At 43.5% G+C, this 57,671-nt stretch carries 56 protein-coding genes (1 of these 56 running past the window's edge); 26 read left to right on the plus strand and 30 right to left on the minus strand.

Annotated elements, in window-relative coordinates:
* Window positions 1-567 precede the first annotated feature (567 nt).
* The 3 genes from BLS65_RS03985 to BLS65_RS03995 all read right to left on the minus strand — a co-directional run bounded on the left by BLS65_RS03985 (window position 568) and on the right by BLS65_RS03995 (window position 1,836).
* The gene (locus BLS65_RS03985) at window positions 568-954 is read right to left on the minus strand and encodes a pyridoxamine 5'-phosphate oxidase family protein (protein ID WP_092436241.1); all 387 of its coding nucleotides are present in this window, start codon (window positions 952-954) and stop codon (window positions 568-570) included.
* Between the two features lie 45 nt (window positions 955-999).
* The gene (locus tag BLS65_RS03990) at window positions 1,000-1,176 is read right to left on the minus strand and encodes a MarR family transcriptional regulator (RefSeq protein WP_092436102.1); all 177 of its coding nucleotides are present in this window, start codon (window positions 1,174-1,176) and stop codon (window positions 1,000-1,002) included.
* 84 nt (window positions 1,177-1,260) lie between these two features.
* On the minus strand, window positions 1,261-1,836 hold the full coding sequence (locus tag BLS65_RS03995; RefSeq protein WP_092436104.1) for a Crp/Fnr family transcriptional regulator: 576 nt from the start codon (window positions 1,834-1,836) through the stop codon (window positions 1,261-1,263).
* A gap of 513 nt (window positions 1,837-2,349) precedes the next feature.
* On the opposite strand from BLS65_RS03995, the gene BLS65_RS18715 reads away from it, so the two are divergent.
* The 12 genes from BLS65_RS18715 (at window position 2,350) to BLS65_RS04055 (ending at window position 16,440) form a co-directional block, all read left to right on the plus strand.
* Window positions 2,350-2,589 carry a DUF6132 family protein gene (locus BLS65_RS18715; RefSeq protein ID WP_092436106.1) on the plus strand — a complete coding sequence of 80 codons (240 nt, stop codon included), beginning with the start codon at window positions 2,350-2,352 and terminating at the stop codon, window positions 2,587-2,589.
* 24 nt (window positions 2,590-2,613) lie between these two features.
* Window positions 2,614-3,264: a methyltransferase domain-containing protein gene (locus BLS65_RS04005; RefSeq protein ID WP_092436108.1), complete on the plus strand. Its 651-nt coding sequence runs from the start codon at window positions 2,614-2,616 to the stop codon at window positions 3,262-3,264.
* Between the two features lie 275 nt (window positions 3,265-3,539).
* Window positions 3,540-4,862 carry a radical SAM/SPASM domain-containing protein gene (locus BLS65_RS04010; RefSeq protein ID WP_092436110.1) on the plus strand — a complete coding sequence of 441 codons (1,323 nt, stop codon included), beginning with the start codon at window positions 3,540-3,542 and terminating at the stop codon, window positions 4,860-4,862.
* Window position 4,863: 1 nt separating this feature from the next.
* Window positions 4,864-5,415: a DUF1847 domain-containing protein gene (locus BLS65_RS04015; RefSeq protein ID WP_092436112.1), complete on the plus strand. Its 552-nt coding sequence runs from the start codon at window positions 4,864-4,866 to the stop codon at window positions 5,413-5,415.
* A gap of 18 nt (window positions 5,416-5,433) precedes the next feature.
* Complete coding sequence (locus BLS65_RS04020; RefSeq protein WP_092436114.1) at window positions 5,434-6,702, plus strand: FAD-dependent oxidoreductase; 1,269 nt, start codon at window positions 5,434-5,436, stop codon at window positions 6,700-6,702.
* A 19-nt stretch (window positions 6,703-6,721) separates the two neighbouring features.
* Window positions 6,722-7,129 carry a DUF302 domain-containing protein gene (locus tag BLS65_RS04025; protein WP_092436116.1) on the plus strand — a complete coding sequence of 136 codons (408 nt, stop codon included), beginning with the start codon at window positions 6,722-6,724 and terminating at the stop codon, window positions 7,127-7,129.
* A gap of 289 nt (window positions 7,130-7,418) precedes the next feature.
* Window positions 7,419-7,838, plus strand: a complete 420-nt coding sequence (locus BLS65_RS04030) for a hypothetical protein (RefSeq protein ID WP_125869761.1) — start codon at window positions 7,419-7,421, stop codon at window positions 7,836-7,838.
* 133 nt (window positions 7,839-7,971) lie between these two features.
* Window positions 7,972-11,067, plus strand: coding sequence for an AsmA family protein (locus BLS65_RS04035; RefSeq protein ID WP_092436120.1), 3,096 nt, complete (start codon window positions 7,972-7,974; stop codon window positions 11,065-11,067).
* Between the two features lie 352 nt (window positions 11,068-11,419).
* Window positions 11,420-12,007: a hypothetical protein gene (locus BLS65_RS04040; protein ID WP_092436122.1), complete on the plus strand. Its 588-nt coding sequence runs from the start codon at window positions 11,420-11,422 to the stop codon at window positions 12,005-12,007.
* Window positions 12,008-12,079: 72 nt separating this feature from the next.
* Entirely contained in the window at window positions 12,080-12,991 is a 912-nt protein-coding gene (locus BLS65_RS04045; protein ID WP_092436124.1) for a hypothetical protein, read from the plus strand.
* Between the two features lie 5 nt (window positions 12,992-12,996).
* Window positions 12,997-15,306 carry a TonB-dependent receptor gene (locus tag BLS65_RS04050; protein WP_092436126.1) on the plus strand — a complete coding sequence of 770 codons (2,310 nt, stop codon included), beginning with the start codon at window positions 12,997-12,999 and terminating at the stop codon, window positions 15,304-15,306.
* Between the two features lie 84 nt (window positions 15,307-15,390).
* Complete coding sequence (locus tag BLS65_RS04055; RefSeq protein WP_092436128.1) at window positions 15,391-16,440, plus strand: hypothetical protein; 1,050 nt, start codon at window positions 15,391-15,393, stop codon at window positions 16,438-16,440.
* 120 nt (window positions 16,441-16,560) lie between these two features.
* Here BLS65_RS04055 and BLS65_RS04060 read toward each other — a convergent pair whose 3' ends face one another.
* From BLS65_RS04060 to BLS65_RS04075, 4 genes are all read right to left on the minus strand, one after another.
* Complete coding sequence (locus tag BLS65_RS04060) at window positions 16,561-17,826, minus strand: serpin family protein (protein WP_092436130.1); 1,266 nt, start codon at window positions 17,824-17,826, stop codon at window positions 16,561-16,563.
* Between the two features lie 132 nt (window positions 17,827-17,958).
* Window positions 17,959-18,243, minus strand: coding sequence for a sll1863 family stress response protein (locus BLS65_RS04065; protein ID WP_092436132.1), 285 nt, complete (start codon window positions 18,241-18,243; stop codon window positions 17,959-17,961).
* A 241-nt stretch (window positions 18,244-18,484) separates the two neighbouring features.
* Entirely contained in the window at window positions 18,485-20,365 is a 1,881-nt protein-coding gene (locus BLS65_RS04070; RefSeq protein ID WP_092436134.1) for a sensor histidine kinase, read from the minus strand.
* A gap of 464 nt (window positions 20,366-20,829) precedes the next feature.
* A complete protein-coding gene (locus tag BLS65_RS04075; RefSeq protein ID WP_092436136.1) occupies window positions 20,830-24,054 on the minus strand; it encodes a PAS domain S-box protein in 3,225 nt (1,074 codons plus the stop codon).
* Window positions 24,055-24,236: 182 nt separating this feature from the next.
* Here BLS65_RS04075 and BLS65_RS04080 point away from each other — a divergent pair, with 182 nt between their 5' ends.
* The 3 genes from BLS65_RS04080 to BLS65_RS04090 all read left to right on the plus strand — a co-directional run bounded on the left by BLS65_RS04080 (window position 24,237) and on the right by BLS65_RS04090 (window position 28,097).
* On the plus strand, window positions 24,237-24,629 hold the full coding sequence (locus tag BLS65_RS04080; RefSeq protein WP_092436138.1) for a response regulator: 393 nt from the start codon (window positions 24,237-24,239) through the stop codon (window positions 24,627-24,629).
* A gap of 290 nt (window positions 24,630-24,919) precedes the next feature.
* Window positions 24,920-26,938 carry an excinuclease ABC subunit UvrB gene (uvrB, locus tag BLS65_RS04085; RefSeq protein WP_092436140.1) on the plus strand — a complete coding sequence of 673 codons (2,019 nt, stop codon included), beginning with the start codon at window positions 24,920-24,922 and terminating at the stop codon, window positions 26,936-26,938.
* Between the two features lie 13 nt (window positions 26,939-26,951).
* Window positions 26,952-28,097, plus strand: a complete 1,146-nt coding sequence (locus tag BLS65_RS04090; RefSeq protein ID WP_170829991.1) for a DUF819 family protein — start codon at window positions 26,952-26,954, stop codon at window positions 28,095-28,097.
* Between the two features lie 78 nt (window positions 28,098-28,175).
* On the opposite strand, the gene BLS65_RS04095 is transcribed toward BLS65_RS04090, so the two are convergent.
* The 20 genes from BLS65_RS04095 to BLS65_RS04190 form a co-directional block, all read right to left on the minus strand.
* Entirely contained in the window at window positions 28,176-28,622 is a 447-nt protein-coding gene (locus tag BLS65_RS04095; protein WP_092436144.1) for a C-GCAxxG-C-C family protein, read from the minus strand.
* A 57-nt stretch (window positions 28,623-28,679) separates the two neighbouring features.
* Window positions 28,680-29,195, minus strand: a complete 516-nt coding sequence (locus BLS65_RS04100; RefSeq protein WP_092436146.1) for a cob(I)yrinic acid a,c-diamide adenosyltransferase — start codon at window positions 29,193-29,195, stop codon at window positions 28,680-28,682.
* A gap of 9 nt (window positions 29,196-29,204) precedes the next feature.
* Complete coding sequence (locus BLS65_RS04105) at window positions 29,205-29,624, minus strand: acyl-CoA thioesterase (RefSeq protein WP_092436148.1); 420 nt, start codon at window positions 29,622-29,624, stop codon at window positions 29,205-29,207.
* A 73-nt stretch (window positions 29,625-29,697) separates the two neighbouring features.
* Entirely contained in the window at window positions 29,698-30,765 is a 1,068-nt protein-coding gene (locus BLS65_RS04110; protein ID WP_092436149.1) for a heterodisulfide reductase-related iron-sulfur binding cluster, read from the minus strand.
* A 26-nt stretch (window positions 30,766-30,791) separates the two neighbouring features.
* Window positions 30,792-31,481 carry a 4Fe-4S dicluster domain-containing protein gene (locus BLS65_RS04115; protein WP_092436151.1) on the minus strand — a complete coding sequence of 230 codons (690 nt, stop codon included), beginning with the start codon at window positions 31,479-31,481 and terminating at the stop codon, window positions 30,792-30,794.
* A gap of 91 nt (window positions 31,482-31,572) precedes the next feature.
* A complete protein-coding gene (locus BLS65_RS04120) occupies window positions 31,573-32,373 on the minus strand; it encodes an Mrp/NBP35 family ATP-binding protein (protein WP_092436153.1) in 801 nt (266 codons plus the stop codon).
* 2 nt (window positions 32,374-32,375) lie between these two features.
* Window positions 32,376-32,780: an OsmC family protein gene (locus BLS65_RS04125; RefSeq protein WP_170829992.1), complete on the minus strand. Its 405-nt coding sequence runs from the start codon at window positions 32,778-32,780 to the stop codon at window positions 32,376-32,378.
* Between the two features lie 140 nt (window positions 32,781-32,920).
* A complete protein-coding gene (locus BLS65_RS04130) occupies window positions 32,921-33,259 on the minus strand; it encodes a NifB/NifX family molybdenum-iron cluster-binding protein (RefSeq protein WP_092436157.1) in 339 nt (112 codons plus the stop codon).
* Window positions 33,260-33,272: 13 nt separating this feature from the next.
* A complete protein-coding gene (locus BLS65_RS04135) occupies window positions 33,273-34,145 on the minus strand; it encodes an ATP-binding protein (RefSeq protein ID WP_092436159.1) in 873 nt (290 codons plus the stop codon).
* Complete coding sequence (locus tag BLS65_RS04140; protein WP_092436161.1) at window positions 34,142-35,017, minus strand: ATP-binding protein; 876 nt, start codon at window positions 35,015-35,017, stop codon at window positions 34,142-34,144. Before BLS65_RS04140 ends, BLS65_RS04135 begins: the two co-directional genes overlap by 4 nt.
* Complete coding sequence (locus BLS65_RS04145; protein ID WP_092436163.1) at window positions 35,010-35,453, minus strand: CGGC domain-containing protein; 444 nt, start codon at window positions 35,451-35,453, stop codon at window positions 35,010-35,012. The genes BLS65_RS04140 and BLS65_RS04145 overlap by 8 nt, the downstream gene beginning before the upstream one ends.
* Before the next feature lie 76 nt (window positions 35,454-35,529).
* The gene (locus tag BLS65_RS04150; RefSeq protein WP_092436165.1) at window positions 35,530-35,895 is read right to left on the minus strand and encodes a NifB/NifX family molybdenum-iron cluster-binding protein; all 366 of its coding nucleotides are present in this window, start codon (window positions 35,893-35,895) and stop codon (window positions 35,530-35,532) included.
* A gap of 69 nt (window positions 35,896-35,964) precedes the next feature.
* Window positions 35,965-36,672: a peroxiredoxin gene (locus BLS65_RS04155; RefSeq protein WP_394331449.1), complete on the minus strand. Its 708-nt coding sequence runs from the start codon at window positions 36,670-36,672 to the stop codon at window positions 35,965-35,967.
* Window positions 36,673-36,878: 206 nt separating this feature from the next.
* The gene (locus BLS65_RS04160) at window positions 36,879-37,115 is read right to left on the minus strand and encodes a DUF5320 domain-containing protein (RefSeq protein WP_125869763.1); all 237 of its coding nucleotides are present in this window, start codon (window positions 37,113-37,115) and stop codon (window positions 36,879-36,881) included.
* Window positions 37,116-37,140: 25 nt separating this feature from the next.
* The gene (locus BLS65_RS04165; protein ID WP_092436171.1) at window positions 37,141-37,323 is read right to left on the minus strand and encodes a DUF5320 domain-containing protein; all 183 of its coding nucleotides are present in this window, start codon (window positions 37,321-37,323) and stop codon (window positions 37,141-37,143) included.
* An 11-nt stretch (window positions 37,324-37,334) separates the two neighbouring features.
* Entirely contained in the window at window positions 37,335-37,652 is a 318-nt protein-coding gene (locus BLS65_RS04170; RefSeq protein WP_092436173.1) for a NifB/NifX family molybdenum-iron cluster-binding protein, read from the minus strand.
* A gap of 15 nt (window positions 37,653-37,667) precedes the next feature.
* Complete coding sequence (locus BLS65_RS04175) at window positions 37,668-38,246, minus strand: DUF134 domain-containing protein (RefSeq protein WP_170829993.1); 579 nt, start codon at window positions 38,244-38,246, stop codon at window positions 37,668-37,670.
* Between the two features lie 279 nt (window positions 38,247-38,525).
* The gene (locus tag BLS65_RS04180; protein ID WP_092436244.1) at window positions 38,526-40,958 is read right to left on the minus strand and encodes a TonB-dependent receptor; all 2,433 of its coding nucleotides are present in this window, start codon (window positions 40,956-40,958) and stop codon (window positions 38,526-38,528) included.
* Window positions 40,959-41,164: 206 nt separating this feature from the next.
* Complete coding sequence (locus BLS65_RS04185; protein ID WP_092436177.1) at window positions 41,165-41,500, minus strand: hypothetical protein; 336 nt, start codon at window positions 41,498-41,500, stop codon at window positions 41,165-41,167.
* Between the two features lie 153 nt (window positions 41,501-41,653).
* A complete protein-coding gene (locus tag BLS65_RS04190) occupies window positions 41,654-42,334 on the minus strand; it encodes a Crp/Fnr family transcriptional regulator (RefSeq protein ID WP_092436179.1) in 681 nt (226 codons plus the stop codon).
* A 194-nt stretch (window positions 42,335-42,528) separates the two neighbouring features.
* Here BLS65_RS04190 and BLS65_RS04195 point away from each other — a divergent pair, with 194 nt between their 5' ends.
* The 9 genes from BLS65_RS04195 to BLS65_RS04235 all read left to right on the plus strand — a co-directional run bounded on the left by BLS65_RS04195 (window position 42,529) and on the right by BLS65_RS04235 (window position 49,525).
* Window positions 42,529-42,897: a DsrE family protein gene (locus tag BLS65_RS04195; RefSeq protein WP_092436181.1), complete on the plus strand. Its 369-nt coding sequence runs from the start codon at window positions 42,529-42,531 to the stop codon at window positions 42,895-42,897.
* Window positions 42,898-42,965: 68 nt separating this feature from the next.
* Window positions 42,966-43,514 (plus strand): DsrE/DsrF/DrsH-like family protein, encoded by a 549-nt coding sequence (locus BLS65_RS04200; protein ID WP_092436183.1) that lies wholly within the window; start codon window positions 42,966-42,968, stop codon window positions 43,512-43,514.
* A gap of 81 nt (window positions 43,515-43,595) precedes the next feature.
* Window positions 43,596-43,844 carry a sulfurtransferase TusA family protein gene (locus BLS65_RS04205; protein WP_092436185.1) on the plus strand — a complete coding sequence of 83 codons (249 nt, stop codon included), beginning with the start codon at window positions 43,596-43,598 and terminating at the stop codon, window positions 43,842-43,844.
* A gap of 3 nt (window positions 43,845-43,847) precedes the next feature.
* A complete protein-coding gene (locus BLS65_RS04210) occupies window positions 43,848-44,249 on the plus strand; it encodes a hydrogenase iron-sulfur subunit (RefSeq protein WP_092436187.1) in 402 nt (133 codons plus the stop codon).
* A gap of 116 nt (window positions 44,250-44,365) precedes the next feature.
* Window positions 44,366-45,676 (plus strand): CoB--CoM heterodisulfide reductase iron-sulfur subunit A family protein, encoded by a 1,311-nt coding sequence (locus tag BLS65_RS04215; RefSeq protein WP_092436189.1) that lies wholly within the window; start codon window positions 44,366-44,368, stop codon window positions 45,674-45,676.
* Window positions 45,673-47,382, plus strand: a complete 1,710-nt coding sequence (locus tag BLS65_RS04220; RefSeq protein WP_212590498.1) for a CoB--CoM heterodisulfide reductase iron-sulfur subunit A family protein — start codon at window positions 45,673-45,675, stop codon at window positions 47,380-47,382. The genes BLS65_RS04215 and BLS65_RS04220 overlap by 4 nt, the downstream gene beginning before the upstream one ends.
* Window positions 47,383-47,393: 11 nt before the next feature.
* Complete coding sequence (locus tag BLS65_RS04225; protein ID WP_092436193.1) at window positions 47,394-47,669, plus strand: helix-turn-helix domain-containing protein; 276 nt, start codon at window positions 47,394-47,396, stop codon at window positions 47,667-47,669.
* A complete protein-coding gene (locus tag BLS65_RS04230) occupies window positions 47,669-48,718 on the plus strand; it encodes a 4Fe-4S dicluster domain-containing protein (protein WP_092436195.1) in 1,050 nt (349 codons plus the stop codon). Before BLS65_RS04225 ends, BLS65_RS04230 begins: the two co-directional genes overlap by 1 nt.
* A gap of 3 nt (window positions 48,719-48,721) precedes the next feature.
* On the plus strand, window positions 48,722-49,525 hold the full coding sequence (locus BLS65_RS04235; protein WP_092436197.1) for an MBL fold metallo-hydrolase: 804 nt from the start codon (window positions 48,722-48,724) through the stop codon (window positions 49,523-49,525).
* Window positions 49,526-49,728: 203 nt separating this feature from the next.
* Here BLS65_RS04235 and omp85 read toward each other — a convergent pair whose 3' ends face one another.
* The 3 genes from omp85 to BLS65_RS04250 all read right to left on the minus strand — a co-directional run bounded on the left by omp85 (window position 49,729) and on the right by BLS65_RS04250 (window position 55,394).
* Complete coding sequence (gene omp85 / locus BLS65_RS04240; protein WP_092436200.1) at window positions 49,729-51,093, minus strand: Omp85 family outer membrane protein; 1,365 nt, start codon at window positions 51,091-51,093, stop codon at window positions 49,729-49,731.
* A gap of 527 nt (window positions 51,094-51,620) precedes the next feature.
* The gene (locus BLS65_RS04245) at window positions 51,621-53,504 is read right to left on the minus strand and encodes a methyl-accepting chemotaxis protein (RefSeq protein ID WP_092436202.1); all 1,884 of its coding nucleotides are present in this window, start codon (window positions 53,502-53,504) and stop codon (window positions 51,621-51,623) included.
* Between the two features lie 243 nt (window positions 53,505-53,747).
* On the minus strand, window positions 53,748-55,394 hold the full coding sequence (locus BLS65_RS04250; RefSeq protein ID WP_092436204.1) for a YfcC family protein: 1,647 nt from the start codon (window positions 55,392-55,394) through the stop codon (window positions 53,748-53,750).
* Between the two features lie 288 nt (window positions 55,395-55,682).
* On the opposite strand from BLS65_RS04250, the gene hutI reads away from it, so the two are divergent.
* On the plus strand, window positions 55,683-56,936 hold the full coding sequence (gene hutI, locus BLS65_RS04255) for an imidazolonepropionase (protein WP_092436206.1): 1,254 nt from the start codon (window positions 55,683-55,685) through the stop codon (window positions 56,934-56,936).
* 65 nt (window positions 56,937-57,001) lie between these two features.
* Window positions 57,002-57,671 carry the 5' portion of a DUF4197 domain-containing protein gene (locus tag BLS65_RS04260; protein ID WP_092436208.1) on the plus strand. 53 nt of this gene lie beyond the right edge of the window, so 670 of the gene's 723 nt are visible here — the first part of the coding sequence; it begins with the start codon at window positions 57,002-57,004; the stop codon falls past the right edge of the window.

Below are 57,671 nucleotides of genomic sequence, written 5' to 3' on the forward strand. Positions count from 1 at the left end.
AGCCTAAATGCACCTAAAAAAGTGGCACAACTTCGACCGAAACGCCTGGCACAACTTGAACCGAAATGGGTGGCACAACTTCGACCGTTTTATCTAATTGAAAGAAATCGAAGAAAAGGGTTGTGATATTTCCGAATATGAAGCCAAACTGGCAAGGCTCAACAAGCGGGTCGTAATCTTGGCAACCCAACTTGATCGAGAACTCAAAAAAATAAGAGCGCCATACAGTATTTGATGATTTTAACTTATTTACTACAAAGTAGATTATTGGTATCGTCGTTCAGAACTCCCATCTATTTAGGAAGATGCACAAACATTTTCTTGTCACGAATGCAGATCGTGTATTTATAGAGTGTTTCCTAACTAAAGAATGTGCGTATCTACCGATAGCATGCTGTTGAAGAGATCTTTATGTTCTCTGATATATATGTAACAAAAACACTCTCAGAGTATAACTTCGAGAGCGTTTATGCTTTCTGTGTGCTTTTGGATAATTCGCTGTATTTGATGTCTTTGGATTTGAAGTTTAATGATTTAGTTAGTGGTGTTAACGTTTATTTTCTTGTTTTATAGCATTTGCTTTGCGTTCACAACACTTATTTCTAGCACTCTTGTCAGAAAAGAGAATTTGTTTTTCATCATATCATATTCGTCTCCTGATTCGATATATTTGGCTTTACCTGTTATGATAAAACCGGTTCCCGGATAATCCTTATGACCAAGAACATTTTTGGTGCCTAATGATATTTTAACAGTGCTATTAACCTCTACGTTTTTTTGTGTTTTCCTGAAACCATATGCGGGAATTAATATTCGCTCATCATCAGTTATTACTAGGTAGGAGTTCCATGTATTCACTATATGCGGTTCTATTCCCCACGACATTATTGCGACAACACCTTCATGTTGCAGTACTTCAAAAAATTTGGCTGAAAGTTTCTTATCCTCGCTCATCTTCATGATTTTAAATTATTACTCGTTACTAATCAAAATTGGCACCTATTTAGGCTGCCAGTAGCATCTTTTAGGTGAAACAATCAGACCCTCATTTTTTAACAGAGTCATGGTCTTGTCAACAATCTTACGATCAAGGCCTGTGAGATCGACAATTTTCCCTGCGTTTAATGGCGTTCCATCTTTTTTCATAGCCTCCAGAATGACTTCTTTTGCTTCCATTTTAGTTTTTATTAGAATGAAAATACAACTGCAAAATTAATCACACAGGAGATTCATGAAATTAAGCTGGTTTAAGAAACGGTATTATAATTTCTTTTTTCTCAGTTCACTTACGTATTCAGGGGTAAGTCCAAGATAAGACGCAATCATGTATTGTGGTACGCGTTGATTGAAATCAGGGAATGAGGCTACGAAGTGCTGATAAAACTCCTCCTTGGACATTTGGTATTGTAATTTTGCTCTATGCTGTGAGGCAGCTACCGCTTTTTGCATGATTATCCTGAAGTATTTCTCTAGTTGTGGCATCTCTATGAGCAACTCATCATATATATGGCTATCAATTGTTAATATTTTTGACTTTTCAATGGCTTGGATATAATAGTCAGAATGGCTTTTATTCATAAAACTAAAGTAGTCGGACAACCACCAGTTTTCTATTGCGAATTGTGTAATCTGTTCGGATAACCTTTTGTTAATAAAGTACATTCGCAAGCATCCTTTTTCAACAAAATACATTGACTGACATACTTGACCTTCTTTTAGTATGAACTCATTTTTCTCTAAAACAGTACATTTAACGGATTTCTCTAAAACTAAAATTTCATCTTCGCCAAGATGAACATGCTTTCTAATATTTGTAATCAAATTAGTAGGATTCATGCTTTAATATAGTTGTTAATGCTCGATTGCTAGGTTTTGGCTAAGGACATCTGTAGCACCCTGATTCTACCCTAAGCCGAATCGAAGGTAGGGAAATCTTTTGAAACGTTTTTCCAGTCCACTTTTCTTGTCTCCAATCTATCGTTTTTTTTTATTGTGTAAATTACTCTATTTGAATGCAGGGATAAGCCTTTCGTGAAAAATGTATTTCGTCCTGTTTGAGTTACCAATTATTTGTGCGTTACGGAAATATATGGTTGTATAGATTAACTCGGCTGTAGGTTGTAGAAAGGCTTTAGCAATGGTTGCCTTTTTTGTTTTTTTGTATCTTAGGAACATCATCGCGTAGCCCATTTTACGTGTGATGCTGTTGTAATTAATTTAGATCAATGAAAAAGCTGTCCAACGTCAACTACTAAGTTGTTTTACCTGTGGCTTTGTTTCGTTGGGTTGGCTTTCGTAGGCGTATCTTTGTGTCGTTATAAATCAGGACATTTCAAATACTACAATAGAATGAGCGAGACATGTAAAACCAAGAGCAGTCCAAAGTCCTTCAAGGAATTGATACGCTCTTCCTTTTTCTGGAAACCTGCACTGGGTGTGATTATTGGTGGGACGTTAGGCTTTGTTTATTACCACTTCGTGGGTTGTTCCTCTGGTTCGTGTGCTATCACCAGCAATCCATATTTAAGTATTGCCTTCGGATCCGTCCTCGGTCTGTTTGTAACCAATAGCCCTTGTAAAACATGCTAGTGCACCATTAACAATGAATCGATTATGGAAATTAAAGAGATAAACAATAGGTATAGCGAATTGGCCGAGTCGGATTGTTGCCTCTCTTGTGGTGGCGCCATTAACTATGCCGAGCCTTTAACCGGCGAGGTTTGCGTGGACCTGGGAAGCGGTCGCGGGACCGATGTGCTGCGCATGGCCGAATCGGTTGGTGAAACAGGATTCGTCTATGGCATCGACATCTCCGATGGTATGCTCGAAAAGGCACGCCAGAATGCCGCTAAGTTTAATGCGACAAACGTAAAATTTGTGCGTAGTGGACTCGAAAGTCTCGAATTACCCGATAGGGTAGCCGACCTAGTCATCTCCAACTGCACTATCAACCATGCGGCAAACAAGCAGGCGGTATGGGACGAGATATACCGCATCCTGAAGAAGGGCGGCCGGTTTGTGATTAGCGATATCTACTCCACCACGACCGTGCCCGACGAGTATCGGAACGATCCCGTGGCCATTGCCGAATGCTGGGCCGGATCGGTAACGCGCGAAGAGTATTTAAAACAGCTCGATAATGCCGGTTTTTCTTCCGTTAGCATTTTGGAGGAATCGGCCCCCTACGATAAGGGGAAAATTAAAGTGGCCAGCTGGACCATTGCTTCAAAGAAACCTAAAGGTGGTTGCAGCTGTGGTTGTTAAGGGTTTTTAACGCTTAAATGTTTAGAAGTGAGCCAAGAATGGTTTATATTAGTTGAATAATTTCTTAATACGCGTAACGATGAAAAGTTTGATCAAAAAGAAGAAGGTTGAAGTGGCTGCTAAGGTTGCGCAATGCTGCGCAAAAGTTTCAACGAAGCTTGCTGGTTGCCACGATTAGTTTTAATGTAGAATAGGGTAGGGTGGATTTGCAGCTTTGTCCTTAAACTGTTGCATGTCCGCCCTCTCTGTTTCTCTTGGATTTTAAGCTATTAACTATGATTTTTTCCAAGCACAATATATTCTCAAAAATAAAGGACTCTAAGAACTCCTTTGTCGTAAACCTGCTCACTGGTAATGCCGATATTGTTAGTCCTGCCGATGCTGAACGTATCAGCAAGCTGCGGAATAGTGAGGTCGCTGTCGATGATACGCTCCTTGCCGAGCTGTCGGAGAAGGGGTATTGGGTCGATGAAAAGGAGGAGGCAAAGCTCTACCGGAGCAAGTATCTCGATTTTGTCGATAGCCGCGACGATGATGAAATCCAACTTTTTTTCGTTACCAACTACAGCTGCAACTTCGCATGTTCCTACTGCTATCAGGATGAATATGCCCCATCGGAAGGTTCTCTAACCAACGAAATCATCGATTCGTTCTTCCGGTATATTCAAGCCGAATTTGCGGGTCGAAAAAAATATATTACCGTTTTTGGTGGGGAACCACTACTGAATTCGCCCAAGCAGCGGGAGCTTATTGCTTACCTTATTGAACAGGCCAATGCTGCCAACCTCGACGTTAGCTTTGTTACCAATGGTTATTCGCTGGCCGATTATATCGATATTCTGAAGCAAGGGCATGTTCGTGAGATACAGATTACCCTCGATGGAACCGCTGCCGTGCACAATAGTCGTCGCCTGCTGAAAGGTGGGGGCGGCACCTTCGATAAGATTATTGAGGGTATCGATGCTTGCATTGCCGCGAAGGTAGTTGTTAATCTTCGCATGGTAGTGGACAAGGATAATATTGGAAACCTACCGGAGTTGGCCCGCTTTGCTATCGATAAGGGTTGGACTTCGAGTGCCTACTTCAAAACACAAATTGGTCGCAACTACGAGCTGCACCATTGCCAGTCGACCCCTGGGAAGCTCTTTAGCCGAGTTTCGCTCTACGAGCAACTATTTGAGTTGATTAAGCAACATCCTCATATTGTTGAGTTTTATAAGCCGGCCTACTCTATTTCGAAGTTTCTCTCCGAAAATGGTACGCTGCCCGAACCGTTGTTTGATTCCTGCCCGGCCTGCAAATCGGAATGGGCGTTCGACTATACCGGACATATATACTCCTGCACGGCAACCGTTGGAAAGGCCGACGAATCGCTAGGCACATTCTACCCCGCGATTTCACGCAAGGCAGATTTGATAAGCGCTTGGGAAAATCGCGATGTTACTACCATTTCCGAGTGTAATGACTGCAGCATGCAGTTGGCATGTGGTGGCGGGTGCGGATCGATTGCTAAAAACAGAACCGGTAGCGTATGCTCGTCCGATTGTCGTCCTGTAAAGGAGTTGCTCGAGTTAGGGTTTGCCTCATATTTTGAGTGAAATGGACTGCACTAAATGTAATACCAAAAATTGCAGGGCAACGGGTTCCTGTAACGCCCAAAAGTTTGATTCGGAGGCGTTGAAGGTAACCTACGGTTTGCCCGATAATCAAAACATAATTCAAGCGGCAGCAAACCTCGTGGATAATGGCCGAGCCGGAACGCTATCGCGCTTGCAGGAGATTGTTGAGTTTTCAACGAGTATGCGTTTTCACCGTATTGGAATTGCATATTGCTATGGTATGGAGGCGGATGCCGCCTTGGTAGCCCAATTTCTTCGGGAAAATGGGTTTAAAACGATTCCAGTTTCTTGCACTACCGGAGGCTTTAAGCAATCGGAGGTTAATGCAACCAGTGAGATTCAGTCGGTGTCGTGTAATCCGTTTGCCCAAGCGGAACAACTCAATCTTGAATCGGTTGATCTAACCCTCACTATGGGGCTGTGCTTAGGCCACGACATACTATTTCAGAAACAAATTCAATCACTTACCACAACCTTAGTTGTAAAGGATCGGGTTCACAACAATAATCCGATACACGCAGTAAGGAATTAAACTGAAATTAAAATTAAAATGAGAGAGATAACGTCATCCGAATTCGATAAAGAAGTGCTTGCTGGTGGCAAGGTAGTAGTCGATTTTTATTCTACCGAATGTCCTCCCTGTGAAGCATTGGCTCCCAAGTTCGATGGGCTATCCGACCTTTATGGTAAAGATATTAAGTTTGTTAAGATGTTTCGTCAGCAAAACAAAGCGCTTGCCGAGCAGCTGGGGGTTAAATCTTCGCCCACATTACTGTTTTTTGATAATGGTGCGCAGGTGGGTGGTATGCTTGCTGGTGGAATCAAGCGCAGCGATATTATCCATCGGCTCGATGCCATGCTCCCTGCTCAACGGGTGACGGAGATAAAGGCGCACTTAAAACCTACCGTTTCGGAGTTTGATGTGATTATTCTTGGAGCTGGTCCTGGTGGACTTACCGCCGGGCTCTACCTCTGTCAGGCTAAGATCAATACCGTGCTCGTGGACGTTGCTCTTCCTGGCGGACATGTTTCCACAACCCACGAAGTTTCGAACTATCCGGGCTTTATTGAGCCGCAGGCGGGCTATATGCTCTCGCATAATATGTCGGAGCAGACCAAGCAGTGTGGCACCACCTATAAAGTGGCAGTGGATGTAACCAAGATCGATCTGGAAAAGAAGGAGGTGGTGATTGATGAGTTCGAAACCATTCGAGCAAAGAAAATTATTATTGCTACGGGCACCTCGCCTAACCTGATGGGCGTTCCCGGTGAGAAGGAACTTAAAGGCAAGGGTATTTCCTACTGCGCCACCTGCGATGCCAAGTACTATGGCGATAAGGAGGTTGTGGTTATCGGTGGCGGTAACTCCGCAGTGGAAGAAGCCGATTTCATTAGTAAGTTTGCCGGTAATATCACGATGGTGCACCAGTTCGGCGCCTTTACGGCCAACAAGCAAGCTCAAGCAAAGTTGCTCGCCAACCCCAAAGTTGCTACGCTATTTGAGCATGAGCCGAGGTCGTTTGTCCGCCATGGCGATAAGATCATTACTGAGGTGGAGGATCTGAAAACGAAAAAGGTCTCGAAGCTGGTGGCCGATGGTGTTTTCGTGTTTATTGGAATGAAGCCGAATATTGAGTTGTTCAAAGATAAGTTGGCGCTCGACAGCTGGGGTTACATTAAAACCGACGAGGATATGCGTACCAGCATGCCCGGGGTGTTTGCTGTTGGCGATGTCATTAGTAAAAAATACCGGCAGATTACCACGGCAGTTGCCGATGGAACTATTGCCGCCATTGCTATTGCAAAGGAACTGAATTAATCATTAATACCTACCGACCATGAATGCAAATAGACTAATCATTGAGCATGTAAGCCCTTATGACGTGACCACTACTGTTGAAAAGTTGGTGGCCGTAGCAACCTTAAAGGAATGGCAGAACCCTGCTATTCACAATCTGCAGCAATCGTTGGCTAAAGCAGGCAAAGAGGTACTGCCTGTTCAGGTGATCGAGATTTGCAAGCCTGAGTATTCGGGAAAAATGCTCGAGAAAAGCGACGAGCGTATCGTTTCGGTAATGATGCCTTGCCGCATTTCCGTTTACGAGAAAGAGGATGGTAAGACATACGTAGCCCTACTGAACATGGTAGATATGGTAACCGGACTATCGCCTGTGGCATTGGAGGCAATAAGCGGTGCCACCAAAGAGTCGATGGAGATTGTTAAATCTGTGATTGGGCCTTTTTAAAACCGAGTTATATTGTGATCAAGCAATGGCCAGCAGCAATGCTGGCCATTGTTGTTTTTTAACCTCTATGCTCTCGCCTACATATAAATGGCTTCTTGGATTGGCTTCTTGTGCTATTCCGAAGTTTAGCAAATTGTGTTGTCTTGTAGGCTTCGGCTAATGATTCCTTCCAAGGATACATTACTCTTCTCTACGTCTACTCGTTTTCTTACCATGCAAAAGTTTAAAATGCTATATTTGTGACAAGTTTATTGGAAAAATAAAAACCGGAAATAATACCGCAATGTCTATGAAGAAGTTCCTCGTTTGCCTCTTGGCCTGTGTTTCTCTCTTGTTTATGTTTAACTCCTGTCAGAAAGATGAACAAATCACTTTTGACGAGACAGTGCTTGTTGGAAAATGGCAATCAAGAATTGTGAAAGGAAAGGCGTATACTACCGAAAATTATAAGTATTTGGGCGATCATAAGGGTACGACTTGGGATACTGCCGATGATGTTACTGAGGCCGAAGGTCAACCTTATACTTGGTCTATGGATGGGGACGAACTTACGCTAATACATCAAATAACCGTACGCAAAAGTATGGGAAGAGTTTTTCGGAAAAACATACCAAAGGTTTATCGGTTAACAGAACTCACTTCATCCTCGCTTAAGTATACCGATGATGTAGATGGATCAAAATATGCTTATACTAAGATAAGCAGGTAGGTTCAGCAGTCCCGTTGCAGAAAGCATACTACGGATGGTTTCCGAGAAAACATGCTCTCTGTGAATCTCCATTTTCGCTGTATCTCTGTGTCTTTTTTTTCTATGAATAGCTACAAAACAAAATCATACATCAATGAAGAAGTTTTTTAAGTGGTTCGCAATTTCGTTTGGGTTATTGCTGTTTCTTCTGCTATCGGCCATTGGCATTGTTGTATGGTTTGTGTTTACTCCAGCTAAACTTACGCCCATTGTGCGTACGCAAGCGGCCAAGTATATTACCTGCCAAACAGAGATAGGGGAGGTGGAGTTAACCTTCTTTAGCACGTTTCCCAACTTTGGATTGAAGGTAAACCACTTTGTTCTGGTAAATCCTACCCCAAATGCACAATCGGATACGCTGGTGAGTGCCGATCAGTTCGTGGGCGTGTTGGACGTGGAGGCATACTGGAAGCGAAACGAGTTGGTGTTGACGAATCTGCAGCTGAGCAACGGTAATATCAATGCCTTTGTGGATAGTTTGGGTCGTACCAATTTTGATATTGTAAAAACCGATACCACTGCGGTTGTCGATACTTCGTCGATGAGTTTTAACTACATCAATATTGCTGATGTAGCGCTGAAAAACATCAACCTTTCCTATATCGATCAATCGATGAAGATGGAGACGGGTGTTCGTAATCTTACTGCTCAGATGTCCCTCTCGTTAGCTTCCGATACGGTGGTAACGCACATGAGCGTAAGCGAAGGTTTAGTGTCGGTTCGCTTTGAAGGGGAACGCTACATGAATGACTGGGCGGTAAAGCTTGATATCCCGGCGCAGGTAATCCTTTCGCGCCAGCTTATTAAGTTCGACGAGTCCGAGGTATCGGTTAATGACATGCTCGTTAATTTTAGTGGCACTGTGCAGAACGATACCATTGGCAAGCAAATGATATTCGATCTTCAATATCACGTCAAATCTCTGCCCATTCCTCCTGCGCTGGCTCTTATTCCCCCATCGTATCAATCCTATCTAAAAGGAGTTGCTGTCGATGGTTTTGTCTCCTCCGAGGGCACCATTAAGGGTGTTTATACCGACTCGCAAATGCCGTTGATGGATATTCATATTGCAATGGAAGACGGAACACTTAAATATGCTGGATTCCCGCTGCCGCTTCACGATATGAAGGGGGATTTTGTATTCTACTCTGATTTGAATAGCGATGCAACTTCTTACTTTCGCATTAACCAATTCAGCGCTAAGACTCCTCGCTCATCCTTTAGCACAAAGGGTAAGGTAACGCATCTCTTCTCGGATATACATTGCGATTTAACTTCCGGTGCCGATCTTGTATTGGCTGAGTTTGCGCCAATGATTCCGGCCGATATGAAGACAACCATTAAGGGGCGTGTTAAGGGGCAGGTAAAGTCGACCTTTTCGATGTCGCAGGTGGAAAAGATGCTGATCGATAAGATGAAGATTTCCGGCTCGGTTGCGCTTTCGGACTTCGACGTGGTTTACGATAGTTTGAAGATGAAGACCGATTACTCTACCATTGATTTTGCATTACCAAACCCAAATAAAGCCTCAGCAAACTCACGTTTTGTTTATGCCAAGGTGAGCACAAAGAACCTTGAGGCAAGCAAACTGGCTGGATTCAACGCAGTGATAAAAAATGCGCTTATTTCGTTGGAGGCCTCCGATATACTCGATACTACTAGGATTCCGAATGTGGCCTGCACCTTTGCGCTCGATGCACTTGAGGCGAGCATGGATACCATGAACGTTTCTATTCAAAAGCCTGCCGGGCAATTTACCATGCTTCCGCTAAAGGGAAAGAAGCTGATGCCCGAGATTTTGCTAACCTATAGCTGCGACAATCTCGATGCAAAAATGGGATCGAGCTATGCACGCATGGCTAAGGTTAAGCTAACTGCTGATGTGCTGAATGATACGGTTCAACCCAAGATTAAGTTTACTTATGCCGGCGAGAACTTGGCGATGGCCATGGGGCCAAACTCGGCTACTATGAATAAAATTCAGCTCGATGCCGATGTCATCAACGACAAAGCGCAAAAGGATATCTTTTTGCAGTGGCTGGTTAAGGGGTTTGTGAACATGGACAAGGGGCTCATCACCATGGAGTCGTTAACCTATCCGCTCGAAATTCCTGCCATTAAGATGGATTTCACTCCCGAAGTGTTCAACATTAAGGAGAGCAAACTGAAGATTGATCGATCCGATTTCAGCCTGTCCGGCACTTTGAGCAACGTGCTTTCCTATTTTCGAAAAGACTCCATTCTTAGAGGTAACTTCAACTTTGTGAGCAACAACACCGATGCGTTACAGCTGATGAATCTTACTAGCGGAATTGGTTATGAGGAGGAAGATTCTACGGCGAAACCGGTAGCATCTACCGAAACTGCTTCGGGGCCCTATATGGTTCCAAAGGGTGTAGATTTAACCCTGAGGGTAAACGTTCAAACTGCCACGTTTAGCGCCGATACTGCCCGTGGTATTAAGGGTGAGATGCGGGTGAAGGATGGCCTTATGATATTGGATGGTTTGGTATTTACTACGCCGGCTGCTAAGATGCAGGTTACCATGATGTACCGCACCCCGCGTAAGAACCATATCTACTTGGGGCTCGATTATCACATGATGAATGTGGAGATAGCCGGGCTATTGAAGATGCTACCCGATTTAGATACAATAATGCCGATGCTCCGCTCATTCAAGGGGAAAGGGGAGTTTCATATGGCTCTGGAAACCTACATGGATTCGCTCTATAACCCAAAGAAATCGACCATTCGTGGAGCAGCCTCCATAAAGGGGCAGAACTTGGTGCTAATGGATGGTGAAACTTTTTCTGAAATTGCAAAGACGCTGAAATTCAATAAAAAAACGGAGAATCGAGTCGATAGTCTGTCGGCGGAGTTTACTGTATTTAAGCAGGAGATTGATATCTATCCGTTCCTTATTGTGATGGACAAGTATAAGGCTGTGGTTGCTGGAAGGCATAATATGGACCTAAGTTTTAACTACCATATCTCCATAGTTGATAGTCCATTGCCAATAAAGTTTGGTGTGGACGTGAGCGGTACTATGGATAAGATGAAAATCAGACCTGCGAAATGTAAGTATGCCACAATGTATCGGCCAGTGGCTAGAGGCGAAGTACAGAATCGACAGCTGGAGCTGCGCCGGATGATCCGCGAGTCGCTTATTAAAAAAGTAAAGAAAGATTAGTATTCGCTTCGCTAAATAGAATTAAATCAGAGGCTTTCTAACTGGGAAGCCTCTGATTTATTTATAGTGAGTGCTGTCTTGCTAAAGTGAATGGGTTTTTAGTTAGGCCTTTTCTTGTCCCTTTTTATTCCGATATTTAAATTTCAATTAGTAAGAACTATCCAAATGATTTGTTCCAGTTCGGAACCGATTTGGGTCTTATAGTGACCTGACGTGTAAATTGTTCTACCTATTCGTGCTTTTGTTAACTTTTTTTCTACTTTTGCTGTCGATGTGCATTTTATTGCATATCTATATCTACAATTACTGCTGAACAAAATAGAACCATTTAAACCCCTAATCCTTTTCAACGATGAATTCAAATCTTAAAGTTTTACTACTCGCCTTATCTGCCGTTTTTATTATGGCTTCGTGCTCCAAGGATGACGACAATGAGCCTGCAAAGATTATTGTCACCATGGGTGCTCAGTCCAATACCACTATTGGTGGATTTTACTCAACAGGGCAAAACAAGGTATTCACACAGGAAGTCGCCTTTGCAAATCAAGATACAATTGACTTTTTATGCTTCTATGAGCACGATGTAGTTAATAACAGAATCAACGACATTTCCTTGGCCTCACCTGGCTCAACCATTACGGGCATATTCACAGGCACCACGAGCCCTGAAAGTTGGACTGTAAAGAATTTAACCAAGTTTCAACTTCCCAATCCTGCAATTACCGTTGCCGAGTTCGACCAGCTCGATCAGAATGATGCTATTATTGATAGCTACTTCGACAATACAGTTACAAGCGGAAACAAGAAAGCAAAACTGTTGGAGAAGGATAATATCTATGCCTTCAAAAATCATAATGGTGTTTATGGTTTGCTAAGGGTAATTGAGGTAGTTCAAGGAGCCGAAGGCAGCATTAAGTTTGAACTAAAAATGAAGAAATAGTTAGGTTTCCTAGTTTGATATTGGCTGCACTCTGCTCTACTTGCAGGTTGCAGCCATTTTATTTTTCGTCCCATGAACTGCAAGCGCTTAATCTTTTATATGGGCCTCATTCTGCTGGCTACTGCTGGATGTAAAAAGGAGGATGGGTCTACCGTAATGCCGAGAATTCTCCTGAAGAATGGTGCCTATACCCAAAATGAGCAATTTATTCCCGTTGGTGGGAAGCTTACCTTTGGCATTACCGCAACCGATGGCAATGCCATAATCACCAATATTAAAATCCAGCGTATTGCCGATGGAGTGGTAATTACCGAACTGGATCAAGGAGTGTATATCCCTGATGGTGGGTTAGACCGTGATTTTACGGCCTATAAATCGTCAGCGACCAAAGAGATATGGCGCTTTCTAATGCTAAATTCCAACCGCGATTCAGCGGTAACCACACTAACAGTGAACCTCGGAGCTGGTTCGGCTTACGGCGAAATTTACCACTACCCATCCGTGAAAATTGGTATGCAGGGCAACCCCTACCTGCCGAACTATCTCGACTTACACACGGGTAACCTCTACAGCAAAACAAATGTATCAGGCCATGAGGGCGATATCGATTTGGTTGGATTTGTGTATACTACCAGCGGAATTCTCTCCCCTACGCTTTGCTGCCCTGGGTATACAGGCAGCAGCTCGGTAACCGGCCACTATCCCGAAATTGCATCGTGGAGCCAAGCCCGGTTAACCGCCTACGATTATGGCGCCTCCGACAACAACTTAATTTCGTCCGATAAGTTTGATCGGGCACAAAATGATAGCCTTCTAGTAATGGCATTTAACCCACAAAGTGTAAGTGGGCTATGCAAGTTCTGCAATACAGGGAAGGTAATTCCCTTTAAAACCGAAGATGGCAAGTTTGGTTTGATAAAGGTGCTACATGCCGATTTAAGTTCAGTCGGGTATATGGAACTCGATATTAAAATTCAAAAATAGCCGTGATGATAAAGTGCAACCTACTACTGATACTGCTGTTTCCGCTTTTTTTGAACGCCCAAAGCATTTCGGGGTATGTAAAGGATTCGGAAAATGGATCACCACTCATCGGAGTAAATGTTATGCTCGAGGACAAGGGGACCGTTTCCGATGGCAATGGTTTTTTTCAGATGGAAAATACCCCAGCGGGAACGCGTAATCTAACCTTTACGTGCATCGGATACAAAAAGCAGGCAAAGACAGTAGTTCTTTCCGAAAACAGCAGGATCTCCCTCGATATACTTATGGTGAAAGATGAGGTTCGCCTCGATGAAGTAGTGGTTTCTGCCACTCGGTCGGAGAACCGGATTAGCCAGATTCCCGGAAGGGTAAACCTGATTTCGACCGAACGGCTTGCTATGGTTGCAGGCCAAAGCATCGACGAATACCTACAACTGCTTCCCGGCGTTCAGGTGAGCCGCTCGTTTGGCATCTTTTCCACTAAATCGTCGGTGACCATGCGGGGGCTAAGCGGCAACGAGCAGGCGCGTACGCTGGTGCTTCTGGATGGAATTCCGGTAAACAAGGCCGATGGTGGTTCTGTGAACTGGAATCTTATCTCCACGGCCGATGTGGAACGGATTGAGGTGATGAAAGGTCCAGGATCGGCGCTATACGGTGGAAATGCAATGGGCGGAATTATCAACGTGGTCACTCGAAAACCCACGAAAACTATTCAAGGCAGCTTAACTACAGAGTATGGCACCTACAATACCAAAGGGCTAAAGCTTAATTTGGCTGGGAAAATGAGACCGGAATCGAACCAAGGGTTTTACTGGGCAGCAAACAGCTTCTACAAGCAGAGCGATGGGTATATTACCCAGTCCAACGCTGACAGAAAGGCCAACCCATTCGTTGTGAAATCGAACGTTGACGAGAAGGCCTTAAATTTCATGGCTGGTTACGGCCTATCCGATAAACTAAATGCCGAAGTGGATTTTTGCCTATACAATGGGCTGAGGGGCACAGGCGAAAAGGTTTATCAGCCCGAGGGCAACACCACCGAGTATTTAACCTATCAGCTGCGAACAAACTTGAATGGTAAGGTGGGTGCAGTGAACTGGAATACCTCGCTCTTCTACATCGACGAGCACTACCTTAAGGTGAACGAGTACAAGAAGGATGACTACACCTGGTATGAGGTAACTTCCATTCGGCAAGATTTTGGGCTGCTATCGAGCGCCAACTATTCCATGGGTAAGAGCACCCTTACTGCTGGTTTCGATATTCGCGATGGTCGGGTTGATGCATCGGATGTCTACTACACCTCAACCGATAAGGTGGACAACGATGGCAAGATGAATTTTTACGGTCTTTATGCCCAGAATGATATTTCGCTAACCGATCGATTTAAACTACTCGTTGGGCTGCGCTACGATGTAGCCACGTTCTACGATGGGGCGTTTACTATTGAGCGTCCATCGGCCGAAACGGTATTCCTTACCCAGTATGAGTTCTCGGACCAAAGTGCTGTAAAGTGGGGGGCATTCAGCCCTCGCATATCCCTTCAGTATCGACCCAGCGATAGGTTTCGGATTTACGGAGGTTACAGCCGTGGTTTTAGGCCATCGGTGCTTGACGATCTTTGCCGTACAGGGCGAATTAAGGGTGGGCTAAAGGTTGCCAATCCGAACTTAAAACCCGAGTATCTCGATAATCTTGAGGTGGGCAGCGATTTCTCTCCGGTGAAAAACATCAAACTTTCCACCAGCCTATATTACTCACGCGGAACCGATTTTCTCTACTACGTTTCTACCGGCAGTAGCATCGATATGGGCTATGGCGATAGACCTATTATGATACGATCAAACATATCGAGCGTGAATATTTACGGGGCGGAGTTCGATGTCTCCCACAGCCCAACTGCCGCCTTAACCATGTTCGGAAACTACGCCTACTGTAGTGCCAAGATTTCCGATTACAAGCCCCTTTCTTCTATCGATCCGGTAAGTTTAACGGGAAAACACTTAACGGATGTTCCTGAGCACTCCTTTGCTGCGGGGGCTTTTGTAAGGAGTCGGATTGTTAATGCCGGATTATCGTGCCGCTATACAGGCCAGATGTTTGTAAACGATCAGAATGTTTATGATGAAGTGGTTCTGTCGAATAAGTATCCGGAATGGTTCACGCTGGACCTAAAGCTGTCGCACGAATTTCATCGATATGTGAATGCTAGTTTTACTATTCAAAACATTTTAGATAAGAAACTTTACGATAGTAAGGGCGCTGTTGGCCCGGGCCGCTATATTACCCTAAGTGTTGGTGTGAAAATTTAGAAAATTTCTTTTTGAATAACGGAGTGATGAGAGTAAAAATGAACGCATAACCAAACGAGATTTTAACCTATAATACACTAAAAAATGAAGAATTCATTACTAATCTTTGGTGCCTTCGTGCTATTGGGTACATGGTTGCCCAAGCAAGCCGAGGCTCAAGTTGCTGCGCGCGACACGGCCGATTTAACCAACAACTTCTACGATAACGAAACCGTTATGCCGTTGCCAATGGTTACCCTTTCGGTTGATGGCGAAATTGCTAACCCAGGAGTGGTGGACTTCAGCAAACTTCCTATTCATTCGGTGATTGTGAAGGAGACCAAGTTAAACCCCGATGGGAGCAATACGTTTGAGGGCGCTTACCGCTACGACGGATATTCGCTTTTCGATATCCTAAACAAGGTGAAACTGCAGAAGAAAAACGGAAAGGACTTTGCACCAATCATCGATCTTTACATTGAGGTGAGCAACGATAAGGGTGAGAAGGTTATTTTATCGTGGGGGGAGTTATACTACCCGAATAATCTCCAGAATATTATCATTGCAAATGCCGTGATGCGGATAGTACCGAGCAAAACCATGGAATTGTGGCCTCTTCCTGAAACATCGAAGTTGGTGGTGCCCTTGGATTTGTTAACCGCGCGCAATATCTCCAACCCCTCAAAAATCACTATCCGGTCGATCGATGCCACATTCAAAGTGCAAAAGGGATTATCGCCCATGTTTAGCGAATCGTTTAAGCTGACGGCTGAGAATGGAAAAGAGGTTGTGATAAAGGAGATTTCTAAGGAGCTGAGCAAAATAACCTATCACTCCATTTTTTATGGTCGTGGCCGCGGAATCCATAGCACTACGCCATTTACGGGGTATGTTTTAAAAGAGGTAATGGAACCATATTACACTTTGGCGAAGGAGAATATTCAGCATGGCCTGTTTGTATTTGCCGGATTCGACGGTTACCGTGTTGCCATGACCTATGCCGAACTCTTTAACCGCAACGATCAGGCAGAATTTTTACTGTTAAACGACCAAAGCGATAAGGATGGTGGTTGTTTTAAGATATTTCCTGCTTGCGATTTCTTTTCCGACAGAGCGGTAAAATCGCTTAAGGAGGTGCGGTTCGAGAGAAGGTAGTCTAATTCATACATTGAAAAAAGCCGTCAGACTGTAGGAGTCTGACGGCTTTATTTCGTTACGGATGTCTACCTTTTTTGAGCAAAAGGATTGGACATACAGCATAGTATATCGAGTGTTTTAATTCATAGTTGGATCGCTTACCCTTCCCATAAACAGCACGGTGCCTGTTGAGGTTTCCCGTATGAAGTAGAGGAATGGACGATTGATGGTAACGGTAACTGGTTGGGTTGGTTCAACGGACGTAATTCCCATCTCCGCAACGGTAGCCGCAGCGGCTTCGGAACCCTCCTCGTTGGTTTCGATGAACGTTTGATGAAGCACTCGGTTTATCATCAGTCCCTGATCGCTGATGTTGCTAAAGTTGGCCTTGTCGGTGAACGCTATGCCCATTCCCTGCGCGGTAAGGTCGTCGTTTAAAAGGCGTTTAAATTCATACTTGAACCGCGGCAAGCTAAGATTAACCTCATGTGTATTGCGGTTGAGTAGTTCCATCCATTCGCGCCATTGTGCTGCATTGAGGGATGTTGCCACTTCATTGGTAGTCATATTCTCATTGGGTAAAACCACCACCATGGTGTAGTTGCCCTGGCCATAGGGAATCTCAACGATCGCAGCGTTGTTGGTTTGTACCACCTTCATGTTTGCCTTTTGGTGCATCATGGGCACTGTTTTTGGGGCAGTGGGAGAAACGAAAAAGGGTTCTTCTTTAGTTTCGGTTTTTTTGAACTGGTAACGCCACTTGCCATTGAAGTAAACCGCATTTATCAGCAACATGGCCAAATCTGGATCCAGCCTATCCAACATATTGGTGATCTTGTTGTGTGTCTTGTCGGCAATCCACCCGTTTACCGTAGCCACCGCCTGTGGATCGGCCACATCAATCGAGCGGGACTCCGACTTATACCATGTTTGCAGCGCGGTGATAAAGGGTGGCTTCACTGCGAGGCGCTTTTCTACCCATACCGAGTTGGCTATTTCCACAACCACCCGCTTATCAACCGGTACCATTTCGGTCATCAGCTTAAGGTAGGTGTCGTTGATTTCGTCGAGGGTTTTGCCATTCATACCTAGTGCTATTCGTATGTCATCAAAGGTTTTATCTGCTGCACCGTTGAGGGTCATGGACAGGGCGCTGGTAATGCTGAATGGGGATATCATTACGTTCTTGGTTTCCCCGACATCGGCAAGGATAGGTTTGAACAGCTCAATGGCAAATTGGTTGGCTGAGTCGACCACCTCCTTTTGGTAAACCTGTAGGGTAATATTTACCGGATCACCCGGCTGGTCATTTGTATCGCTTGTATTGTCTTTTTTACATGAGGTCAGCATAGCAGATGCAATTAGTGCCGTGGCGAGAAACCCCATTTGAATTATGCTTTTCATAAGGTGGTAGTTTAGTTACGTTCGTTTACTAAACAATAATCATACCAGTAAAAAGCAAATGGCCGGGAGGTTTCTCAATCGAAGTTTATAATTCGATTGAGAAGCCTTGACCCGGCCGCATGCACTTTCCTCCTACTTAAAAAGCGCAGTGATTTTGGAAAAGCCCTCTTTGAACGATTCGGAGGCCGACGAGAACGCAATTTTCACCTCGTCCCACTTTTCCTCTGTAGCATTTTCAAGTTCCCGATATTTCGCCTGTAATTCGTCTCTTTTTGCCTTTAGTTCAGCCAAGTTTTCATCATACTCAATTTTTGATCGCTCCTTAAAGTTCTCGTTCTTTGCTTCAAGTTCCTCTATTTTAGCAAAGATATCGTCGATGCTTTTCTTTGCGTTTTCTTTGAAAGTTTGCTTGTCCATTTTCGCAGTATTATAAGGTTAATGCAATTAGTTTTCAGGTAGAAATCAACTAACATGGAATGGTGAGGTATCGTTGCCCATAGCATATCCAAAGTTACTCTTTTGTTTTTAGATATCGGGTATTAAGTCAATAGCCGCAACTAAGTCTCAATAGCGATAATTTCGAAACGTTTAGGGCAAAGCGTGCAGAAATAAGATCTAGGGGAATTACTGCCTAGATAATCATAGTCTTAATGTATGTCTAATAAATTCGGGGTAGGCCTACGAAGAAGGTTGTTTTTATTGAAGGTTCGCTTTCAACCCATAGGCTGGCACCCAATAGATCTGCAATTCCTTTTGCAATGGTTAATCCCAGACCGGAGCCCCCAAATAGTTGACTCTGGTTGTGGTTTGCCTTATAAAACAAATCAAATATTTTTTCTTTCTTCTCTAGTGCAATCCCAATTCCAGTGTCCTCGACGTAAAACACTACCGTTGAGTTCGATACAATAGCACCTATCTTTATCGTGCCTTCGGCAGTGAATTTTATGCTATTCTCAAGCATTTGTGAGAGCATCTCTTGCAACAACATGATATCGGTGAGAATATAGGCAGTTTCGTTGGTTGAATTGTTCTCTACGATTAGTTCTGTTTCCTTCGAGATGACATAAGTTCCTCTATGCTTTGTATAAACTTCAATTACGGAATCTAAAACGTTGCTTACTGTGGTTTTTTCGATCGTGGCTGAGAGGTTTCCGCTTTCAATCTTTGAGGCTTGGATCACATCATCGAGGGTACGCAGCAGCGCATATGCATTTTTAACCACTAGGTTCGAAAATCTGTTTTTTTCCTCTTCTGAAAGTTTTTCTTTTTTGATCAGTTCTGAGAATCCGATTACTGCGTTTAGGGGTGTTCTTATTTCGTGTGAGATGTTGGACAGGAATGCTGATTTTAGGCGATTCGCTTCTTCCTCTTTGCGGATGGCTAGTATTAGTGATTCTTTAGTTTCCTCCAACTCTGTTACCTGCCACTGCATGCGGGCCATGAAAAAGTTGAAATTTTCTGAAAGTGCTAAGATCTCTGTCGTTGGAGAATTCGTGGAAGTTCTAACGGATAGATCTCCTTCTGCTCCCTTTTTAAAAATGGCGATAAACCCAGTTAATGGGTTGGTTATATTGCGCGAAAGGTTTGTGCTTATTAAAATAGCTAAGACTGAAAGTAGGAGCATTAGCCCCATAATGATTATGGTAATTGTTCGTTGTTGTTTGTGTATTTCACTGTAAGGCACCGACATGCAAAGAGTCCAATTGTTTGATAGCCGCTTAAACGCAAGCATTTTTTGCTTTCCTTGGTATTCGTAAGTTAGGTTTCCTTCTCTCAATTTTTGTTCCGATATTTTGTCGATAATATTGCCGCTGTCAATTGTTCTCACTTTAATGTTTTGAAGCGTAGGGTGAAGAATCATTTGGTAATTTTGATCGACAATCCAGAAATACCCAGAATTAAAGGATTTGGCAGAGGCTATTTTTACTTTCAATTTGTTGAAGAAAAAGTCCGATCCAAAGACTGCGATAAACTGATTCTTTACCGTAAGTTTCCTTGCATAGCTGATAATCGTTTTGTTCCATGGCTTCCAATAGTATGGGTTAGTCCAGGTCTCTCCATCTTTCTGAGCATTTTTCCACCATGCGATATCGTATATTGTAGTGTCAATGGTCAATATGTTGTAATCGGGTTCGAAGGTGTAATTTCCTCGCTCGGTGGAGTCGAATAGGCTTAGTGCATAAGGCGGGTTTGTTGCTTTGGGATTAAATACAATCCAAAAGCTGTTGGGCTTGGCGCTTTTGCAGTAAGTCAACATAAATTTTGCCAACTTCTGTTTTTTGATCTGCTCCGACTCGGTTGGATTATCGTTCCAAATAGAGTTAATTAAACTTTCTAAAACATCGGAATACGATCGTATTTTACCAAGGCTTTGCTCTATTTCGCTAGAATATGCGCTAACCATTAACGTTAACTTCTCTTTTGCTTCGTTCTCGGTGTATTGAATACCCAAGATTAAACTTACACCACCAATAACAATTGCAGTAATAGTGGAGATGAGTATAAACCCGATATTTATTGTAGAGCGGAGGCTACGCATAAATATTATGTTATAAGTTAGGTGCGAAATATAAACAAATCAATGATGCAATTTGTGTGCTGATTAGTCTATTACATTAAAGCCCCTATACTTTTGAGGAAGTAATTCCTTCGGTCTATTATTCGTGCATATATTTTGTCAGAGGCGATACCGCTCGCCAATAAAGCAACCGGAGTGAATTTCCTTGTATAGGTTAGCATCTCCATTCATAGTCGACTACAGTATACTCAAAAGCACTTTATAAATGATTAGCCAAATAGTCTCCGCAGCAAAGTGAACTAATCGTGACAGCGTTCTCTTTTGGCATGATGGATTGAATTCTAGATGCTGCAAAAATATGGCAAGCCTTTGTGCAGTGAATCATCTTTTCAAAAAAAAAGAGATAATATCGTGTCTTCAATTAGCGCTGAAATATTGCATGTTACGAATTTTTTGGCATCGATTATTTTTCACTAGGATTCTGTTTATACAGGCAGTGTAACGTGAAACGTAGTTCCTTCACCTAGTCTCGACGTTACCCATAGTTGACCTCTATTCCGTTCAATGAATTCTATCACCAGCTTTAGTCCAAGTCCACTTCCGCGCTCCTCCATGGTTCCGGAAGTCGTATAATGGGTGTTCTTATCCATTATTTTCTCGATGGTTTCTTCATTCATTCCCAATCCGTTGTCGATTATTTGAATCTCGATAACATCGGGTCCTGCTATGATTTTTGCCTCAACATCGCCTCCTGGAGGAGTGAATTTTATCGCATTCGAAACTAGGTTGCGGATAATCAACTTTACCATTTCAAGGTCGAAGTTGGCTATTGCGTTTTTTGGACTGGATTCATGTAATGTAATATCTTTTGAAATGGCGGTACTCTTTACCAAGAGAAGGGTTTCTTTTATCACTCCACATACATCCTGTTTGTGAGGGGTAAATACTAACTCACCTTTTTGTGCGCGGGCCCAGCCTAATAGATTCTCCAGTAAATTGAAAGTCTCGTTTGTGCTGCTTCTCAATCCATAAAGTAGGTTGGTTATCGTCTCTGTATCGTATATCTGCCATTCACCAGCCAGTAGATCCGCAATTTGCTTTACGCTTGCTAATGGGCTCCTTAAATCGTGGGCAATAATGGAAAGCATTTTTTCCTTAGTATTATTTGCCGCTTCGAGTTTTATCTGGGTAGTCTTCAGATCGGTAATGTCGGCAATACTTCCAATTAACTCAGTGGTGATGCCATCCTTATTCGGTTGTGTCGATATGTTCATGGAAATATACCGAACTTCATTTGTTCTATTTGCGATCTTTTGCTCTGTTTTTACCGTTATCTTCTTTCCACTTTTCGCTTCTTTAAGGAGGTTGTCAAGTAGCGGCTGATCTCCTCCGTCTATAATTTTTTTGAAGGTGGTATAGGATGGATAGAACTCATTTTCTTTAAAACCGAAAATCCGGAAAACCTCATCGGACCAGGTCATACGTTTTGATTCCAGATCAATACTCCAACTTCCGACGTGGCCAATTTGTTGGGCCGCTTCAAGTTTCTTACGGCTGTCAATCAGAAGCGCTTCTGCCTCCTTTTGCTCGGTAATGTTTTCTACAATACAAACATACGATCGGATATTTCCTCGCCCAGTGCGCATGGGAGATATGTAAACTCGAGTAGGAATGGTTAATCCTGACTTGTTTATGAAGCGTTTTTCTATGGAATAGTTTTCTATTTGGCGGGTAAGCACTTTATGAGCCAGTTTGTTTTCGGTAGGAAGATCATCTGGGTGCGTAATCTCCATCCAAGTGGTGTTTTTAAGTTCTATATCTGTTATTCCTAGCAGTGTGCATAGCCTTTCGTTGTAATTTAACCATTCTCCATCAATGGAAATCTCTGCAAAGCCAACGAGATTGGAATCGAAGAAACTTCTGAATCTATTCTCTCGCTCCACCCGTTCGTGCTCGTCTTTTACGCGCTGCGTTATATCATTCGAAATGGCATAGCATATTTGTTTGCCTCTGAAGTTAAACGGATTAATCGATCCTTCTAGGTAAAAGGTCTCTCCATTTTTTTTGCGGTGAAGGTGGATTTTCTCTCTAGAATTTCCTTCCTTCATATCTTGAAAGGTTTGGCTTAAGGTTTTGCCTTCATCCGCAGTAAGTATTGCGTATTTTAATCCGAGTATTTCCTCCCGCGTGTAGCCATACTGTTTTGAGAAGGCTGGGTTGGTATCAATAATATTCAGTGTATCTGTTTCGAATACAACAATTGAGTCAATGCTTGTGTCGAATAATGAACGATATTTCTCCTCGCTTTCTGCAAGTTCTCGTTCCTTTTCGAGCAAATTGGTGAGGTCTTGAATGATTCCATTTACCTTCAAAACACTTCCTCCTATGGTAAAGGGATGGAGCTTCATAAGAACAGTTTTTTGCTTACCAAGTGCTGTTCTTATGGTGATAAGTTCTTGTGTATTCTGCTTGCTATCAATGCATTTCGAAAGAAGGGTTTTAAATACTGAGCTTCGGTAATCGCCGACAATTAACTGCAAGTCCTCTAAATTTGAGATGTCTTGTTTAGATGGTAATTCCAATATTCTAAAAGTTTCCTCCGACCAGGTAATTGTATTCGTTTCAACCGTGTATTCCCAATTGCCGATTCGTGCCAATTGCTGAGTATGGTTCAGAAGTTCCTCTTTTGCTACAAGTTGTTGTTCAATTTCTTCGCGCATGGCAAACTCTTGCATAAGCATCTGATTGGCATACTCAAGTTCGCTGGTGCGCTCTTTCACTTTTTGCTCAATGGATACAAACCCCTCTGCTAACTTTCTAAAAATTTCTTTTCGTTCCGAAAGAATGGTTACAGCAACTAGAATTGTGCTGCCAAGCACTAGCTGAAACTGCTGTATAGATAGGTATCGCATCGGAATATCAGCGATGTTGAACGGTGGTGCTGCATTAATCCCGCTATAAGCAGATAGGATGTATAGCGTTAAAACGCCAAGGAACGCTACTGCTCGAGGATATCGATATGCAAAGAATAGTATGGTTGGTATTGAGATAAATATCAGCGAATTGTAGGAGGTAGGTGAGGCTATTCGTTGCTTAAGGGAGAATTCTATGAACCCAAACACGATGACAAAAATAAATAGTTCAATCGCGTTCAATCGCGATAATTTGAGTTTTATTGGTTGGACTACTGTTAAAAATAGAGGAACAATTATTATGATGCTAATTAGGTGGCTTAACCACCATATAATGACATCGTTTTGTATCTGAATAAGAAAAAATTCTTTGGAGAAAAGGTGGTTTGTGTTGCCAAATAAAGCAGAAATTGCGGTTCCTATGATTGCTGCTCCAATAAACTTAAAGGATGTTTTTGTATTTGATATTATCGAAATAGCGGTTCTGGAACCAAGAATCATTTTTATAACTACTGCCTCCGATATATTACCGACGCCTACCAATAAGGCAAAAATGCCAATGCTAATATTGGGTGTGCCTATCGCTGTTACTGCCATACCATAGTTGGCGGCAACGGCAGCAACGAAAATTCCTGGTAATACTTTGTATCCAAAGTATAGTATGGCAAATACAACAAATCCGCTGGCAGGCCAAAAGGGGGCAATAATACCTTCGTGATGCCCCAATAGCATTGGTGGTAGCGCAAGCAGTAGATAGATTATGGCAGCAACAACGTTTCTCAGTATGTCTCTTTTCATGTCGTTAAATTACCAATGATTAAACAAATAATCTATGATCTTGGCATGCTTATTACACTAATGATCGTAAAATTATTACCAATGCAGAGTTTTGTGCTTTCTTCTTGATAGGCTTTCCTTAGATTTGTGATCTTGGTTTAATCATACGTTGGCAGTGCTCTATTAGGGGGGATTTGAATATTATGGCAGGAAAGTTAATTGGATATCACATACTATTGGTTGAGGACGATATCTCTAGTCAAATTCTTATTGAAAAGGTGCTGACTTATAATGGTGCATCGGTTGTTGCTATGGGAAGTGGCGAAAAGGCCATTGACTATTTGAAGGACGGGAATGTTGTGGATGTTGTGATTCTTGATCTGAAATTACCTCGAATGGATGGCTATACTGTTTTTAATGCCATCAAGGAAATGTTGCCTGCAGTGCCTATTTTTGCACAAACTGCCTACATTTATGGCAATGAGCCCGAAAACGTATTAGCTCTTGGGTTTGATGGTTATTTCTCAAAGCCCATCGATTTTGATAGGTTGGTGGATACCATCTTGATAACTAAATCCAGCCACTCCGCCAAGTAAAGAGGGCTGCTGCCCGGTGACTTGTTTTGTTCCTGTTTTTGATAACGTGAATAATTGCCAACTGAACCTAAGTAATGGGAGATTGAAGCATTGTCCTTATCGCGTTGAACTATCACTACACTATTCCGTTAGTTTTATTAACTTTCCGTGTTTTATTTGCTAGGCAACTATTCTTAGTAATCGGCATGTTATCATGTGATTATATGATGCAACAGTTTCATGTGTTGCAGTAAGCTTATAATAATGGAGTTGAAGTTGTAACGTACATTTCGGTTTTTATATACAGGAACGTGGATTATAAGATTGTTTCAGAATTTCTTCCCACCGGGGATCAGCCCACGGCCATTGAGGGGCTGGTGCAAGGGTTGGCCGCAGGCGAACATTTCCAGACTTTGCTCGGCGTTACGGGATCGGGAAAAACATTTTCCATAGCCAACGTAATTGCTCAAGTCAACAGACCAATGCTTGTTTTAAGCCACAATAAAACTTTGGCTGCTCAACTTTATTCGGAGTTTAAGTCTTTTTTTCCGGAGAATGCTGTGGAGTATTTTGTCTCCTACTACGATTACTATCAGCCGGAAGCTTATCTTCCTACTACCGATACATACATCGAAAAGGATCTTGCTATTAACGACGAAATTGAGAAGTTGCGTTTAAGTACTACCTCTGCGCTTCTCTCTGGCCGCCGCGACGTTATTGTGGTTTCGTCGGTTTCGTGCCTCTATGGTATTGGTAACCCCGAAGATTTTCATTCAAATACAGTAGAAATGGCGATTGGAAGCACCGTTGGTCGTAACCAATTTCTCCGGCTCTTAGTCAATGGGTTATATTCTCGCAATGAAGTTGAATTTAGCCGTGGAACTTTTCGCGTTAAAGGCGATACGGTGGATGTGTTTTTGGCCTATGGCGATTTGGCCTACCGAATTATCTTTTGGGGCGATGAGGTGGAGGCGATACAGTCGTTCGATCCTATTTCTGGACAAAAGTTAGGGGATTTTGAGAAGGTCCTAATTTATCCTGCAAGTATATTTGTGACCACAAAGGAGCGGATGCATGGCGCTATTCGCCAAATTCAGGACGATATGGTAAAGCGAGTAGAGCAGCTGCGCGCCTTCGATAAACCATTTGAGGCAAAACGACTTCAACAACGGGTGGAATACGATTTGGAAATGATAAAAGAGTTGGGATACTGTTCTGGAATCGAGAACTATTCTCGCTATTTTGATGGAAGGCTACCCGGAACTCGTCCATTCTGCCTGCTCGACTATTTTCCTGCCGATTTTATAACAGTTGTGGACGAGAGCCATGTTACCCTATCGCAGGTAAAGGCCATGTATGGCGGCGATCGCTCGCGAAAGGAAAATCTTGTAGAGTATGGTTTTCGTTTACCAGCAGCCATGGACAATCGACCCTTGAAATTTGAGGAGTTCGAGACGCTGGTGGGACAGACTATTTTTGTGAGTGCCACTCCTGCTGACTATGAACTGGCCAAGAGCAATGGGGTGGTGGTGGAGCAGGTTATTCGGCCTACCGGGCTTCTTGATCCAATTATTGAGGTTCGTCCTAGCCATAATCAGGTGGACGACTTGGTGCGCGAAATTCAGGAGGTGGTGAAGCGGGATGAGCGGATTCTGGTTACCACCCTTACCAAACGTATGGCGGAGGAGTTGAGCAAGTATCTGGTAAATATCAATACCCGATGTGCCTACATTCACTCCGATGTTGAAACCCTCGACAGGGTAGAGATTCTGGATAACCTTCGAAAAGGAATATTCGATGTGCTGGTAGGGGTGAACCTTCTTAGAGAAGGGTTAGATTTGCCCGAAGTTTCGTTGGTTGCAATCCTCGATGCCGACAAAGAGGGTTTTCTTCGTTCATCCAGGGCACTTACCCAAACGGCTGGTCGTGCAGCTCGTAACATCAATGGGAAGGTTATAATGTATGCCGATAAGATTACCAAATCGATGCAGCAAACCATTGACGAAACTACTCGGCGAAGAGAGATTCAGCTTGCTTATAATCATAAAATGGGTATTACGCCCACGCAGATTCAAAATACAACCAAGATGCTGTTGGCAGGTAATCGCCCAACCGGGATTAAGGGAAAAGGATACGTTGAGCCCGAAAAGGTTAGCGTGGCTGCCGATCCAGTTGTCTCCTACATGAATAAGGAGCAGCTGCAAAAGACTATTGCTAAGGCCAAGTCGAATATGGAGGCTGCTGCTAAGAATTTGGACTTTATTGAGGCTGCTCGCTACCGTGACGAAATGTATGAATTACAAAACTTGGTGGCCTCTCGCCAGACATAGTTGAGAAATGCCCATGAACACTTTCCTTCTTATCCTTGTCTACTTCGGTTCGCCCATATTAATTCTAAACCTCTGCCATCGAATCCCTTTTCTCAACAAGTTAGGGGCAGTAATTGTGGCTTATATGGTTGGCTTGCTGATGGGCGTGCTTTGGGTTTCTCAAACCGATGCCGGAGCCATAGCCAATGCGGTTAGTTCCGTTACGGTTCCGTTGGCCTTGCCTTTGCTTCTTTTTTCGGCACAGTTGAGCAACTTGAAGGGGATTGCGCTAAAGGGGGCGATTGCTCTTACGACAGCTATTGTGGCCGTTTTTATCGCTGTTGTTGGAGGTTACTTCTTATTGCGAAATGGAGGAATGTCCGACCTTTGGAAATTGTCGGGCATGCTGCTTGGCGTATATACCGGAGGCACTCCCAACCTAGCATCCCTTAAGTTAATGCTCGATGTGGACCCCAATGTATATATTCTTGCGCACTCCTACGATTTGATTGTATCGGCAGTTTATTTGGCTTTTGTTATGACAGTTGGTCCTCGGTTCTTTCGGAAATTCTTAGTCCCATTTAAGCATGAGGGACCAGTTAGCCTGGAACTTGATACCAATGGTAGCGACCCATACTGGGGCATCTTTAAGCGTGAACATTTTTACCCACTCGTAAAAGTATTTGGGGCGGCCCTCTCTATTCTTGCCTTAGGTGTTGGACTGTCCTTACTTTTTCCGGAACGATTGCAGGTCGTGTCTGTTATCTTAGCAATTACAACGCTGGGCGTTCTGGGTTCCTTTATTCCTCGCCTTTCAAAAACGCCTTATACTTTTGAGTTGGGGATGTATTTTATTCTTGTGTTTAGTGTTTCGGTGGCCTCTATGGCTGATTTTAGTTCACTCCAAGGTGTTACGCCTCACCTCTTTATTTATATGACGTTGGTGGTGTTTGGTGCTCTGTTTTTGCACCTCCTTTTTGCAAAACTATTCAAGATCGATGCCGATACCTTAATTGTGGTTTCTACTGCACTGATATGTTCGCCACCCTTTGTTCCCATGGTGGCCAGTGCTATTAAAAATAAGCGGGTAATCCTAGTTGGAATAATTGCCGGACTTGTTGGCTATGCCATCGGGAACTATTTGGGATACTTTACTGCTTTGGGCTTGTCTAGTTTTTAGAGTTCTTTATTTTTCTCAAATCTTTTGCTTCTGGATTTTTTAAGTATTTGGCACTACAGTCTGAGTTACATCACATGGTTATGGATTGGGCGTAGTAATCATATCGTATAGTAAACCAGCCACATCACCGATAACCCTACGGCAAATGATTTTGTGGTGTTGGCGCTCCGCTACTTCGGCTTCTGTAGCGTGTTTCTTTAGTAGCTCAAAGCAGTTGCTTGTTTCATAGATATCTTCAACCATTTGGTTAAGGTCGCGCACTTTTTTGTAGGAAAATAACTTTGTTTCCATATCCTTGGGATTAGCATTTCCATAGGCTAGCCCAAGCACCATAAAGCCACCGGTTACAGCTCCGCATTTCTGGCGTAAACGGCCCATTCCCGCGCCAAAGTTGGCCGAAATAAGTTTGGCCGTTCTTTCGTCGAGGTTAAATTGCTTGCTATATGCCAGCAAAATAGATTGCGAACATGCATATCCCTCATCAAATAGCGATTGGGCCTTGTCTATATACTCTTGTTTTTTCATTTTTATTGAAAAGTTGAAAAGGGGTAAACGATGAAAAGCGCCATTAACAACAGATGGTTAGAATTCTATACCCTTGCGGGCTTTAACTCCTGTGTTGTAGTAGTGCTTGATTTCTTTCATTTCGGTTACCAGATCGGCAAACTCGATTAAATCATCAGTGGCATAACGTCCGGTGATAACTATTTCCATGCTTAACGGTTTTCTTTGTAGTATTTTAATGAGTTCCGTCGATGTGAATAGTTTAAAGAAAATGGCAATACATGCTTCGTCGAGGATGACAACGTCGTATTCCCCTTCGGTAATTACCTTTTCAACGGTGACTAGGCCATGCTGGGCGGCTTTAATATCCGCTTCTGTTGGGGCGTTTGTAATAAAGCAGCCACGTCCATATTGTTCTACTTTAATCGTCGGGATGAAGCGGTTTATTGCCTCAATTTCAGAGTAAATCTTTCCTTTGACAAATTGAGCAAAGAAAACTTTTTTACCTGCTCCGGCTGCTCTGAGAGCCAGCCCAAATGCTGCAGTGGTTTTCCCTTTTCCATTGCCCGTATAAAGTTGTATATAGCCTTGCATTCCTGATGTCTATTTAGAGGTTGGTGTCGTTTTCTCTATTATGGCATTCATTACAAATTGAGGTGCTGGGCATGGTTTTTGGCTTTCTCTTTTTACAAAAGCGAGCATGGTTTCACCGTAATTTATTAGCTCTCCTTTTGCGTTTAATATCCTGTAAGCGAAATTTATTCGTGCCCCTTTTATTAGGTTTAGATGAGTTTCAATGGTGAGGATGTCGTCGTAAAGTGCTGGTTTTAAAAACTTGCTCGACATGTCAACTACAGGTAGCATGTAACCCGATTTTTCGAGATGGTTGTATGGTATGCCAATGCTACGAAATAGTTCCCAGCGCGCTGTTTCATAGTATCGTGCATAATTTGAATGGTGAACATATCCCATTTGATCGGTTTCCGAATAGTTTACCCGGATGATTGTGCTGTGCTGAATCATTTTTAATTAGGTGTGAATAATCTTAGTCTAATTGTATTTACTTACATCTTTCTAGTTGAAGATGTATCCGATTCTATTCTGTTACTAGTATGCTAGGTTTTTCTGGTTTACCTATGAACTCTCCATCTTTACCCTTGTATTTATCTTCGATGGAGAATGTAATGCCCAGCTTTAGGAGAAGCGGTTCTACTGCCACTTGATGCATCTGCAAGCCAATATCCCACGGATTATAGCCTAGCAGCAATCCGGCTAACTCTTCGTAGGTGAGTACCGGAATACCATAGCCGTTTTCGCCGTAGGTTTTCCCCTCCTGCTCCGAAATTACATACTGCCATCGATCGAGAAAGAAGGTGCAGCCGGGACAGTTCGCAATTATTAGATCGGGCTTATAAGGCTGCATCGAATCAAATTTCATCTTTGAGTTTGTGAGGGAGTAGCCTCGATTCGACTTTAAAAGATACTGCCGAAAACCAAAACCACAGCAATGTCTGCGCTCTGGGTAATCAACTTGGGCACCACCCCAATCATCTATCATTCCTGCTAAAACGTATGGGTATTCTGCGCCACCAATTCCTTTGTCCGGGAATATCTTTGCATAGTGGCAGCCGATATGGTCCACTATCTTTAGGGGTAATCCATTGCTAGCGTTTACCAATTTATAAGCTGCTTTTTCGGCTATCTCCTTTCGGAATTTATAGATGATATCGCTTGCATGAACTAGGTTCTTAGGAATGTTAAAGGTGCGTCCAGTTGCACGCATAAGCGCCTCCCTTGTTTGCGTTTCTGTTTCGGGAAAATGTTTCCAAGTTTCGAGCACCTCGCTGTATATTCCAAACGAGGTTACGCAGGAGCATACAAAGTTTTCGTAACCCGCCTCAGTCATCAATGCGAAGAGGTTTGCCACAACGGTCATGGTGGTTTCTAACGGAATTATTCCGGAGTGGTAGGCTATCCCCGTGCAGGTTGTTTGGCGGGCATCGTCGTAAATATCGAGGTGCAATTCATCTCTAAGAATCTTCAGGAATAACTCTTCCGCTGCAGGGAAGAAGTTCTGACGAATACAGCTGCGTGCAAAATAGTAATGGTTGCTGGCTATCTCTTTGTTGTATTCCGCCCATTGTTGGTTTATCCTTCGTGCCATAACCTTGATCGCTTTTTATTGAAAGATTACTCTTGTTGGTTATAGAGGTATTGAAAATAGTCGTCTTTCCCATGGCTGAATTGGATACCCAGTTCGCCTGCTTTCTTTGCAGAGAGATCTTCTATTTTTTTGAAGCGTTCAGTCGCGCCAGTTTCCTCAAATATTCGCTGAAGGTCGTTCAGCGATTCCTGTGGGATTTGTCTGAGCGTACCGCTTGCTTTTTTCTGGTAGCTGGTTCCCAAACGTTGAAGGATGCTTTGGCGATTTTCTTTAAGCCAATCCCAAACGGGTCCTTGCTCGGGATACATATCTGTATCAACTTCATCAATATAAACGCAGTAGCCATATTTGAGAATATGGTCACCTACGGTGCGTTTTATTGCCAACTGTTTTTGCCCTTGAACGCTTTCGGTAAAATAGCCTGTTTCGATGGATAACGCTCTTAGGGCTTGTATGATGTAGCCGGGGGTATTTCCTCGTGGACATCGAGTTTTGCATGAGAGACATTCACCACAGTACCAAATTGTATCGGATTTTAGCAGCTGTTCTAATTCTGCTTCGTTGTGCTGTTGTACCGTATCTACAACTAGTCGAGGATCGTAGTCCCAAACGCTAGCTGCTGGGCAAATGGCTGTGCACGTTCCGCAATTGATGCAGGCTGTTAACCCTTCACGGTAGCGTAAATCTTTCTCGAGTGCGTTATAAAGCGTTGCCATTGTTCCTTCGTTTGGTTTGCTATTATTTCAGACTTGAATATTAGTATTTCAAGGGGAGTGTTACTTATATCCCCTTGAATACCAGTCTCAATTATACTTCCACTGCAGACAATACCTTCTCTGCAAGGTCTTCGAATGCGGTTACTACCGATTTTTCTGTTTGGCTGAAAACGCTCATTCCCTTATCGGCAGCAGCCCCGACCTCCATCACGAGCGGAACTTGTCCTAGCAGCACCGAGTTTATTTCGGTGGCAAGTTTAGCACCACCACCTTCACCAAAAATGAAATACTTTTCGGTAGGGTGTTGCTTAGGTGTAAACCACGACATGTTTTCTACTACCCCAATAATTGGTACTTCAATTCCAGCGGTGACGAACATTGATGCGGCTTTACGTGCATCGGCAAGGGCTATTTCCTGCGGGGTGGTTACAATGATTGCTCCGGTGAGGTTTAGCGATTGGGCAATGGTAAGCTGTATGTCGCCGGTTCCGGGCGGAAAATCAATTACCATGTAGTCAATGTCGCCCCATTCGGTAGTTTCTAGTAACTGTTTAATGGAATTAGCAGCCATGGGACCTCTCCAAATAAGGCCTTGGTTAGGTTTTGTGAAGAAGCCAATGGACATAATCTTTACTCCGAACTTCTCAATGGGTATTATTTGCTCCTTGTCGCCAAGAACCGATACCGGAGGGCGTTCATCTCTAATGCCAAACATAGTTGGAATGGATGGCCCGTAGATATCGGCATCGACTAGTGCCACCTTCATCCCATTTCGGGCTAAGGCTATCGCAAGGTTGGCCGAAACAGTTGACTTTCCAACGCCTCCTTTGCCAGATGCTACCACAATAATGTTTTTTACTGTGGGCATCTTAATTTTTTCGAATGGTGTCATGATTATATAAAGTTGATTTCGTGTGTGATTTTAATGCCTGCTTGCTTGAAGAGAACGCCAACGGGGCAGGTGCTAAGGGTTACTTCAATGCATTTTTCAATCTTTTGCGGCTCTTCCTTTGTCTCAATAGATAAAATGAAGTGGATGTCGGTGATGGTTGCTGCCCCATCTTTTTGCTCTGCATTTGCTTCCACCTCCATAATGCTGAAGGAGAGTCGCATTTTTTCGGCAACCATAGCAAATATAGTTCCAACGCAACCACTAAAGCTCATCACACAAAGTTCAAGCGCCGTAGGGCCGCTGTTGATGCCGCCTTTTGTTTCGGGTAAATCAATTACCATGCTGTGATTTCTTCCGTTATCAACTACGGATTGAAATTTTCTTGTCCAAAGTGAATTTGATTTCATCTTAAGTTTATTTTGTAATTTATGTTGCTTGTAAATATGATTATCGTGTTCTTTTTGGTTTTGGATGAGCGGCATTACCCTGCTATCCAATCATTAGTGATTTTACAGTAACACGCATCGAGATGAATCCATGCTGTAAGTTAAATCTCTTTCAACTCTCCTTTTTTGTAATGCTCGTAAGCCTCTTTAACGGTCATATTCTGAGCGTTGATAAAGATTTTCATGTTTAGCTGTTTGAGAGCTTGTGCAGCGTTTTCGCCAGGTCCATTGCCGGTAATAAGCACATTGGGCTTAATATCATACAACTTTTGTGCTGTAGCGGTTCCTGCTCCGTGTGCTTCATCCTTAATTGCGCTGTTATCAACCGACGCAAGCGCTTGTGTTTCCTCATCGTAAATAACGATAAATTCTGTTCTTCCAAAACGGGCATCAATCATTGATTCCCATGTTGTTCCTGTAGCGGTAAATGCAACTTTCATGTGCTTAAATATTTTAGTTTAATTGTTTTTTTAATTTGTTCCAAAGGTCGATTACCAATGGTTTTATGGGAGATTCTAACTCGACAATGGTTTTACCCTCAATCATTGCTGTAGAAAAGATGGAGTTGTAGGGAATTTCAGCCAAGTCGTCGATCTGTTCCTCCTTCATAAAATCCTTTATCTCTGTTGTTTTCTCTGGATTGAGATCGTACTTGTTGATAATGCAGCCGGCTTTTATATGAAACCGTTTTATCACTGCGTTGATTCGTTTTAAATCGTGCAATCCCGACATTGTGGGCTCGGTAACCAGCACCACATAGTTGGCGCCGGACAGCGATGAAACTACGGGGCAGCCAATGCCGGGTGAGCCATCAACTAGGATAAATTGCTTGTTTTCGGCAGTTGCAAATGCTTTTGCTTCATTTTTAACCTTTGCAACTAATTTTCCTGAGTTTTCCGCACCGATGTCTAATCGCGCATGTACCATGGTACTTCCCACTTTTGTCTTCGAGATGAATACGCTTCCCGATTTCCGTTCAACAAGGGTTAACGCATTTGACGGGCATACCTTTTCGCAGTATCCGCAACCTTCGCAGTCAAGTTCGCTAATTTTATACTGATTTTGAATAAGCGGTATTGCATGGAATCGGCATACGTCAGCGCATTTTCCGCAGTGAATACACAACTCCTGATTGATTACGGCAAGTTCGCCGCTATAGTAATCAAAGGTTTTTCCAAAGTCGGGTTTCAACAGTAGGTGCATGTTGGCGGCATCTACGTCGCAATCGGCAATCACGGCATCGTTGCCCGCTAAAACGGCCAATGCTGCCGTGATTGATGTTTTTCCGGTACCTCCCTTGCCCGATAGAACTACGATTTCTTTCATATTTTGTGGGCAGGTTTAATGGCGTTAATGATGGACTGGAGGGCTGTGGCTACGGACTCTACCTTGTCGTAAACTAGTTCTCCGTTTGAGTAGTATTCGGCTATTGTGCGATCGAAAGGAATTTTCGCCAGAATGGGGATTTGCTCTTTATTGCAGTATTCTTCCACATCGGCATAACCAATGCCGTAGCGATTAATAACTACGCCAATATCTTTTCTCAACTTCCGCATAGTTTCCACCGCCAGCGTCAGGTCGTTTAAGCCAAATGGTGTTGGTTCTGTTACCAATATAACAAAATCTGCAATGTTGGTGGCCGCTATCACGGGGCAGGAGGTTCCAGGAGGACAGTCGAATATTTGAATTTGAATGTCGCTGTGTTTTTCATCGACTAGGGCTTGAGTTTGATGGATTAGCGGAACTGCTTGCTCTTCACCCACCTCCAAGCGACTCTCGATAAATGTCAAATTGTCTGCTGATATTGTTTTGATTACCCCAATTTTGTATTGCTGCATTGGCAAAGCCTGAGAAGGGCATAGCTCGGAGCAGGCATAGCAACTGTGACACAGTTCTTTAAATACGGCAATAAAAGTTCCTAGTTGAACCACTGCATGAAACTTACAGGCGTTGCTGCAAATTCCACAGAGTGTACACTTACTCTCATCCCAAGCGGGAATCATTTTATATTGATCGGATTCGCTTTGAATTTCGCCATCGATGAAGATAAAGTCATTGGGTTCCTCTACATCGATATCGACAAGCAGCGTAGGTTGCTGTTTGCTCATAAATGCGGCAAGGTTTGTCGAAAGCAATGTTTTGCCCGTTCCTCCCTTGCCGCTGGCAATCGCAATTTTAAATGGTTTGTTTTTAATCATAGCGTAATCTCATCTTTTCGTCGGTCAAGGTTAGCATGATTGCTTTCTGAAGCGCAGAGGTATTCCACGTCTTCATATTTTGATGGGTCAGGTAGTATTTCTGTGGTATTGGATGAGTTCCAATAACGACCTTCATCCCATATTTTTCGGTGATAAATTTCTCAAAATGCTCAATATGGGGGCATGGAGGATATCCGACTAGAAATCCTGTAGCAAGGTGAATTACTGTGATACCATTTTTTTTCATCTCCTCGGGGGCATACTCAATGTTACCCCCGGGACATCCTCCGCAGGTTGTGTATGCAGCCAACTCAACATCTTGTCCTTCATATACTTTAAATGCCCCTTCACGTTTTTCTAACGCTCTAAAGCATTTTCCTCCAGCGCAACTATTGTATCGGTCGCAAATTATTATTCCGAGTTTAATTTTTTCCATGTCCTATCTTGTTTTATTGCACCAATCGCTTATTCGAGGGAATTTCTTACCTCTTTAGTCAACTGAATTGGTTCGATTAATGAGTGCAGGTCCCATTCTCGTCATGATTGCAGTAATTTGCAGTCAAATTCAACTTGTTTGCAATGAAATCGGACACAAGTTGTTTCGCGGGTTTTGATGGGGCACCCACAAAGGCATTAATCTTTTGCTGATTAAATAGTTCGATGGCTTTTTGGCCCATTCCACCTGCAATAACATCGGTTACACCCATTTCTGCAATCCAAGCAGGATATAATCCAGGTTCGTGTGCTGGTGGTGTTACTAGTTTCTCTGAAATAATTGCGCCATCTTTTATTTCGAGGATAGCGAAATGTTCGCAATGCCCAAAGTGAGAGCAGAGGATTCCTCCTTCAAGAGGAATAGCAATAATTTGATTCTTCATAATTAAATTTGTTTTTAAGCTAAGAACAATTTGCTGTTAGCTCATTGTTCTTAGCGTGTTGTTTAGATATTATTTTTTTAGGATTTTCTTCAGAATGGTTTCCTTGTCAATTTTCTTTGTGCAGAAAAACCAATCTTGGCAGTGGAGACCTTCCTCTTTGCCTTCCACGCGACTCTTGGCCGCATTGCATGATCCAGCAGGCGACATAATTACGTCGTCACCGGGCCGCCAGTCGGCTGGGGTGGCAATGCCAAACTCGTCGGAAGTTTTTAGAGCAAGAACGGCCCTATATAGCTCGTCGAAGTTACGGCCAAGGCTAAGTGGGTAATATATCATCGCTCTTACAATTCCTTTTGGATCGATAATGAATACCGCCCTAACGGCTTTCGTGGTACTTTCACCGGGTTGAATCATCCCATATTTCTTTGCAACCTCCATGCTAATGTCCTCGATCAGTGGGAAATTAACCTCCACGTTTTTCATCCCTCGGTATTCAATCTTCTCCTTAATGGTACGAAGCCAAGCAATATGGCTGTAGATACCATCAATGGATAGCCCCACCAACTTGCAGTTGGCCTGACCGAACTGCTCTTCCATGCTAGCGAAGGTTATAAACTCCGAAGTGCAAACAGGAGTAAAATCGGCCGGATGGCTAAAGAGGATTACCCAACTACCCTTGTAATCGTTGGGAAAATGAATATCACCCTGTGTGGTTAGGGCTTTAAATTCGGGTGCAGCATCGCCAATGCGTGGCATCGCTACCGGTTGGTCATTCATTGTTTCCATCTTTCTTTAGTTTAAGTTAAAACTTAGCATCTTTATTCAGAACTTTTACTGCAATCTGATGTGTAGTTTCCTATTGGCAGAATCGGCAATTTCCTTATACTTTTGTATTGCACATCTTTTATAGGTTGATGTACAGGATGTTATGGTAATTATCAATTATGCCCCTCGGTAAAAGTTTGGTAGAATTGGTAACTAGTTTACACTCCGTTTTGACCAAATTGCCGTCCTCCACGACCTCTGCCGTTAGCTCCTCTGCCTTCACAGTTGCCTCCGTTTCTACCCCGTCGTCCCATTCCTCTTCCCTGCGTCATTTCATTTTTGTCGACAGTGGTGGGTTGTTCTTGATTTTTAGCACCAAATCCGGTGCATTTTCCCATTCTTCGGCCTGTCATAGAACCTTGTCCCATTGGGCCTTTTTGGTTAAATCCTGGCATAATTATATGTTTTAGTGATGATGTATTATTTCTGGTTGGTTTTTAAACGCTTTCTCTTTCCTGCGCCACCTCCCGAATTGCGTTTTTTTCCCATTCCTGTTCCAAGAAGTTCTAACTTCTCTTTGTTTGAAGCCGTGCTACAATCTCCTAGTCCTCTGCCTGTTTTTGCTTTTTCTCCCTCAGGCCCGGTTCCATCAAGTTTTGGCATATCCTCGGGTTTTAATGATTAAGCATCTCAATAATTTGCCCAATCTTCTTTTTTGGGTCTTTTAATACTATCATTTGAATCTTGAGACTGTCTAGCAATGGCTTGATTTTTATTCCAAATTCTCCGGAGATTATTTTGGTGGCTTTTCTGTAGGCAACCAAATGTACCGCGGCTGGGCCGATTTCCTTTTCCTTTTCCCGGTTTGGGTTTGGAAGAAACTCAAGTGCTTTTGTTTCGGTATCGTAAATTACGAAGTAAGCGCATCGGCCAAACCGTTGATCCAATGTTGATTCTAGTGTATTTCCTGTTGATGTTATGGCTACTCTCATGCTTTACTTATATTATTATGTTCTGCACCGACCCGATTTTCGTGTAAGGTGTGAATTGCATTTTGGGCAGATTTCGTGAGCGCAAGGATATCCGGCTACGTGAACCTGTTCGTATCCGCATTGAATGCAGATGCACGTATCCTCGCAGGTAATGGTGTTGTCTGTATTTGTTTCTGCCGATTGATCATAATTTTTAATGCTTCTGCTATTGCATAGGGGACAACTCTTGATTTCAATCTCCCTTTCAGGATTGTTGAAGAAGCAATGGCATGATGAACAGGCGTACCAATCGCTATCGAAATATACCTTTCCTCCTTCAATGGACATTTGTCGGCCTTCGACGAATGCCTTAGCGATTTTTTGTCTGGCTGAGCTGTAAATGCGTGTAAAGGTCGGTCGGGATATCCCCATTGCCTGTGATGCTTGAATGTGGTTGCACATGTCATAATCGCAAAGTCTTAGCGCCTCGTACTCTTCAAAAAGGAGTAAGATTGGTTCTGGCTCCCCTACGATACTGGTTAATCCATAGGGTTTGAATCCCTTTATTAATGGGGGATTTAGGACTTTTCGAATGGTTTTTATTCGTGGCGACATATTTAAAAGAACTAATGATCGATACAAATATAATGAACCATGGTTCATTATGCAACTGTTTTTTCATTTTTTCCACCAATGGCTTTTCTAACATTGGAAAGGGTTTTCCTCAAAAAAGTGCAATTATGTGTATAGGTCGAATGGAGTTAACTCTAGCTTTGATTCGATTGATTTTGAGGTTTAAGTCTGTAGGTGATTATTGATTAGCTGGGAAAATAAAAAAAGGGATATGGCCCTATTATATTGGCCCTATCCCTTGCTTGATTAGTGGTGTTCTTGCTAGAAGTTCAGCGGGAATACCAGCTTAAAGTCTACGTTGCGGCCCATGTTATACACTCCGGTTCTACCGGTAGCGTTATTTGTGTCGGCATACTTTAATCGGCTGAGGTGGTTCTGATAGGCCACATCGGCAAGGTTGTTTGCAGTAATGTAAACCGAGCAGATAGTTCTCTTGCCTAGCCTAATATCACTTCCAATACCCATGTTAAGCAAGGTGTATCCTGGTGTTCTGGACTCCGTTCCGTAGGCAGCATAAAACTTGTCTTGAGCGAGCAGTATCTCTACTCCAAACGAGACGTATGCATTGTGTAATAGCCGTCCTATCTTTTCACCATTGAAGCGCACCTCACTCTGGAAACGCGGAGCAGGGATAAAGGGCAGATGGTGCATGGAGTCGGGTTGGTTGCGGAGCGTTCCCTCTACGTAGGAGAAGGAGTTTTGGAAGTGAATCCAATCCAGCGGGTGAGGATGGATGTCCACGGTAACTTCCCCGCCGGTAAGGTTGGCATCGCCCGATACAAATTTAAAGGCGGTATTGCCATCGTGCAGTGAATCGGCACCTGAAGAGGTGGTTAACTTCCGTAGAAAAATGAAGTTGCTTACGCTGTTACTAAAGAGGTTTACCTCTGCCGCTACGTGTTCGCTCGAGTAACCCAACGAGTAGTCAAATTGCAGGCTGGTTTCACTTTTAAGGTTGGGATCGCCCATTTCATAGCGAAGCGTTCCCTCGTGAACTCCGTTGGAGCCCAGCTCTCCAATGTTGGGGGCTCTGAAGCCGCGCGAAAGATTTAGCTTAGTATAAAGCCTATTCGATAGTTGGTATGTGGCGCCAATGCTTCCCGAAACGCCGGAAAAGGTGCTTGTAAAGGCATGAAAACGCTCTGTTGCATTTGGGTTGAAAGGAGAGGTTGGCTGCTCGTTCTCGTCCAAGAATAGCTCTTCACCACGCTGATGGCGCGAATCGAATCGAATGCCACCGCTGATATCTAACTTGCCGAAGGAGCGCTTGAGCATGGAAAAACCTCCAATGTCGAGGAGATTGTACTCGGGCACAAGCACTTCCGGTCCTTTGTTTTGCGAGGTTTGGCTCATCCCATTTGCACCCACGGTAATGCTGACTCCGTTCCACTCGGGAAAAACGTAACGGGCATCGTAGTTAATGGTGTTAAGCAAAAAGTAGAGCTCATAGCTGTTTGGCTCAAGCACATTGGCAAACTCCTGTCGGCGATTTTGTTGGTAACCTACGGTTGTCTTCAGGAAACCGCCACCCACCGAAATGTTACTGTTGAGGGCTAACTTATAGTGGTATATCTGCTGAAATGGCGTTTTTGGTGTGTAGCTTAGCATGTCGGAGTGTGTAGCAACCGCTTCTCCTGCGCTGTTATCCGGCAGCACAACCATCTTTATAAACTTTCCTGTGACATCATCTCGTTCACCTTCTACTATTCCGGGCTTTAAATGGTAGGCACCAAAGTGCAGGTGCGAGTATCCCCAGCTACGGTTTACCCCAACAATCCCGCTGAACGCATCTTCACGGAATCCGGAGTTATACACGTAGCCATCGTATTTGTTTTGGTAGGCATGAGCCATTTTGTTGCTCAGGCGTAAGTTCCAAATGTAACCATTGTTGTTTTTGGCAATGTTTGTCGATTGGCCAATTAGTCCATTGTTTGTTTGGTAGTTAGCCATTACGCTTCCTGCGATTGTCCCATCGGGAAGTGTTGGGGCCGAAATCATGTTGATAACACCGGCCATGGCATCGGAACCGTAGGCTAAGCTGGCAGGTCCCTTGATTACCTCTACGCGGTTGAGCGAGTATGCATCGATCTCAATGCCATGCTCGTCGCCCCACTGTTGGCCTTCCTGCCGAATTCCATCGTTCACCACCACTACACGGTTGTAACCTAATCCACGGATGATGGGTTTGGAGATGGCCGCTCCGGTGGTTACGCTCGAAAGTCCCGGTAGTTTGGTGATGGCCTCAATGGCGTTTACTGATGAGGATTGTAGCAATTCCTGCTTGGATATAAGGGCAATGGGAGTGGGGGTTTTGTTCTTCTCTGCTGCCTGTGCCAATCCAGTTATCACCACCTCGTTGATTTCTCGGGCGGAGTGGCTTAAGCTGAAGTCTTGATGGGTTTCAATACCAACAACCAAGGTAAATACTATTGTTTCGTAGCCTACGTAGCTAACTTGCACCAGCTGCTTTCCTGTTGGAATATTATTGAGACGATAACTCCCATTGCTATCGGTAATAGTTCCCACTTGCAGGTCGGGAATATAAATATTTACTCCGGGGAGCATTTCACCGGTTGTAGCATCGGTAATCTTGCCCAAGAGCAACCCATTTCCAAGAGCATTTCGGTCTATCGCTTGTACGCATATGGAGAGAATAAGTAAAGCAAGCAGAAATATATATTGAAGCGTTTTCATTTTTTTTAAGTGAATTATATAGTTAAAGGTGATAACATGAAAAGAGGGTAGCACAGATTTTATACTCAATGATTATGAGCACAAAAGCAGACACACCAATACTTCACATGTCACCTGACATATGTTGTGATGGAGATGCAAAGGAAGAATAACCAATCCTCTGCAAGAGGTGGTTAATCGTAATTTTGTTGCTTAGTAAATAGTGGTTAGCATACAGGTGGAGCCCTGAGTAACCTAGAAGAGTAGGGCTGCCTTTCAACAACTTCCGAGTATTCCTTTTGCCTAAATGGCGAGTAGGAGAAATCGGAGAATATGTTGCTTTGTTGAGACGGGATGTCGGTGATTACAGGAGAATAATCGCAAATAGGACAGTAGTCGCTCTCGGCCTTAATTTCAGATGTATGTGCGTGATGCTTGCAAGCCCAAGCAGCATGGGAATGTCCATGGTGGTGCTCAATAGTGTGAATTGCTGAGTATACCAGCGGAAGCAGGTATAGCACAACACCAAACAACGATAACTTTATCTTTCGATTTATCTGCACCTCTATTGACCAGTTTACTTTGCAAAGGAACTAAGAAATTGGTGGAATGTTTATTTGTTAAGGAACTTTAAGGAAGGAGAGATAGAATCAAATCCCTTTTCATCTCACTATTTGCTGCCCACTGAGGTTTGCTGTAGCAAGATAATTATAATTTCAACCCTTCTCGCTTATCTGAGTTAGCAAGGGTTCATTTAAAATTGTGATTTTCTTCCCTTCTATTTGTAGTATTTTCTCATTGTGGAAATCGGTGAGAATTCGGCTTGCGCTTTCTCTCGTAATGCCGAGCAAATCGCCTAGGTCTTGCCTCGAAATGGGAAGGGTAAAGGTGGTGCTGTTGTATATTTCTGTTGCAAAGAATAGGATTGCATCGGCCACTCTGCCAATATTCTGTTTTTGCGCATTATTGATGAGGCTGTGAAAGTTTAGCAGTTCCCCTTTGCTCATGTCGGTAATGATTTGGTAAGCAAAGTCCCCGTTTTGATATATGAAGTTCTTGAAGGTGGTAACATCAATAAAGCAAACGGTTGTTTTCTCAAGGGCGGTGGCAGAGAAGTGGTTTACCTTATCCCCAAAGGTGCTCGGAAGGCAGAGGTAGGTGGGAGCCTTGGCTATCTTCATGATCTTTTCCTTGATGGGACCGCGGATATGAATCTTTACCAAGCCTGATTTTATATAGGCCACGTTTGTCGAAAGGGCATCTTGAATAATAATTGTGTCTCCAGCCTTAAAATGCACTTCGGCGCAGTTCGAACTCATCGTTTCTAATTCGCTGTCAGTGAGTTTTTTTGCGGCAGAGGATTTTAACGTGCAGAATTTACAGCTTGTTTTGTCCATTTTAAGTCAGTTAAGGCATTAAAGTTAATTAAAATTAAAGATGTGCGCTATATCACATTTATCTGTGTTAATCAGCACACTCATTTTTACTAGGTGTGAAAATATTAGCAATAATTTTGTGTGTCTGAAATAACAGTATTTCTTAGTTTTCGACAGGTTTGTTCTTCGTAAAATATTTTTCTATAAATCATATTATGGCAGAAAACGAGAAGATTGTGATTATTAGCACTGTCGGGAGTGAGGATCCAGAGAAAGCAACCTTACCTTTTGTGCTAGCCACTGCGGCCCAAGCTTCCGATGTGGAAGTGGTAGTAATTCTTCAATCCAATGCAGTAACTCTTGCTCGACATGGTGAAGCCGAAAAGGTAAACGCCAAGGGTTTCATCCCAATCAAGGAGTTAATTGATGCTTACATCAGTCTTGGTGGTTCGCTCTTGCTTTGCTCCCCTTGCCTTAAAGCGAGAGACATAACTAAGGAAGAACTTATCGATGGTTTTGCTATTATAGCTGCAGGCACGGTGGTCACTGAAGTGATGTCGGCAAATTCTGTTATAACCTATTAACTTTTGGATTTAAACTGCTTGACAGAATCAAATATAACGATCAATTGTCTATTAATAATAATACTGTTATGACAAACGAAATTGAGAAACAGGTTGCCGAACTTGAGGCAAAAGTAAAAGAGATGCAGAGTCGTGAGGCAAAAGATCAAATATCTATTATCGCATTCTCGGGCGATTTGGATAAGATGCTAGCTGCTATGATTATTGCTACCGGCGCTCGGGCCATGGATACCGAGGTGAAGATGTTCTTTACCTTTTGGGCTACTGCCATGTTGCGCGATCCAAAAAAATCTGGCAAAGGCAAGGATTTTATGTCGAAGATGTTTGGGATGATGCTGCCTAAAGGTAGCCCCAACCTCAAACTTTCCAAGATGAATATGGGTGGCATGGGAACCACTATGCTTAAAGGATTGATGAAGAAAAAGCGGGTTTCCTCCCTAGAAGAGTTACTCGTTGTTGCTGGTGAACTTGGCGTTGAGATTAACGTGTGTGAAATGAGCATGGACCTCATGGGCTTTAAGCGTGAGGAGATGATTGATTATCCATACCTGAACTATGTGGGAGTGGGTAGTTACCTTTCCGATGCAAACGACAGCCGTATTCAACTCTTTATCTAATTTTTTTATTTCGATCACTTCCAATACGGCTTTTGCTGATTGGTGAATGAACAAATTTTCAAATCATTAAATTAATATTTTATGACAACAGAAGAATTAAAAGCGCTTAAGAGCGATAAGGTTGTGGACGCAAGAGGAACTGCTTGTCCTGGTCCACTTTTGGCAGCAAAAAAGGCTATTGGCGATTTGCAAGCTGGACAAATTATGGAAATTCTTTCGGCCGATGAGGGAACAAAAAGCGATATCCCAAAGTGGTGCAAGAAGATGAATTTTGAATACTGTGGCTCTATCGACGAGGATGGTATTTATAAACTGTTTCTAAAAAAATAGACCATGAAAAGTCAGCATCCCAAAATTTTGGTGTTCTCGACTGAAAAAATATCCGACCCTGCCATCGATTTGGCAGGGTTGCTTAAAAAGCATTACCCTTTTACAGTATATGCCATTAGCGTACCCTGCTCTAGCGGTATAAAACCACGGTGGATCATGCGTGCTTTCGAAAAGGGTTTCGATGGGGTATTCATTGCTGCAGATGGTACCGATTGCTCTTACGGAGAACAATGCACTGAGCGCACTGGCGATATTATTCAAGTAACCCACCAGCTGATGCGCGATAAAGGATTAAAGCCTTCGCAGCTTAAGATGGCAGCTATCTGTTCGGTCTGTGCCGAGCCTTTTGTGAAGCATGTAACTGGGTTTATGAAAGAGTTGGAAACACTCCGCCAGGCCCAATAATCATAATTACATCGAGTTGCAAGTTTGCTTAAGTCGGTGCGGATGTGAGTCAAACAGGTAAACGAATCGATACTACGCCACACAATCTTTCTGTGTAAGAAACTAAGAAGAGAATTATGCCAACAAATAATGCACTTGAGCAAAACACCGACTACGATGTATTGGTAATCGGAGCTGGTATCGCCGGCGAGGAATCGGCACTTAAGCTTGCCGATATGGGTTTTCGGGTAATGCTTGTTGAAAAGGAGCCCTCCATTGGTGGTAAAATGATCCTGCTGAGCAAGGTGTTTCCAACCCTCGATTGCGCGGCCTGCATTACCACACCTAAGGTATCGGAAACCGCACGCCATCCGAATATAACGCTACTAACGCTTACAGAGGCCGATAGTATCGTAAAGGAGAGTAATGGTCTCTTCTCTGTAGTGTTGAAAAAACATCCTCGGTATGTAGTCGAGAAGGATTGTACTGGATGTCAGGAGTGCGAAAATGCTTGTCCTGTAATCGTTGAGGATCAGTTTCAATTTAATATGGTAGCCCGTAAGGCGGTTTACATTCCCTTCAATATTGCCAACCCCCGCATTGCCCTTATCGATATTGAGAACTGCATGCTATGTGGGTTGTGTGAACAAAAATGTCCATCCAACTGCATCGATTTTACCCAAAAGGAAGAGATCATCCAAATTCAGGTAAAGGCGGTTGTTGTGGCTACTGGTTTCAATCTCTTCGATCCGACATTAATACCTCGTTATGGTTTTGGTCGATTCAAAAACGTAATTACTTCCATGCAAATGGAGCGCGAGTTGGCACCAACGCGACCGTTCAACAATGTGCTACGACCTTCCGACGGAAAAACTCCCGATAATATAGCCTACATCTTTTGCACTGGATCGCGCGATCAAACTTGCGGAAACGCCACTTGCTCGCAGGTATGCTGCATGTATTCCACCAAGCAGGCTCAACTGCTGATGGGTGCTTTGCCTATGGCCGATATTACCATGTACTACATTAATATTCGTGCATTTGGAAAGGGCTTTGACGAATTCTACATGCAAGCAAAGGATATGGGTGCCAATTATGTAAAGGGTAAAGTGGCCTCTGTTTCTGAAAAGGAGAATGGCAACCTTATTTTACGCTACGAGGATATCGCCACTGGTAAGGTCACCGAAAAAGAGCACGACATGGTTGTGCTGTCGGTTGGCTTATTGGCGAACCCTGCCATTGTGAGTGTTTTCAAGAATGAAACACTGCAACTAGATGCTTCCAACTATATCAACCAACCCGATTTGCTGCAAAGCCCAGCTCTTACATCTATAAAAGGGGTATTTGTTGCAGGAACCGCTACCGCTCCTATGGATATTCCCGATACCATTATGTCGGCCGGTGCCGCAGCTGCTGAAACATCTGGTTACCTAAAGCTACAATCATGAAGAAGAAGATAGGTGTATACGTTTGCCATTGTGGTGGAAATATCTCCGATTATGTCGATATACAGAAGGTAAAGGATGCTGTAAAGGATGAAGCCAATGTTTACCTACTAAAGAATACGCTGTTTGCCTGTTCCGACTCTTCCCAAAAGGAGATGGTGGACGATATTCAAACCAGCGAACTTGATGCAATTGTGGTGGCCTCGTGCTCGCCTAAACTACACGTTCCCACCTTTCGGGCGGTAGCCGAGCGTGCGGGAATGAATGCTTACAACTACGTTCAGGTAAATATCCGTGAACAAAGTTCTTGGGCCCATTCCGATAATAAATTGGGTGCAACCGAAAAGGCTATTCTGCTGGTAAAGGCAGGCATCGCTCGGGCATCCGAATCGGAGGCGTTGACCTCCATGAAAATACCTACCACCAATGCCGTAGCGATAATTGGTGCCGGAGTAGGCGGTATGCGTTCTGCCATTGCGTTAGCCGATATGGGGAGCGAGGTTTACCTCATCGAAAAAGAGGCAACGGTTGGTGGCCATGTGGCCGAAATTGGCGAATTGTTTACCTCCCGCATACAGGGTAAGGATCTCGTTGAGAACCTTCTCTCCGAAATTAAGAAGCGTAGCAATATTAAACTATTTACGAGTGCCGAACTGGCCGAGAAGAAGGGTAGTATTGGAAACTTCGATATTAAGGTGAATGTTGGAGGCGAAACGCTTCCTCTGCATATTGGAGCCTTCATTGTAAATACGGGATTCGATTCCTACACGCCTGCAACCGGCGAGTATGGTTTTGGTGAGATGGATAATGTAATCACTCTGCCTACGTTTAAAAAACTTATTGACTCTTCGCACGGGGTGCTGGAATACAACGGAAAGCCGATTAAAAGGATTGCATATATCTACTGTGTGGGAAGCCGTCAGGATGAGGAAGGCGAAAATAAGTATTGCTCGCGCTACTGTTGCACCGCAGCTATTCACGTCTCTATTCTGGCGAAAAATAAATTTAAGGGAATCACGAATCTTCATTTCAACCGAGGAATTCGTGCCTACGGAAAACAGGAACTGCTCTACGCTGAATCGTCGAAGATGGGGGATATATACCTTCAATTCTCGCTCGATAGCATTCCTCAACTAGTGCAGAAGGGGAATAAAACATTGGTGTCGGTTAAGGATATACTTTCGGCAGGAAGAACAGTGGAGGCCGAGGCCGACCTAGTTGTGTTGGTGACGGGAATGATTCCACGGAAAAACGATAAACTCGTTCATCAGCTGAAAATTCCGGTGGGCCGCGATCGCTTTTTTAACGAGATACATATGAAACTGCGCCCGGTTGAAACGGTTATCGATGGGGTATTAATTGCGGGAACCTGCCAGTCGCCAAAGAATATTCTGGAAACGGTAAATTCCTCAATGGCCGCGGCTGCTAAGGCCAACTCCATTCTTACTAAGGGCGAGATTGCCTTGGAGCCAACACTTGCCATGGTGAATCCTGCTGCATGCGTGTTGTGCGACAAATGTTTTTCGGCTTGCGTGTTCGATGCCATTGTTGAAACTGAGTTTGAGGGTCGCAAGGTTGCTAAAATCAACGTCTCCAACTGCAAAGGATGTGGTATGTGTACTCCTGTTTGCCCCACCGACGCCATTGACTTGGCCGGGTTTACCAATGCCCAAATAGAGGGTATGGTTGATGCACTTTCGGAATCTTAAAAACTCTACTGATGGACGCTAAGACAAAAACGATAAATATCCTCAAGGAAACTCGCAAAGTTCCTGCTCATGTGCTCGAAGGACGAAAAAAGTATGTGCGCATCCGCAAGGCCATTCTTGAATCGCTAAAGGAGGAAGGCAAGACCATTCCGCAGATAGCTGAGGCGACTCAGTTACCCTTGTCGGAAACGACATATTACCTGATGACCCTGCACAAATTCGGCGAGGTTGCAGTGGAGGGGATTGACGATATGGACGAGTATTATATCTACAAATTGACGAAATAATGGCTACGATAAATCCAGAATTCGGCGAAGAATTAAAGAAGTATGGTGCTTTCGACTTTAATGCCTGCTATAACTGTGGCACTTGCACTGCCATTTGTTCCCTGTCCACTGAGGATGACTCTTTTCCTCGGGAGATGGTTCGTCTAAGCGTTTTAGGCGATGAGGAGGGAATTCAGGGTTCACTCAAGCCCTGGCTCTGTTACTATTGCGGCGAATGCTCCACCCACTGTCCTCAAGTGGCAAATCCGGGCGAGCTTATGATGTCGCTGCGCCGCTGGCTTACCTCTGTATACGATTGGACCGGACTATCTGGCCTGCTCTACAAGTCGCTGCCGTTAACCCTGCTTGCCTTTGTACTTACTGCGGTGGCTGTTATCCTGTTTGCAGTGTCCGAGAATTTTAACTTGTCGGCCATAATGCACGTGGGGCACTACTTTGAGATGATTGCCATTGGCTCAGTTTTCACCATTATACTTCTTCCAAACATTGTTCGGATGTGGTGGCTTATTATTGGAAAACCAAAAGTTAAAGTTCCTGTTAAAAGTTACTTTACGGCGATAGGCGAGTTGGTTGTGCACATGTTTACCCAAAAGCGGGCTCTTGGCTGCGACGACAACCAGTTTCGCTGGTTCGAACACTTCGTCTTGGTTATTGGTTATTTGACATTGCTGTTTACTACCGTTTTCCTTGATTGGTTTTCGGCCACAAACATGTTCGTTATAGGTTTGGGATATGTTGAGAGCATTATCATCTTTCTGGTTACCATCGATTTTGTTTCGAGCCGTATTCGTAAGAGCAAAGAGGTAAGCAGCCATTCCCAGCCTTCCGATTGGTTTTTTGTAATTTGGTTGCTGTTGATGGGCCTCACCGCTTTTATCGTTCGTCTGTTTATCGACTTGGATATCCTCGAGCAAAACATTTGGATGTATCTGTTCCACATGGTGGTGTTAGTTCAGTGGGCCTTAATCATTGTTCCATTTGGCAAATGGACTCATTTTCTATATCGATCATTTGCCATGTATTTGGCTAAATTAAAGGTAGAAGCCTAAGCGATGCGCATAGTTACCCTGATTGAAAATGTAGTAAATGGTGGAACGCTGCAGGCCGAACACGGCCTGTCGCTCTACATTGAAACGGAGAATAAAAAAATACTGTTCGATGTAGGCCAGAGCGGACTGTTTCTTAAAAATGCTCAGAAGTTGGGCGTGGACATCTCGGATGTCGACTGCTTAGTGCTATCGCATGGACATTACGACCACACCGGCGGGCTATATCCTTTTCTGGAGATCAATAGCAAGGCCAAGGTGTTTGCAAAAAGGAATTTGTTTTTGCCAAAGCAGGATGCTAATGGATGCTTTAAGGGAACGGTGTACCGCGAAGATCTCCTTAAAAATCGGCTTGTCTATGTTGATTCCATTACCGAGATTGTTGAGGATGTTTTTATAATGCCTGATATTCCGCTTCGCCACCCTATTGACACCCATTTTGATGGGCTCTTTAGTGTTGTCGACAACCAACTTGCTGCCGACGAGTTTGAAGACGAACTATTCATGGTTTTGAAGCAGGGTGGGAAGATTAATATCCTAACTGCTTGCTCGCATAGGGGTATTACCAACATGTGCATCGCCGCAATTGACCATTTTGAACTTCCAGTTGGTCTAATCTTGGGGGGATTTCATATGAAATCATGCTCAGTAGAGCAATACGTTCACGTAACGCACTATCTGCGCATGTTACGACCTGTTTCAGTTGGCGTATGCCACTGTACCGGTCTGGAGAAGTTTGCCGATATGTATCATGAGTGTGAGGCTCACCTCTATTATAGCTACACTGGTAAGGAAGTAGTGCTTGGTTGAAAGGAGATTCTTGAACTCCAGTTTTAGGGAGTCGATGATAGATACGAGAAGAGCCTGAGCAGTATACTGCTCAGGCTCTTCTGCATAAGTTTATTGGTAAGCGATTTATGGATAGCATACTATCATGCTGACAAGATTTAAATCGTCTGTGTAAGATCTACACTCGGTAATGTGTAGAGTAATTTCAAGCAAAATTTAAATCGCTAAAACAGGAAATTCAGCGCAATATATAACCCTGAAGTGCCATCGTTGCGGCTAGTGGCACGGCCGTAATCGGCGGCAATGATAAAGTTCTCATTTATAGCAATGCGTAGCCCAGCCCCATAGGTAGTGTGCAGTTTTTCGTCGCTGCTTGTAAAGTAATCGGATGCTTTAAACGTTGGATTAAGTGCGGCGGCTAAGGACGTTACCTCGTTTTGGTTCACCCTTACTGGCTGTATCACTTGGCCTATATCGGAGAATAGGTTGAGGGAGAGGTAGAGGTTTTGGTGCCTAACCACCGTTTGTAGAAATTTCCACCGCAGTTCAAAGTTGCCATAGGCTATTCCGTTACCTACCACACGGCTGCGCATTATTCCACGCAGGGTTTGTGAACCGCCCAACCCTTCGGAGGTAGCGCGTCGCAGGTAAAGGGTTGTTAGGTTGGGCCGCAGGTAGAATGGGATTTTTCCAGCAACATTCAACTGGGTCGCCAACCGATAGGCAAAGGTGATTTTACTCTTTACCACCGGCAGGTATTGGCGGTAAACTAGCGAAAGGTTGGCGTGGTCGTAGTTCTTTTCACCAAGCAGGGGCGGGGTTACATTCATTATTGCTTCGGCCCAAATACCGGTGCTCGGATTTGCCTCAAAATCGCGCGTGTCGAATACCACACCAGCCTTAATGTAGGTGTGGAAACCACCACTCTTTTCGGTGCTGTTGATAAGGCCCCAACTTACATACTTGTCGTAGAGTTCTGGCACATCGGGTAACTTGTCGCTACCGCTTTTGCCGCGGTTGAGTTTGCTCAGATCCACCGAACCAATCTCGAAATTATAGAGGGCAATTCCCACCGCCCAGTATAGTTTATCTCCATAGAGTTTTCCTTGGAGGTCGGTTGAGAAGCGTGCCAACTTGCGGTCGTATTTATAAAATACACGGCTCACATATTGCGGATCGCCATCGTCAACCCAATTAGGTTTGTATTTGGTCTCCTGCCCGTTCCATCCATAGAAATCGGAGGCTTGATCGGTGAGATAGCTAGCGTCGGATGTAACACGAATGCCTGGAATCAGATATTTAGAATCGTAAAAAAGTCGATTTATCCCAGATCCTTTTGTGAATCGTGATACTTCCGCATATATGCTGTGCTGGTAGGTCGGGTAGGTTGAGCCATCTCCGTAGTAGTATAGGTTCACTATGCCTCCATACTGAAATCCCAAATCACTATCGAAGGTAATTGCTGGTAGTGCACCAAAAGTCCATCCTGTTTTGATGGTAGGAGGTAGTGAGTCTGTTGTTGGCTTGTATTGCTTTGCTTGTGCTGAGGTTGTCGCTATTAGGAAAAGGAATACGAAGTATTTTCGCATAATTGGGCTGTTTTGTTTGTCTCACTTTGCAACGCAATATAATCAAATATGCGAAATCCATTCCCATCATAGTTGTGAGTCAAACCGCCGGTTTATTTAGGTATAGGCATTCTATTTTCATCGAATTGTTGATTTAGCGCAGTGCAACTCATGGTTGGTTCGATCAAATTGAACAATAAATGCGATGGTTGGAAGTGTTGTTTGTTGATTAGGACCAGATATGACAAAAGAAAAGGGCTTCATCACCTAAATGAAACCCTCTTTCTCGACCAAACAATGTTTAAACCTAACCTATATACCTAAAGAATTTTTCTGCTGTGAGTTTGCCTTTTGTTTTCGGGTGCAAGGTAAGGTGAAAATAGTCGTGCAGCATAAATAGTCTGGTGATCTATGTCACGATTGATGGTGATATATGTTTCTTTTCTAACACTTTGTGGATATATGTAAATGCCCGAATTGCCGACAACTAAAGGGGGCATAAGCAATACCGGCTACTTAGCCGGTATTGTCTGCTCTGTTTTGAACGGCTATACCTTGAAGAAGGAGATCAACTCTTTGAGTTTCTCTGCTTGTGAGGAGAGTTCCTCGGCCCCCGTGGCCAACTCTTCGGAGGAGGCTGCTGATTGCTGAGTTACTCCACTGAGTTGTTGTATTGCTCCGTTTATTTGTTCGCCACCGGCCGATTGTTCAAGACTTGCTGCAGCAATCTCTTGAACTAAACGGGTAGTCTTTTCAATTTCTGGAACTAGTTCAATAAGTTTTTGACTTGCCTGACTTACCGTTTTAACGCCCATGGCTGAAAGTTTGTTAATTTCGTCGGCGGCAATTCGACTTCTTTCTGCCAATTTTCGGACTTCAGCCGCAACCACGGCAAATCCTCTCCCTGCTTCTCCTGCTCTTGCGGCCTCTACTGCTGCGTTAAGTGCTAGAATGTTGGTTTGGAAGGCAATGTCGGTAATGATCCCAATTTTATCGGCAATACTTTTTATTGAGATTACCGCTTCACGGGCTAGTCCATCTCCATCGCGAATGCTTCGGGATGCCTCCATTGCAATCTTTTCGGCCATCTTTGCATTATCGGAGTTTTGTTGGATGTTTGCAGATATTTGTTCCACCGTAGAGGAGACTTCTTCGGTTGTGGACGCTTGTTCAGAGGCTCCTTGCGAGAGACTTTGGGCGGTTGAACTCAACTGTTCTCCTGCATTGGAAATCTGGTCGGCACCGGTAATAATATCTGAGGCCATCTCGTGCAGCTGTAGTTTCATTTGATTCAGGGCTATGGCGAGTTCTCCAATTTCATCGTTTCGGTGTATCATTAACTGCCCCCTCAGGTCACCAGCCGCTATTTGTTTGGCAAACTCAATGCTTCGTACCATTGGCTGTGAAATTCCTTTTGCGGCAATTCGAATTACGACGGCGAGAGTGAGTAACCCAAGTATGCCAATAATAATGGCGATTAGTAGTACTTCGTTTGCTTTAGCCATTATTGTTTCGACCGGTATGGAAATACCCAACGACCACGGCGAATTTGTGGCGCCAATAGGTATTGGAGAGTAACAGTTGTAGTAATCCATATCTCCCTGGCTCGTAAACTGCATTTTTTTCCCGCTTTTTATCCCTTCCGTTAACCCGAATTCTTTGTTGTTTTTGGGATCTACCTCAGCCAGCGCTTTGCTCATCCATTCTGCTTTGGGGTGATAGGCAAAGATTCCAGAGTTTGATAAGAAAAATGCGTATCCAGTTTCGTATGGTTTTATCTGTGAAACAATTCGGCCCAGTCCAGTTAGGGCCATGTCGAGCCCAACTACCCCTTTAAACTGTCCTTTCACAATTGTAGGGATGGCAATTGAAATCATTGGGTCTTTTATTCCTTGGGCTTCATCAATATATGGATCCGTGACAAATGGCTTGCCTGTTTCTTTTGGCATTTGGTAGTAGCTGGCATCGGTTTCGTCTTGACCCTCCGAAACCTCTAATTCCACACTTCCTCTTGCCCTGTTTACATAGGGTAAAAATCTTCCATTGGCGTCGCTGCCTGGTTTTCCTCTATTGTTGGCATCGGCATTATCAAATCCGTTTGTCTCATAAAGCGTCCATGTTCCAAGTATTTCTGGATCGTTTTCCACCATTTGAGTGAGCAGGTCGATCACAAGTTGTCGATCGGTTTTACCTGCTTTGATCATAGCATCGATTGTTGTGGAAAGGGCGTAAACCTTGTTGTATTTTTCATTTAACTCCCCTTGCAATATGGCTGAGTATGTATCAACTTCGCGTTGGGCGTATTTTTCTGATTCTGCCAGTACCAGCGAGTTGTATCGGGTTATTAGTATTGCAAAGGCAATGATGAATATTGCTCCAGCTGTTCCTAGAAACAGGATGAGCATTTTGTTATTCAGTTTTCCTCTTTTCATAGCTTGCGGCGTTAGATTAGGATTGTCTTTGACTCTCTCTTTTAATGAAAAGGTCTTATACTTTCTTGCAATTAAGACCGTTAAACTGGAAATTCCAATATATAATTGATTAATCTAATTAATTGTTAGGTGAATGGTGCGGCTGTTTTTATTCCGCTAAATCGTTTCTGCCTTTCGTGGATAATTAAAAAAAGCGGGTTGAAGCCAACTAGCCTCAACCCGCCCTATGTTTTGTAGAATTAGTTAAAATCCGGGAAGTGCCATGTAAATTGTTGGAATCAAAAGTAAGAAACCAACAATAATTAGAATTATTAGTAGCGGCAAGAACCATCGCAACCATTTGTTGTATGGGATTCGTGCTATGGAGAGCACGCCCACCATAACGCCCGAAGTGGGGGAGGCCAAGTTGGTCATTCCACCGCCAACCTGATAAACGGTTACGGTTGCTTGGCGTGATATGCCCAGTAGATCGGAGAATTGCGCCATCAAAGGAATGGAGAGTGCCGCTTTTGCCGAACCAGAGGCAATAATAAGGTTTAGTAGCGTATAAAAAATATACATAATGAGCAGAGAGGTCAACTTGCCGTAACCTTCCATCGATCCAGCCGCGTAGTAAAGCAGGGAATCGATAATTTTTCCTTGCTCTAGGACGACAACAATGGCGCTAGCTAATCCAACAACCATGGCTGCCGACATAATATCCTTGGCCCCTTCAATGAAAAGTTTTGCAAGCTGATTGGCGCTTTTTCCAATGGCAATTCCCGAAGTAAGACCCATAACAAGAAACAGCGTGGCAATTTCCATAATATACCAGCCATAACCCATTACCCCAACAACGAGAAAGAGTATGGTGAACATGAGAATATTCACAATGAAGAGTTGAACCGAATGCCGAAGAACCATCAAACCAGAGAGAATCCAAATTGCTGTGACCACTGGTATGATTGGTGCACTAAATGAGCTGCTTCCTACCGTCATGTTGGTGATTGGGTAGAGGAAGGAGGATGCTAAAAGTACGCCCGATAGAATTATGAATATGGCCCATGCGTGAATGCCGGGTTTCTGGTGCCCACCGCTCACCTCTTCGGCACTCTTTTTTCTCCAGTATTCATCCTCGGCGTAAACTGGCGACAGGGTTGGATTCTTCTTTATCTTTTTAGCATAGCGAATTACGTAGGCAATACCAATAAAATTGATTACGAACCAGATAAATAGCCGATACTCGATTCCAGAAAATAGTTGTATTCCTGCCAATCCTTGAGCAATGCCAATGGTGAACGGATTCAAGAGTGCTCCGGCAAAACCAAGGCCCGCACCAAGGAAACAAAGGCTAACCCCTACAATGGAATCGTATCCCATGCTGATGGAAAGGGGAACAAAAATAACAACGAAGGCAATGGTCTCCTCGCTCATCCCTATTACGGCTCCAAAAAAACTAAAGCAGAGCATGATGAGGGAAATTACGATATTGTCGACCCCTAAGAACTTAATGAAGCGTATGCGCTCAAGTCTTCGGGTAAACCCAAGAAACGAGAAGATAGCTGCATCAAGAGCCTTGCTTTCGTTTAGCATCCAGAATGCACCCCCAATCATTAAAATATAGAAAATTATTTCGTGGGTGCGCTTAAATCCTTGGAAAATGGACGAGAAAACTTGCCATGTTTGAGGCTGGCTCTCTACCTTTTGGAACGAATCGGGAACTACTACCTGTCGCTCTATGCCGTTTACTACCTTTGTCTCTCGCGCAAACTCGCCACCCGGCACTACCCAAGAGAGTATGCCTGCTAGCCCAATTAGCGCAACGATAATAACGTAAGTGTGTGGGAATTCGCGTTTTTTCTTCTCTCCCGGGATACTGCTTTTATTGAAAAGCCTTGAAAAAATATGCATGAGTTTAGGATTAGTAGCATTTTGCGAGGCCTAAAGTAGAAAATATTCCTTCTTGTGATGCCAGTGACCGTTACGAATATGCATGCTTCCATCCTATTATGGTTGTTTGCAAGCATATCTATTTTCTGTTGTTAAACAGGTGCCCACACGGCTCTACTCTGTGGCTGTGAAGTATTACGCTCGTTTATGGCTATGTTCTTAATCCTATTTTGCAAACGATTGCTTAACGGCATCTTTTGTTATAGACTAAATAGCTATTTTCGTAACCAAAAGGAAACCACTACGCCCATGAGATTACTTATATTTAACATCAAGAAGCTGGTTCAAGTAGAAGAAGAACCACGTTTGTTGGTTGCCGGAAAAGATATGGCAACTTTAAATACCATCGACAATGCATACCTTATAATAAAGGGAGATGTAATTGAGGATTTTGGTCCTATGGAGAGGTTGGAAAAACCTCAACAGCAAGGACTTCAAATAGACAAGCGTATTGATGCTACTGGCAAGATGGTTTTTCCATCATTTTGCGACTCACACACCCATTTGGTTTATGCTGGCAGTAGGGAAATTGAGTATGTCGATAAGATAAAGGGTTTGAGTTACGAGGAGATCGCCCAGAAGGGTGGTGGTATTTTAAATTCTGCAAAGCTGCTTCACGATACAGGCGAGGAGGAACTATACTTCCAAGCGATGGAGCGTATTCATGAGATAATCGGTTTAGGAACTGGTGCCGTGGAGATAAAGAGCGGGTATGGGCTTTCTGTGGAAGATGAGTTGAAAATGCTTCGGGTAATTAAGCGCATTCGTGAAACTACACCTATTATTATAAAGGCTACTTTTTTGGGCGCACATGCGGTTCCTTCCGATTACAAGGGACGCCAAGGCGAGTATGTCGATCTTATCATCAACGAAATGTTACCAATGGTTGCTGCTGACGATTTAGCGGACTATATTGATGTGTTTTGCGATCAGGGATTTTTTACTCAAGAAGAAACAGAGCGAATGCTGATGGCTGGTATCAAGCATGGCATGCGCGGAAAGATCCATGCAAATGAATTGGCAAACTCTGGTGGAATTCAGGTTGGCGTTAAGTATAGTGCCCTTTCAGTCGATCACCTAGAATTCACTGGTGCTGCCGAAATTAAGTGTTTGCTTAATTCGGAAACTATGCCAACACTGCTGCCCGGAGCCGCATTTTTTCTCGGAATGGCATATCCACCTGCCCGCAAAATGATTGATGCGGGTTTGCCTGTGGCCTTGGCCTCCGATTATAACCCTGGATCATCGCCTTCTGGTGATATGAAGTTTGTTATGTCCCTCGGTTGTATTAAAATGAAAATGACACCCGAGGAGGTGATTAACGCAACTACCATCAATTCCGCTTATGCTATGGGGGTTAGCGATATTGTGGGAAGCATTGCACGTGGAAAAATTGCTAACTTATTTATAACAAAGCCAATCTCATCCATTGAGTTTATGCCCTACGCCTATACCGCAAAACTTATAGATAAGGTTATATTGAAGGGAAAAGTGATAGCGTAATCCTAATGTAGGGATGTCTGTACGATAAATGGAGTATATGTTAAATAGGATTTAATGGTTTTAATATGAGAAAGATATCGATTGCTGTTTCCGTGTTGCTTTTCATTTCTTGTGTTGCATTGGCAAAACGGCCGGAACTACAGATTCCAATTCCAACTCTAAAACCTACCTCGTTAACGAGCGAGGAGGTAGTCCGTGGATTAAAGGATGCCCTTAGAGTGGGCGCCGACAATTCGGTTATTTCCGCTTCATCCGTTGATGGCTTCTATCGTAACCAAGAGGTGTTTATTCCTTTTCCCAACGAGGCAATTAAGGTTAAGAATACTCTAGAGAAGATTGGTCGAAAAAAGGATGTCGATGCATTTGTGAAATCCTTGAATCGTGCAGCGGAGGAGGCAGCAAAGAGTGCTGCACCCATACTTATTAAGGCAATTCAAGATATGACCATTCAAGATGCAATGGGGATTCTTAAAGGAGATGGTAGTGCCGCTACCTTATATTTAAAGGATAAAACTACAGCCCAACTCGAAGTCAGTTTTAAGCCTATCGTTTCGGCGGCAATAAAGAAAGTAAATGTTGCCCGTTATTGGAAGCCGTTGGTTACTACGTATAATAAGACTTCGCTTTTTTCAGGTGGTGGAAAGGTCGATCCGGACCTTGAAATGTATGTTACCGAAAAGGCTATTTCCGGTCTATTTATTCTGATTGCCAAAGAGGAGTTAAAGATTAGAAAAG

Source organism: Williamwhitmania taraxaci (assembly GCF_900096565.1).
GTDB classification, from domain to species: Bacteria; Bacteroidota; Bacteroidia; order Bacteroidales; family Williamwhitmaniaceae; genus Williamwhitmania; species Williamwhitmania taraxaci.

What these genes read in the sequence shown, in the direction of transcription:
- BLS65_RS03985 (WP_092436241.1), bottom strand. Translation starts at nt 954, where the DNA reads ATGAGCGAGGATAAGAAACTTTCAGCCAAATTTTTTGAAGTACTGCAA.
- BLS65_RS03990 (WP_092436102.1), bottom strand. Translation starts at nt 1,176, where the DNA reads ATGGAAGCAAAAGAAGTCATTCTGGAGGCTATGAAAAAAGATGGAACG.
- BLS65_RS03995 (WP_092436104.1), bottom strand. Translation starts at nt 1,836, where the DNA reads ATGAATCCTACTAATTTGATTACAAATATTAGAAAGCATGTTCATCTT.
- BLS65_RS18715 (WP_092436106.1), top strand. Translation starts at nt 2,350, where the DNA reads ATGAGCGAGACATGTAAAACCAAGAGCAGTCCAAAGTCCTTCAAGGAA.
- BLS65_RS04005 (WP_092436108.1), top strand. Translation starts at nt 2,614, where the DNA reads ATGGAAATTAAAGAGATAAACAATAGGTATAGCGAATTGGCCGAGTCG.
- BLS65_RS04010 (WP_092436110.1), top strand. Translation starts at nt 3,540, where the DNA reads ATGATTTTTTCCAAGCACAATATATTCTCAAAAATAAAGGACTCTAAG.
- BLS65_RS04015 (WP_092436112.1), top strand. Translation starts at nt 4,864, where the DNA reads ATGGACTGCACTAAATGTAATACCAAAAATTGCAGGGCAACGGGTTCC.
- BLS65_RS04020 (WP_092436114.1), top strand. Translation starts at nt 5,434, where the DNA reads ATGAGAGAGATAACGTCATCCGAATTCGATAAAGAAGTGCTTGCTGGT.
- BLS65_RS04025 (WP_092436116.1), top strand. Translation starts at nt 6,722, where the DNA reads ATGAATGCAAATAGACTAATCATTGAGCATGTAAGCCCTTATGACGTG.
- BLS65_RS04030 (WP_125869761.1), top strand. Translation starts at nt 7,419, where the DNA reads ATGAAGAAGTTCCTCGTTTGCCTCTTGGCCTGTGTTTCTCTCTTGTTT.
- BLS65_RS04035 (WP_092436120.1), top strand. Translation starts at nt 7,972, where the DNA reads ATGAAGAAGTTTTTTAAGTGGTTCGCAATTTCGTTTGGGTTATTGCTG.
- BLS65_RS04040 (WP_092436122.1), top strand. Translation starts at nt 11,420, where the DNA reads ATGAATTCAAATCTTAAAGTTTTACTACTCGCCTTATCTGCCGTTTTT.
- BLS65_RS04045 (WP_092436124.1), top strand. Translation starts at nt 12,080, where the DNA reads ATGAACTGCAAGCGCTTAATCTTTTATATGGGCCTCATTCTGCTGGCT.
- BLS65_RS04050 (WP_092436126.1), top strand. Translation starts at nt 12,997, where the DNA reads ATGATAAAGTGCAACCTACTACTGATACTGCTGTTTCCGCTTTTTTTG.
- BLS65_RS04055 (WP_092436128.1), top strand. Translation starts at nt 15,391, where the DNA reads ATGAAGAATTCATTACTAATCTTTGGTGCCTTCGTGCTATTGGGTACA.
- BLS65_RS04060 (WP_092436130.1), bottom strand. Translation starts at nt 17,826, where the DNA reads ATGAAAAGCATAATTCAAATGGGGTTTCTCGCCACGGCACTAATTGCA.
- BLS65_RS04065 (WP_092436132.1), bottom strand. Translation starts at nt 18,243, where the DNA reads ATGGACAAGCAAACTTTCAAAGAAAACGCAAAGAAAAGCATCGACGAT.
- BLS65_RS04070 (WP_092436134.1), bottom strand. Translation starts at nt 20,365, where the DNA reads ATGCGTAGCCTCCGCTCTACAATAAATATCGGGTTTATACTCATCTCC.
- BLS65_RS04075 (WP_092436136.1), bottom strand. Translation starts at nt 24,054, where the DNA reads ATGAAAAGAGACATACTGAGAAACGTTGTTGCTGCCATAATCTATCTA.
- BLS65_RS04080 (WP_092436138.1), top strand. Translation starts at nt 24,237, where the DNA reads ATGGCAGGAAAGTTAATTGGATATCACATACTATTGGTTGAGGACGAT.
- BLS65_RS04090 (WP_170829991.1), top strand. Translation starts at nt 26,952, where the DNA reads ATGAACACTTTCCTTCTTATCCTTGTCTACTTCGGTTCGCCCATATTA.
- BLS65_RS04095 (WP_092436144.1), bottom strand. Translation starts at nt 28,622, where the DNA reads ATGAAAAAACAAGAGTATATAGACAAGGCCCAATCGCTATTTGATGAG.
- BLS65_RS04100 (WP_092436146.1), bottom strand. Translation starts at nt 29,195, where the DNA reads ATGCAAGGCTATATACAACTTTATACGGGCAATGGAAAAGGGAAAACC.
- BLS65_RS04105 (WP_092436148.1), bottom strand. Translation starts at nt 29,624, where the DNA reads ATGATTCAGCACAGCACAATCATCCGGGTAAACTATTCGGAAACCGAT.
- BLS65_RS04110 (WP_092436149.1), bottom strand. Translation starts at nt 30,765, where the DNA reads ATGGCACGAAGGATAAACCAACAATGGGCGGAATACAACAAAGAGATA.
- BLS65_RS04115 (WP_092436151.1), bottom strand. Translation starts at nt 31,481, where the DNA reads ATGGCAACGCTTTATAACGCACTCGAGAAAGATTTACGCTACCGTGAA.
- BLS65_RS04120 (WP_092436153.1), bottom strand. Translation starts at nt 32,373, where the DNA reads ATGACACCATTCGAAAAAATTAAGATGCCCACAGTAAAAAACATTATT.
- BLS65_RS04125 (WP_170829992.1), bottom strand. Translation starts at nt 32,780, where the DNA reads ATGAAATCAAATTCACTTTGGACAAGAAAATTTCAATCCGTAGTTGAT.
- BLS65_RS04130 (WP_092436157.1), bottom strand. Translation starts at nt 33,259, where the DNA reads ATGAAAGTTGCATTTACCGCTACAGGAACAACATGGGAATCAATGATT.
- BLS65_RS04135 (WP_092436159.1), bottom strand. Translation starts at nt 34,145, where the DNA reads ATGAAAGAAATCGTAGTTCTATCGGGCAAGGGAGGTACCGGAAAAACA.
- BLS65_RS04140 (WP_092436161.1), bottom strand. Translation starts at nt 35,017, where the DNA reads ATGATTAAAAACAAACCATTTAAAATTGCGATTGCCAGCGGCAAGGGA.
- BLS65_RS04145 (WP_092436163.1), bottom strand. Translation starts at nt 35,453, where the DNA reads ATGGAAAAAATTAAACTCGGAATAATAATTTGCGACCGATACAATAGT.
- BLS65_RS04150 (WP_092436165.1), bottom strand. Translation starts at nt 35,895, where the DNA reads ATGAAGAATCAAATTATTGCTATTCCTCTTGAAGGAGGAATCCTCTGC.
- BLS65_RS04155 (WP_394331449.1), bottom strand. Translation starts at nt 36,672, where the DNA reads ATGAATGACCAACCGGTAGCGATGCCACGCATTGGCGATGCTGCACCC.
- BLS65_RS04160 (WP_125869763.1), bottom strand. Translation starts at nt 37,115, where the DNA reads ATGCCAGGATTTAACCAAAAAGGCCCAATGGGACAAGGTTCTATGACA.
- BLS65_RS04165 (WP_092436171.1), bottom strand. Translation starts at nt 37,323, where the DNA reads ATGCCAAAACTTGATGGAACCGGGCCTGAGGGAGAAAAAGCAAAAACA.
- BLS65_RS04170 (WP_092436173.1), bottom strand. Translation starts at nt 37,652, where the DNA reads ATGAGAGTAGCCATAACATCAACAGGAAATACACTAGAATCAACATTG.
- BLS65_RS04175 (WP_170829993.1), bottom strand. Translation starts at nt 38,246, where the DNA reads ATGTCGCCACGAATAAAAACCATTCGAAAAGTCCTAAATCCCCCATTA.
- BLS65_RS04180 (WP_092436244.1), bottom strand. Translation starts at nt 40,958, where the DNA reads ATGAAAACGCTTCAATATATATTTCTGCTTGCTTTACTTATTCTCTCC.
- BLS65_RS04190 (WP_092436179.1), bottom strand. Translation starts at nt 42,334, where the DNA reads ATGGACAAAACAAGCTGTAAATTCTGCACGTTAAAATCCTCTGCCGCA.
- BLS65_RS04195 (WP_092436181.1), top strand. Translation starts at nt 42,529, where the DNA reads ATGGCAGAAAACGAGAAGATTGTGATTATTAGCACTGTCGGGAGTGAG.
- BLS65_RS04200 (WP_092436183.1), top strand. Translation starts at nt 42,966, where the DNA reads ATGACAAACGAAATTGAGAAACAGGTTGCCGAACTTGAGGCAAAAGTA.
- BLS65_RS04205 (WP_092436185.1), top strand. Translation starts at nt 43,596, where the DNA reads ATGACAACAGAAGAATTAAAAGCGCTTAAGAGCGATAAGGTTGTGGAC.
- BLS65_RS04210 (WP_092436187.1), top strand. Translation starts at nt 43,848, where the DNA reads ATGAAAAGTCAGCATCCCAAAATTTTGGTGTTCTCGACTGAAAAAATA.
- BLS65_RS04215 (WP_092436189.1), top strand. Translation starts at nt 44,366, where the DNA reads ATGCCAACAAATAATGCACTTGAGCAAAACACCGACTACGATGTATTG.
- BLS65_RS04220 (WP_212590498.1), top strand. Translation starts at nt 45,673, where the DNA reads ATGAAGAAGAAGATAGGTGTATACGTTTGCCATTGTGGTGGAAATATC.
- BLS65_RS04225 (WP_092436193.1), top strand. Translation starts at nt 47,394, where the DNA reads ATGGACGCTAAGACAAAAACGATAAATATCCTCAAGGAAACTCGCAAA.
- BLS65_RS04230 (WP_092436195.1), top strand. Translation starts at nt 47,669, where the DNA reads ATGGCTACGATAAATCCAGAATTCGGCGAAGAATTAAAGAAGTATGGT.
- BLS65_RS04235 (WP_092436197.1), top strand. Translation starts at nt 48,722, where the DNA reads ATGCGCATAGTTACCCTGATTGAAAATGTAGTAAATGGTGGAACGCTG.
- omp85 (WP_092436200.1), bottom strand. Translation starts at nt 51,093, where the DNA reads ATGCGAAAATACTTCGTATTCCTTTTCCTAATAGCGACAACCTCAGCA.
- BLS65_RS04245 (WP_092436202.1), bottom strand. Translation starts at nt 53,504, where the DNA reads ATGAAAAGAGGAAAACTGAATAACAAAATGCTCATCCTGTTTCTAGGA.
- BLS65_RS04250 (WP_092436204.1), bottom strand. Translation starts at nt 55,394, where the DNA reads ATGCATATTTTTTCAAGGCTTTTCAATAAAAGCAGTATCCCGGGAGAG.
- hutI (WP_092436206.1), top strand. Translation starts at nt 55,683, where the DNA reads ATGAGATTACTTATATTTAACATCAAGAAGCTGGTTCAAGTAGAAGAA.